This is a genomic window from Rhodococcus sp. 05-2255-1e, assembly GCF_002259025.1.
Classification (GTDB): domain Bacteria; phylum Actinomycetota; class Actinomycetes; order Mycobacteriales; family Mycobacteriaceae; genus Rhodococcoides; species Rhodococcoides fascians.
Map to the genome: position 1 here is coordinate 1 of NZ_NOZE01000033.1, position 57,671 is coordinate 57,671.

A 57,671-nucleotide genomic window follows, 5' to 3' on the forward strand; every position below is an offset into this window, starting at 1 on the left:
CGGTGCCGGCATGCCGAACTTCCGCCGCAACGGTGTGTTGATGGCCAAGCACGGCATCTACGACCTGCGTCAGCACCTCGAAGACGTCGTCTGGCCCGTGCTGCGCAAGTGGCAAGTGTTCGAGCGCAACGACTTCACCGCCCGCGGTGAGAACAAGCGCGAAGAACTCGCCGCGTTCCTCGAAGACCTCGAGCGCCAGGCCACCAAGTTCGAGGAGATGCGAGATCGCTCGCTGGCCCGCGAACGCGCCAAGGCCGAAGCACGCGCGTCCTGAGGTGACCCATGTGAGCGGAACTTCGTAGTCTGCTACGAAGTTCCGCTCACATAGGGTGTGGTGTGAACGAATTCTGGGACCGCATTTCCGCGGTGAGTCCTGATCCACCCGTGTGGATCGTCCAAGTGGCTGCCCTGGCGGCGCTCGTCATCGTCGTGTTGCCGCAGACCTGGCGGATTGCACGCAACGTGGTGACCATCGCGCACGAGGGTGCGCATCTGTTCGTCGCATTGATCACCGGGCGTCAGTTGATGGGTCTTCGGCTGCATTCGGATACGTCCGGCGTCGCGATCTCCAAGGGCAAGCCCACCGGTCTCGGTGTCATCGCCATGACTTTTGCGGGCTACGTCGGGCCGTCGCTTCTCGGACTCGGAGCCGCTCTGGTACTGGGTACACAGCGAGCGTCGGCGGTGTTGTGGATCGGCATCATCTCGATTGCGTTGATGCTGTTGATGATTCGTAATATCTACGGACTGCTGTCTCTCGTCACCGTCGGTGGGCTGCTGTTCGTCGTGTCCTGGTGGGGTACCGGGGAACAGCAGGTCGCTGCGGCGTACTTCATCACGTTCTTCCTGCTGATCGCCGGTCCGCGCCCCGTTCTCGAACTGCAGAAATCCCGAAGTGCCGGACGGGCGCGGGACTCCGACGCCGATCAACTGGCTCGGCTCACTTTCCTGCCCGGCATCGTCTGGGTCGGACTGTTTCTCGTCGTCACCGTCGGCGCACTCGCACTGGGGGCCTGGAGAATCCTCGTTCCGGTGCAGTGACGACCGGCCTTGGTGTCAGCCCTCCGTCTGTTCACTTTCGGTCAACGAACTCACCAGTCGCGTGATGCGCTCTGCTCGGGTCTGCGGTCGCGCAGCATTGTCGATCGGCATCAACAACCGACGCCGGTCGCTCGCTCTCTTCCGCTCCCATACGGTCGTGCAGCTCGCATCTTCCATCGCACGCGCCAGATCCTCTGGCGCCGGAACGAGATCGGGGTCGGCCGGTTCGAATTCGCACGACACCAGATCACCGGCAGCGACGCCCAACCGACGCTGGAGACCTGCACCGACGTAGACGAACGACCCGGACAGCACAGTCGAATCTGCTTTGTTGAGACCGAGATTGAGACTCAGTCCGTCGATCGAACCGTCGATCCGACGAGTCGGCCACAGCTCCGCGGCCTCGACCAATCGAGGCGGTACACGAATGATCGTGTACGTGTTCTTGCCCCACGTCAACGGCTCGAGCACTCCGTCGAACCGAATGCGGTCACTCACGATTGCCTCGCATCGTCGATACGCCGCTGGGGGGAATTTCGCCTGAGACAGCAGCATATCGAGTGATCTCCGCGGAAAGGAAACCCGTATCGAACCCCCTCGCCGATCGAGACCCATTAGGTTCGAGTCGTGAACCTCACCGCGGTATGGACCGCGTACATGGCGACGCTTCGTGAACGTGCGCCCATCACTGCTGCGTCGATTCGGCCGCCGCGAACCGCGGGCGAGCGAGAGTCTGCGGAACGTGCGACAACGCCGTGGACCGAGGAACTACGCGAGTTCTACGAACTGCACGACGGGCAGCACGTTCCGCAGGGTGAGGATTACGTCCCGGTCGGTTCGGTGTTGCCGGACGCGAATCTTCTCTCGCTCGACGAGGTGGTCCGTCAGCACAGGAACAATCTCGCGAACCGGCACCGCATCGATTACTTGGGCGATGATTGGCCGGCCGTCGTCCGCGCTCAGGACGCAGGTGAGACGGCCGAAATGTTTCTCCCCGCCTATGTCCCGTTCGCCGAGGGCATCTTCGGACTGACCTACACCGACACACGCCCGGGTCGACGGCGCGGCTGCGTACGGATGTTCTCGGCCGAGGCGGCGGACGGGGGCGCGCCGTGGTTCGACTCCCTGACCGAGTACATCGCAGCTCTGTACCGCAGCGTCGAGTCCGGATCTCCGATATACGACGACGTAGTACCCACGTTTGTGGACGGTGTGCTCGAGTGGCGTGACCCCGAATTATCCGACGGATCGATGGCACATGCGGCGACGCTCCCGGTCATCCGAATACCTTTCGCACTCTTCGACTTTCGTCCGTCGCAATTGTCGGACGACGACGACCTGATCGATCTCGACCATGTCCGTCGTACCGTCATCGAGACCGCTCGGAGGCTGCACCCTTACTCCGTGGTGGAGGACGCACGAGCGGTGTATCGGCAGGTGCCGCGTGTGCGCGGGGCAAACATGAATTGGTGGGTGTCGATCAATGGAGCGGAGACGGTCTTCACCGCAGTTGTCACCGGAGAGGGACACGACGTCCTCGTTCTGGAGCTTCCGTCCGGGGGATGTGTACTCGAGGGCGATCAAGGAGAAGCCCGCTAGAACACCACCCACAGCAGTGATGCGACGGCGAAAATGGCAAGTCCCAGTGTCGTTTCCATGACCGTCCAGGTCTTGAGGGTGGTTTTCTCGTCCATGCCGAAGAAGCGGCTGACGAGCCAGAAGCCGGAATCGTTGACGTGGGAGAGCACGGTGGCTCCGGCGGCCAGTGCGAACACCAACAGCGCGATCTTGAAATTGCTCAGATCGAGCTCGGCGACCTGGACCGAGATCAGCCCGGCGGTGGTGGTCAAGGCGACGGTGGCCGAACCCTGCGCCACGCGTAGCGCGGTGGCGATCAGGAAGGCCTGCAACAGGATCGGCAGTCCGAGATCGGACAACGAGGCGGTCAGAGACTGGCCGATGCCACTGGCCCGAAGTACTCCGCCGAACATGCCGCCGGCACCGGTGATCAGGATGATCGAGCAGATCGGACCGAGGGCCTGGTCCATGTACTTGGCACCGTCGGCGACGGGGAATCGTCCGGGCGCGAGGATGAACAGGGCCAACAGCAAGGTGATGAGCAGCGCGATGGGCGTCTGACCGATGAGAGTCAGGGCCGCTGCCCAGGTCTCGTCTCCGGTCAGCACACCCGAGGTGGTCAGAGTGTTGACCACGGTGTTGAGCGAGATCAGTACGAGCGGTGTCAACAGAATGAACAGCACCGCACCGAACTTCGGTGCCGGGTCGCGGAGGCCGGCCATCTCTTTGTCGTGTTCTTCGGAGTTGGCTGCGCCGTCGGCGAAGAGGTCGGCAGGCGCGGTGACGAATCGTTTGCCGAGCTGGGTACCGACCAGGTAGGAGCCGACGAACCAGGAGACGACTGCGACGGGGACGCCGACGAGAAGCACCGAACCGATATCTCCGCCGAGGAGTTCCGTGGCGGCGACGGGACCGGGGTGCGGGGGAACGATGGCGTGCATCGCGGCGAACGCGCCTGCGGTCGGCAGCGCGTACAGCAGCACCGACCCGCCGAAGCGCTTGGCGACTGTGAAGATGATCGGTAGGAAGACGACGAGTCCGGCGTCGAAGAAGATGGGGAAGCCGAAGATCAGCGCGGCGACACCGAGGGCGAGCGGTGCGCGCTTGGCTCCGAATCGGTTGATCAGGGTATCGGCCAATACTTGAGCGCCACCGGTGATTTCGAGCAGTCTGCCGACCATCACACCCAGGGCGACGAGTAGAGCGACAGAACCGAGGGTGGAACTGAAGCCCGAGAGCAATGCCGACGGTACGTCTGCCAGTGGGATCCCCGCTGCGACGGCGGTGACGGCGCTGACCAGAACCAGCGAGACGAAGGCGTGCAGTTTCACCTTCATGATCAGGAACAGCAGAACTGCGACGGCTGCTGCGGCGATCAGGAGTAGGGGAGTCGTCCCGTACGCCGGTTCGATCGGATCCATCTGTGTACCTCGTTCGCTCGGCTGGAGATTCGACCATAACGGACAGCTCGATGTCCGCGCGGGGATACCGAGCACGGTCGTCGGACCTGGAGTTCGTGGTGGAGTACCGTGCGGGTATGAGTGATGGGGATCACGTAGTGGGTGGGGACAGCTCCGACAAGCCTTCGAAGGACGCTCTACGCGAGCAAGCGCAGCGCTATGCCGCAGCGGCCCGGCTGAAGATGAAGGAGCGACGCGAGAAGGCGTCGGGTGGCCTCGGGTCCGTGGTCGCCGACCGCGCAGGCGATTGGGATCTCGACGATCAGAACACCGTGGCGATGGACCGTCAGCAGAAGCTCTGGAACGGGGTCATGGATCGCTACTTCCGGATGGAGATCGACGGGTGGGAGACGATTCCCGAGTCGCCGGTTCTCGTCGTCGGAGTGCATTCGGGTGCGCCGTTCGTGTGGGACGCGTGGACGGTGGGTGCGCAGTGGTGGCGGCATTTCGGCGACAAGCGAATCCTGCACGGCACTGCGCACGACGCGCTGATGGCATTTCCGTTGATCGGCAAAGTCTTTCGGTCTATGGGAGTTTTACCGGCGGCTCCGGACTCGATGTCCACGGCGTTGGCCGAGGGCCGAGATGTGATCGTGTGGCCCGGTGGTGAGGTCGATTCGCTGCGGCCGTGGAGCAAGCGTGACGAGGCGACACTGGGTGGTCGTACCGGTTTCGTCAAGCTTGCGATCCGGATGGGTGTGCCCATCGTGCCGGTGGCGACCGTGGGCGGGGCCGACGCCATGCCGGTGCTCATTCGAGGCGACAAGCTCGCAAAAGCGCTCGGACTGGACAGGTTTGCGCGCCTGAAGGTCTTTCCCATCGCCATCTCGCTGCCGTGGATCATCGCGCCTGCCGCGCTGCCGCAGATTCCGTTGCCCGCCAAGATCCGAACCCGGTTCATGCCTCCGGTCGAGCTCGACCACGATCCGTCGCGCTGTGACGACGAGGCCTACGTCGACGCGAAATACGACGAGGTCCGCGCCAGTATTCAGGCCGGCATGGACGAGCTCGCCAGCAAGCGCAAGTTCCCGGTGTTCGGCTAGTTCGCTCGCGCCGAGCATCGCGGACCGTAGCTGACCGCGATCGTTTCTAGCGTCTCCTCTCGTACGGATTCACCGATACGACGAGGGGCGCACGAGATGATCGAAACATCGGGATTGACCAAGACTTTTCGGCAGGGCAAGAAGACCGTGGAGGCGGTGCGCGGCATCGATCTGACGATCGGTGAGGGAGAACTGGTCGCTCTCCTCGGCCCCAACGGTGCGGGCAAGTCGACCACGCTGCGAATGCTGACCACGCTGCTGGCACCGACGTCGGGTTCGGCCCGGATCGCGGGGTTCGACGTGGGCAGGGACCGGGACAGTGTCCGGCGCAGTCTCGGCTATGTGGGGCAGGGCAATGGCGCGGGACACAACCAGCGCGTGCGTGACGAACTCGTCGTGCAGGGCCTGTGCTACGGCATGACTCGTCAGCGATCACGAACTCGCGCAGACGAATTGATCGACGCACTCGAGCTCGGCGAACTGCGCTCGCGCACCGTCTCGACGCTCTCCGGCGGACAGCGTCGCCGACTCGATATTGCCCTGGGGCTGGTGCACCGACCGGCGCTGTTGTTCCTCGACGAGCCGACCACCGGAATGGACCCGCAGAGTCGGGCCAACCTGTGGGATCACATCCTCCGGCTACGACGCGAGATGGGCACGACCATCGTTCTGACCACCCACTACCTCGACGAGGCCGATTCGATGGCCGAGCGGGTCATCGTCGTCGACCACGGAACCGTCATCGCCGACGACACCGCCGCGTCGCTGAAATCGGAACTGGCAGGCGATCTGATCGTTCTCACTGTGTCCGACGCGTCGGCGCTTCTTCCGCTTCTCGACGGAATGGACGGCATCAGAGATGTCACGAGATCCGGTTCGCGCCTGAACCTGCGTGTCGGGCGCGCCGAAGTCGTTCTTCCGGAAGTGCTGCGGCGGTGCGAGTTACACGGTATCCGCGTACATACTGCGGACATGACCCGACCGACTCTCGACGACGTGTTCCTCGGACTGACCGGCCGTAGTCTTCGAGAAAGTGCCGCAGCGCTCGACAACGCGAGCGTGGCAGGAGAACTCCGATGAACGTTCTCTCCGGAAGCACTCTGGTGATGGGTCGGGAATTGCGGCCGATGGTGCGCGATCCGTTCACCGTCATCTTCAGTCTCGTCCAACCGCTGATCCTGCTCGCTCTGTTCGGCCCACTGCTCACCGATGTCCCCGGTCTCGGCGACGGAAGTGTCTGGGACTGGTTCGTGCCGGGTGTTCTCGCGATGATCACCATCTTCGGCACCTCCATGACGGGCTCGAATCTGCTGGCCGAGTTGCAGCAGGGTTCTCACGAGCGAATGTTGGTAACTCCGTTGCCGCGATCGGCGCTGCTCGTCGGGCGGGCGTTCAAGGAAATGGTGCCGCTCGCTGCGCAGGCCGTGTTGATCGTTCTGGTCGCATTGCCGCTGGGGTTGTCCGTGAATCCGATCGGTGCCGCTGTGGGAATCGTGCTGCTCGGGGTGTTCGGCGTCGGGCTCGGCGCGCTGTCCTACGCGTTGGCTTTGGCTGTGCGCGGACAGGATTGGGTGTTCTGGTCCATTCAGCAGACGTTGATGTTCCCGCTGCTGATCCTCTCGGGCACGATGTTGCCGCTGACGGCCGCCCCGGGGTGGATGCAGTTCCTGGTGAACATCAACCCGCTCGGATATCTCGTCGACGCCGAACGTGCACTGTTCGCCGGCGACTTCGTGAGTTCGACGGTGACGGCAGGTGTCGCTGCAGCCGCAGCCACCGCGGCGGTCGGGTTGATCGTCGGGATCCGGGCAATGGGTTCCTCGCGGGTGTGAGGCAGGCTCGAACCGTTCGCGGTGCTCACAGCGCTGCACAACCGAGTACACAGGCGCAGACTGGCGGTCGTCCAGGCAGGGTTCACGAGGAGTGCAACGCCGATGAACAGTCGATCGACTTTGGGATGCGCGGTAATTCTCTTCGCTCTCGTGGGGTGTTCGTCCACTGAAGAGAGCCCGTCCACCATGGCTGAGCCGACGGCCGCAGAATCCGTGGAGTCGGTGGAAGTGGATTCGGGTGGGTCGGACTTCTGCACGCTGTACGCCACACAGGTGGCGCAGGGTCTGACCAACCTGCGGGAGTTAGAGGCCGGTGGTATCGAAACGGCCGAATCCATTGCCGAAGAACTCGCTGCGAAGGCCCCGGTGACCCAGTCGGAGCTGCAAGCCGTCGCCTCACCGGAACCGTTGGCGTGGCTGCAGGCCATGGAAGTGGCCGACGCCAAGGGTGCGGCCGGCGACTTCGACGCGATGAATGGAGTGTTCGAGAACCTCACCCTTCTCACAGACTGGTCGATCGCGAACTGCGGCCCCGAGTACGCGCCGATCTTCACCGAATACAAGGCGATCATCGGGTAGGCGGTACGAATGAGGCCTCGGCCTCGGCGGCACAGCTCGAACCATTAGGCTCGGCTCATGGAGCGGCCTGCGGTAATTCTCGAGAACGACGAGACGGTGTACGACTTCTATCTGCGTCATCAGCAGAATCGTCAGGTCGCGAGGCTGGCGTACGCCGCCCTCGCCCGACGCTTCCGCCCGCGGGTGTCGTACTCCGACGGTGCCCGGGAGGAGCTGCGGCGTCTGGTGTACGACAACACGCGTCTGCTCATCGCGGTCAATCACCTCACCGAGAGTGATCCGTACACCCTCGCAGCGGCGGCCTGGGCGTCGCCGCTGCGTCCGGTGATCGGGCGCACCAGAGTGCTCGCGAAGGACGAATTGTTCCAGGACCCCAAGCAGCGCAAGCGAATCGACATGATGGGCGGCATTCCCGTCTTTCGCGGCAAGAATCACGGGATGCGGGCAGTCAGCGCGGCAGGCAACCGCATGATGGACATCAGTGCCGAAAGAATGAAGCGCGGCGACGACCTCGCGGTGTTCCCGGAAGGCACCTGCAACCTCGAGGACCCGACGACGGTGCAACACGTCGGCAGCGGAATCGGCCACATCGCGATGCGGGCCCGCAAACTCGGCGTCGAACCGACGTTGATCTGCATCGGACTGAGTTACGGCCCCGGCTCGGCGAAAGTCAAGCAGGCGAGCGTCTACTTCGATACGCCCATCACCGATCTGCCCCAGAAACCGATCGACATCACCCGCGTGGTGGCAGAGGGAATGCAGAAAGCACTCGACGGAGCGGTGGCTGCGTACTGACTGCGCCGCCGGGGTTGGTAGAAACAGATGACAGGTAATTCGATTCGGCGTTGTGTCAGGAGATATTCGTGAGTGATCAGATCAAGACGGCCATCGTCACCGGTAGTGCCCGGGGCATCGGTGCAGCAGTGGCCAAGCGACTGGCCAAGGACGGTTTCGGCGTCGCGGTGGTCGACCTCGACGAGGCCGCGTGCAGCGACACCGTCGGCGCGATCGAGGCCGCAGGTGGGCAGGCCGTGGCCATCGGCGCAAACGTGGCCGACGAGGAGTCGGTGCAGACTGCAGTCGACCGCATCGCGAGCGAGTTCGGTGCACCGACCGTACTGATCAACAACGCAGGCATCACCCGCGACAACCTGCTGTTCAAGATGACGGTGCAGGACTGGGATTCCGTGCTCGGTGTGCACCTGCGCGGCTCGTTCCTGATGACGCGTGCAGTGCAGAAGCACATGATCGACGCCAAGTGGGGTCGCATCGTCAACCTGTCGAGCACCTCGGCCCTCGGCAACCGCGGTCAGGCTAACTACTCCGCGGCCAAGGCCGGCATGCAGGGATTCACCAAGACTCTCGCCATCGAGCTCGGCAAGTTCGGCGTCACCGCCAACGCCATCGCCCCCGGATTCATCGAAACCGAGATGACGGCAGCCACCGCCGAGCGAGTCGGAATGTCGTTCGACGACTTCAAAGCTGCTGCGGCGTCGCAGATTCCGGTCAACCGCGTCGGACATCCCGACGACATCGCCCACCTGGCGTCGTTCTTCGTCAGCGAGGGTGCCGGCTTCATCTCGGGTCAGGTCGTCTACGCAGCCGGTGGCCCGAAGGACTGACGTCTCCCGAACGCGTGAATGGACCATTCACGAGCCCGGACGGGTGTGAATGGTCCATTCACGCAGAGCGCACAGCGACTACGGCGTCGGCATTCCGCCGTTGACGTTGAGGGTGTCTCCGGTGACGTATCCCGATTCCGCTGAGGACAGGTACACGTACGCGCCCGCGATCTCGGCCGGCTGACCTGCCCGGCCCAGTGGGGTTTCCTTCCCGAATTCCGGCAGTGCCGACGTCGGCTGCCCGCCCGCGGCCTGCAGCGGAGTCCAGAACGGACCGGGCGCAACGACATTGACCCGAATCCCCTTCGGTGCCAACTGCTGCGCGAGAGCCTTGCTGATGGTGTTGATGGCCATCTTCGTCGTCGCGTAATCCACCAGACCGGGCGAGGGTGTGTACGCCTGGATGGAGCTGGTGTTCACGATCGTCGAGCCGGCAGGCATGTGCGGCACCGCTTCCTGAATGATCCAGAACAGTGCGTACACATTGGTTTTGAAGGTCTGGTCGAACTGCTCCGACGTGAGATCCGCCAGATCCTCGACGAACTGTTGCTTGCCTGCCACGTTGACCAACAGGTCCAGGCCGCCGAGCTCGTCGACGGCGGTGTGCACGAGGGCGCGGGCAGCTTTCTCGTCGGTGAGGTCTGCCGGTGCCAGGACGGCGGTGCGACCGGCGTCGCGAACCAGCTGGGCGACGTCCTGCGCGTCCTTCTCCTCCGACGGCAGGTAGTTGAGAACTACGTCGGCACCCTCGCGGGCAATGGCGATGGCGGCCGCACGGCCGATGCCGGAGTCGGCACCGGTGATCAGGGCCTTACGGCCGGTCAGCCGTCCGGACCCGCGGTACGTCTGCTCGCCGTGGTCGGCCAGGGGTTGTAGATCGGCAGCGAGACCGGGCGGATCCTGGTGCTGCTCAGGGAATCCGTCCTGGCGGTACTGCGTGACGGGATTGGTAAAGGTGTACTGATCACTCACGATGGGGTCGTCTCCGAACCTGGTATTCATTGCGTGGGGAACCTGCTGCTCGATTCCGTCTTCACGCCGAATGCCCAGAGTCGCCCGCAAACAAACTGAGTCGGGTCTCTCCCTGGTCCACGCCACCCCCAAGTTCACACCATCCCCACCAACGGATGAATGCGGCATTCAGCTACTCGGAGTAGCTGAATGCCGCATTGATCCAGAAGGGGGGGGCGTGCCGGAAAAGCAAGGCCGTGGGCTAGGAGTACGTGTAGAAACCCTTGCCGCTCTTGCGACCCAGCATTCCCGCGTCCACCATGCGCTGCAGCAGCGGGGGCGGAGCGTAATGCGGCTCACGGAATTCGGCGTACAACGATTCTGCGACCGCGAGGGTGACGTCGAGGCCGACGGTGTCGGTCAGACGCAACGGTCCCATGGGGTGGGCGCAACCGTTGACCATGCCGTCGTCGATGTCCTCGGCGCTGGCGAAGCCGGATTCGAGCATACGGATGGCCGAGACCATGTAGGGGATGAGCAATGCGTTGACGATGAATCCCGCACGGTCGCCCGCACGAATCGTCTTCTTGCCCAGTGTGTTCGCCGCGTAATCGGTGACGGCGTCGACGGTCTCTTCGCTGGTGAGGAGGCTGACGACGATTTCGACCAACGGCAGTACCGGCACCGGGTTGAAGAAGTGCACTCCGACGACCTGGCCGGGTCGCTTGGTCGCGTTGGCCATCTTGATGACGGGGATCGACGAGGTGTTCGTCGCCAGGATTCCTTCGGGCTTGACGATGGAATCGAGCTTGCCGAACAGATCCAGCTTCAGTGATTCGATCTCCGGTGCCGCCTCGATCACGAGATCGCGATCGGCGAAATCGTTGATGTCGAGCGTCAACGAGATTGCGGCGCGGGCTTTCTCGGCCGCATCGGCTTCGATGCGGCCGGACTTGACGGCCCGTGTGAACGACTTGTCCAGGCGTGCTTCGGCGGCGTCGGCGGTGCCCTGGCTGGTTTCCAGGATCAGCACCGAGCTACCGGAGCGGGCGCACATTTCGGCAATACCGGCACCCATGGTGCCGCCGCCGACGACGCCTACGAGTTCGATGTTGCTCATTTGAGCAGCGCCCGCGACATGACGACACGCTGAATCTGGTTGGTGCCCTCGTAGATCTGCGTGATCTTGGCGTCGCGCATCATGCGCTCGACGGGGAAGTCGGTGGTGTAGCCGGCACCGCCGAAGAGCTGGACGGCGTCGGTGGTGACCTCCATCGCGACATCGGAGGCGAAGCACTTCGCTGCGGCAGAGATGAATCCGAGGTTCTTCTCGCCGCGCTCGGCGCGTGCTGCGGAGCTGTAAACCATCAGGCGGGCAGCTTCGACCTTCATTGCCATGTCGGCGAGCATGAACTGCACGGCCTGGAAGCTCGAGATCGACGTGCCGAACTGCTTGCGGTCCTTGGTGTATGCGATGGCTGCATCGAGAGCGCCCTGAGCGAGGCCGACGGCCTGTGCGCCGATGGTGGGCCGGGTGTGGTCGAGGGTTTCGAGCGCGGTCTTGAACCCGGTACCGGGCTCACCGATGATGCGGTCTCCGGGGATCTTGCAGTTCTCGAAGTAGAGCTCGGCGGTGGGCGAACCCTTGATGCCGAGCTTCTTCTCCTTGGGGCCGACGACGAATCCTTCGTCGTCCTTGTGCACGATGAACGAGCTGATGCCGTTGGCACCCTTGTCGGGATCGGTGACGGCCATGACGGTGTACCAGTCGGACTTGCCGCCGTTGGTGATCCAACACTTGGAGCCGTTGAGGATCCAGTCGTCCCCGTCGGCCTTCGCGCGGGTCCGCATGCTGGCGGCGTCGGAGCCGGCTTCGCGTTCGGACAGTGCGTACGACGCCATCGCGCCGCCTGCGAGCGAGGGCAGGACCTGCTTCTTGAGCTCCTCGGAGCCCTTGAGGATGAGGCCCATCGTGCCGAGCTTGTTGACGGCGGGAATCAGTGAGGATGAGCCGCAGACGCGGGCGACCTCTTCGATGACGATGCAGGCGGCAACCGAGTCGGCACCCTGACCGTCGTACTCCTCGGGAACGTGGACGGCGTTGAAGCCGGACGCGTTGAGGGCATCGAGCGCCTCCTGCGGGAAGCGCGAGTCCTCGTCGACCTCCTTGGCGTACGGGGCGATCTCCTTCTCCGACAGGGCCCGGATCGCTGCGCGCAGCTCCTCGTGTTCCTCGGGTGACTGGTAGAGATCGAAGTCGGGATTTCCGGCCATGTCGGCCACGCTCCTCGCGATGTCGGGGGTACAGCACTGCCCAGAAAGGGCACTCAGTGCCAAGCTTCACCTCAGTGTACGACCGGACCGGCCCCGATTCAAGGGTGGGGCTCGCCAAGACGGCACTGAGTGCCATCTTGGGTGGGTGTCACTCCGGAAGGTGGCGGGCCAACGCGTCGGCGACGGTGTTCACGGACGTGCCCCGCGGGAATGTCGCGACCACGACGTCTCCCGAGGATTGGGCGCGGACCTGCGCCAACGCTGCGCGCAGGTCGGTGACGGACGTCGGTAGGCCGTCGCGGATCATCCGTCGTAGAAAGTAGTTGTGGGTGGCGGTCACCGAGGCGGAGAACTGCAGGATCTCCAGATGAGGGTGGTCGGGCAGCGCCCGCTGCAGGTATTCGACGAAGAGACGGTCGTAGCGGAACACGGTGACGATCTCGCGATCGCGCAGGGCGGGAATTCGATGCACCACCTGATATCGCAGCCGCGACATCTCTTTCCAGTCCGAGAATCGCTCGTACACCAGCTGCGCGGCATCGCAGACGGCCTGCCATGGGTCGCCGGTGTCGGCCGCGAGCAGAGCGCCGACCTGCTCGAGCAGGATCTCGTGATCGGCGAAGACGACGTCTTCCTTGGCGCGGAACTGCCGGAAGAACGTCCGACGCGAGATTCCGGCCGCCACCGCGATGTCGTCGACCGTCGTCGAGTCGTAGCCCTTGACCGAGAACAGATCCAGGGCCGCGGTGGCCACGGTCAGCCTGAAGTCGGTGGATTCCTCGGGTTCTCCGCGCATGCCAGTGAAGGTAGCGGAGTTTCGGCAGGGGCACTGAGGTCGTCCTTCTCGGTGGCTGATTGCTAGTGTTCGCAAGTAGCCTGCTGCGCAGTGCTCGGCGAAGCGGAAGGACGTCATGGCCACGGATTCGAGTCGACCGCTGTACAGAATGAAGGCCGACTTCTTCAAGACGTTGGCTCATCCCGCGCGCATTCGAGTGCTGGAACTGTTGAGCGAACGCGAACACGCAGTGTCCGAGATGCTGCCCGAGGTGGGCATCGAGCCGGCGAATCTGTCGCAGCAGCTGTCGATTCTGCGTCGCGCGGGTCTCATCGAGGGCACTCGGGAGGGATTGTCGGTGTCGTACACGCTGACGTCTCCGAAAGTGGCGGACCTCCTCGTGGTGGCCCGGGAGATATTGACCGGCGTGGTGGCCAACCAGGTGGAACTGCTGGACGGCGAGTCCGGATCGCGCACCTGAGCCGATGTTCGAGGGAGGTGTGCAGCATCTCTCCGCATCTGATTCATTACTTGCTAAACTTAGCAATCAACTGGATCAAGAACGATGAACTTTCAGGAAGCGTCGCATGTCCGAACCGACGAAACGCACCCGCACGAACGACGCCCTGAGGGCGGTATCCGCCCTTCTACCCAGATGGAGCGAGTGGAAGCCCGCGCTGCGCGCACCCGGTTCGGATCTTCTCGCCGGCCTCATCGTGGCGCTGGTGGCGCTGCCCCTCGCGCTCGGATTCGGAGTCAGCACCGGGCTGGGTGCAGCGGCGGGACTGACCACCGCCATCATCGCGGGAGTCGTGGCCGCGGTATTCGGTGGCTCACGGTTTCAGGTATCGGGTCCGACCGGTGCGATGACGGTGGTGCTGGTCCCGATCGTCGCCGAGTACGGGCCGACGGGAGTGCTCGCGGTCGGGCTGCTGGCCGGGATCATTCTGTTGGTGCTCGCGGTAGCAGGAATCGGCCGAGCTGTGCGGTACATGCCCGCGCCCGTCATCGAAGGATTCACCGCGGGCATCGCCGTTGTCATTGCACTGCAACAGGTTCCGTCGGCGCTGGGTATCACGGACGCGAAAGGTGACAAGGTCTGGCAGTCCGCGTTCGATGCTGTCCGTTCGTTCGTCGCGCATGCAAGCATTCTCACCCCCGCTGTGGCGATCGCCGTCGCGATCGTCATGCTCGTCGGCGGCCGCCTGGCACCGAAGATCCCGTTCTCGTTGGTCGCGGTTGCTGCCGCTACCGTGGCCACCCAGCTGTTCGATCTGGACATCGCCCGCATCGGCACCATTCCGTCGTCGTTGTCCGCCCCGAGCCTGGGCTTTTTCCACCTGGGTGACGTGACGGCGTTGCTGGCCCCGGCGTGTGCCGTCGCCGCTCTGGCTGCCCTGGAATCGCTGTTGTCCGCCACGGCCGCGGACTCGATGGGCGTCGGCGCTCGCCACAACCCCGACCGGGAGTTGTTCGGACAGGGCCTTGCGAACATCGCCGCACCCCTGTTCGGGGGCATCCCCGCCACAGGTGCCATCGCCCGGACTGCGGTCAACGTTCGATCCGGTGCCCGCACCAGGCTCGCGGCCCTCACCCACGCGGTGATCCTCGCCGCCATCATGTACTCCGCGGCCGGGTTGGTCGCCGATATCCCGCTTGCAGCCCTGGCTGGAGTGCTGCTCGCAACCACGGTGCGGATGGTCGAGACCGCGTCCATCCGGGCGATCACCCGCGCCGGCCGCGGGGACACCGTGGTGATGGCGGCGACCTTCCTCGTCACGGTGGTCTTCGATCTCGTGACGGCGGTGGCGGTCGGCGTCGGGTTCGCTGCCGTCCTGGCTCTCCGGGCCGTTGCGCGATCGGCCACGGTCGAGCAGGTCCCGTTGAACACACTCGATGCGGTCTCGAAGGGAGAAGGAGACCTGCTGCGGGAACACATCGTCGCGTACCGCATCGACGGTGCGCTGTTTTTCGGTGCCGCGCACAGCTTCCTGCTCGAACTCGCCGACGTCTCGGACGTGAAGGTGGTGATCCTCCGTATGTCCCGAGTCACCACGATCGACGCCACCGGCGCCATCGTTCTCAAGGACACCATCACCGAACTCGAACACCGACACATCACCGTCCTGATCTCCGGTGCCAAGCCGGAGCACCTGCGTCCCCTCGCAGCCCTGGGGGTGTTCACCACCAAGGACGACGACGCTCGACACGTCTTCGACACCACCCCGCAGGCCATCGCCTGTGCACGCACGCTGGTGACCGAGGCGACCACGCCCCGCGGGTAGGGTCGTAGGTCACACTTGCGTACGAAAGGACCAGCTCATCGTGGCTCTCGTTGCCGGAATCGACTCTTCCACCCAATCGTGCAAGGTTTTCGTTCGCGATGCCGACACCGGGGAGTTGGTGCGTCACGGCCGTGCCGGTCATCCCGACGGCACCGAGATCGACCCGCAGCGGTGGAAGGAAGCACTCGACGAGGCCGTCGACGCCGCCGGCGGGCTGGACGATGTCGCTGCGGTGTCGGTCGGCGCGCAACAACACGGCATGGTCTGCCTCGACGACAACGGATCCGTGGTCCGTAAAGCATTGCTGTGGAACGACACTCGATCGGCCCAGGCGGCAGAGGATCTGATCGCGGAGCTCGGCGAGAAGACCGGTGGCGACGGCGGTCAGGCCTGGGCCGACGCGGTCGGCGTGGTTCCGTTGGCCTCGATCACCGTCGCCAAGCTGCGGTGGCTCGCCGACAACGAGCCCGACAACGCCGATCGCACTGCGGCGGTGTGCCTTCCGCACGATTGGATCGGCTGGCAGCTCGGTGGCGCGTCGGGGCTCGACGCCTTGGCCACCGATCGCGGCGATGCGAGCGGCACCGGATACTTCTCGGCGGCCACGAACGAGTATCGAACGGATCTGTTGCAGTTGGGCTTTCGTGGCCGCAACCCACTGCTGCCCCGCGTGGCTGCGCCGAATGAGGCGATAGGCCACACTGCCGCCGGGGCGCTGATCGGCCCGGGTACCGGAGACAATGCCGCGGCGGCGCTTGCCCTCGACGCACAGCCCGGTGATGTGGTGGTCTCGATAGGCACGTCCGGCGTCGTCTCGGCGGTGACCACCGCAGCCGCGGCCGACGGTTCGGGCCTGGTCGCCGGATTCGCCGACGCCACCGGGCGTCAGCTGCCGTTGGTGTGCACGCTCAACGCGGCGCGTGTCCTCGATGCGACGGCGCGAATGCTGGGCGTCGATCACGACGAGTTGTCGCGGTTGGCTCTGTCGACGACGAGCGACGGTGTGGTGATGGTGCCGTACTTCGAGGGCGAGCGGACGCCCAATCTCCCCGACGCGTCCGGTGCGATTCATGGACTACGACTGAACAATTCGACTCCGGGCCACCTGGCTCGCGCTGCCGTCGAAGGACTGCTGTGCGGACTGGCCGACGGTATCGACTACCTGCGTGCACAGGGAGTGGACGTGCAGCGAGTACTGCTCATCGGCGGCGGTGCCAAGTCCGCGGCGCTCCGAGCCTTGGCCCCGGCAATTCTCGGGGTGCCGGTGGCCGTACCCGAGCCCGGTGAATACGTCGCCGACGGGGCAGCGCGCCAGGCAGCATGGACTTTGGCCGGGACCAGTGAGCCGCCGACCTGGGCGCAGGCCACCTCGAAGACATACGAGGCAGACCCCACGCCGGCGGTGCGAGAGCGCTACGCGCATGTGAGTGGAAACTCGTAGCAGGGGTCGAGTTTCCACTCACATGCGGCGCAGCCGCGCTAAGGAATCAGGCGTGCATCTCGGTAACGCTGAATCACCGAGGCGATGGCATCGGGCGTGGAGCGGAAGCCCAGGAAGCCGGCCTTCTTGGACTTGTTCATGTCTGTCAGGCATTCCATGTCGCGGCCGAGGTCACCGTCGGTGTGCCACCACGACGCCAGGCGGGAGACATCGCTCTCCACCAGATCGTGCTTCTCGGCGATGCGCTTCCACGCGGCGGCCGCATCGGACATGCGGGGTTCGAGGGGACGCGGCTCGGTGTCGAAGCCCTCGGGCTCGACGCCGAAGTGCTCGGCGAACTGCGGCCACAGCCAGCGCCAGCGAAAGACGTCACCGTTGGCGATGTTGAACGCCTCGTTGCGCGCGTTGTCGTCGGTTGCGGCCCAGACCATCTGCTCGGCGAGCAGGTCGGCGTCGGTGAGGTCGGTCAAGCCGTTCCACTGGGTTTCGGAGCCGGGGAAGACGAACTTCTCGCCCAGTTCCTTACAGATCGACGCGTAGACGGACAGCGTCAGCATCATGTTCATCGCGTTGCCCACGGCAAAACCGGAGACGGTGTGAGCGCGGTGCACACTCCATCCGAACCCGTATTTGTCTGCGCCGGCGAACAGTTCGTCTTCCTGCGCGTAGTAGAAGTTCGGGGTGTCGAGGCGGTCCTCGGTTTCGTGGAACGGCGTCTCGGCCATCACGGCCTCACCGTATGCATCGAACGGGCCGAGGTAGTGCTTGAGTCCGGTCATCAGCGCGACGTGCTTCACCGAATCGAGGGGGCCGAGAACATCGAGCACATTGCGTAGGGTCGCCGAGTTGACCTCGATGTTCTCCTGCTCGGAGTCCTTCTTCATCCACGCGGTGAAGAACACGACCTCGGGGCGGACGTCCTTCAGCGCGTCTTCGAGGGACTTCGGGTCGAGCAGATCCGCCGCGACCGGCACAACGCAGTCGACGGGGGTATTGCCGCTCCGACTCAGTCCGTAGGTGGTCCAGCCTGCATCGAGTGCTGCGCGGCACAGCGCCTGCCCGGAAATGCCGGTGGCACCGACGATCAACGCGCGCGTTGTGTTCGTAGTCATCGGATCCGGTTACCCACTGGAGCCGATGCAACACGTGACGCTTCACTCACGTCAGGGCCAGTACTTGCTGGACGACGAGCACGATCGCGCCCACGGCCGAGACGGCGATTGCCGTGATACGTAGGCGTCGCCGATCGAGAACTCGGTTGATCACCCGAGAGAGCAGGAACCCCAGAACTGTCGCTGGGGCCAGGAACGCGAACAGCGTGGCGGTGTGGCTGTTCACCGCTCCGGCCACCGTCAACACCGCGATGGAAATGATCGAGCCGACGAGGAAGAAGCAACTCATGGTGCTGCGGAGTTCGGCTCCGGAGTTGCCTTGCCACACCAGAGCCATCGGTGGTCCGCCGATGGAGGTGGCGGTTCCCAGAACTCCGGACGCGGCCCCGGCGACGACGAGATTACGTCTGTGCGGCAACGGAACCCAGCCGAACGACGTCAGCGCGACGCCGCCCAGGACCACGAGTGCCAACAGTATCGCCAGTCCGCGTTCGGGCAACAGGACCAGTAGGAGCGCGCCCACCACCGAGCCGGGGAGTCGTCCGGCGAGTGCCCATCCGGCTCCCGAGAGATCGAGAGCCGTCCGGTCGCGTACCAGTACGAGCACGCTGACCACGACCGCGAGCATGATCAGCGTTCCCGGTACGAGTCCGGGGTCGACGATGGCCACGATGGGGGCGGCCAGCATGCCCATGCCGAAGCCGATCGACGCCTGCATCGCGGATGCGAAGAAGATCGCGAGGGCGACGACGACGAAGCCGGTGACACTCAGGTGCGTGAGTGTCATGTTCCGGCGGCGACGAGACCGAGATTCCCTGCCACGAGCGGATAATGGCATTCGGCAACATGATCGGCCTCGTCGGCGTCGTGTGCGACGGGTGGTGCGTCGCTCGTGCACAGGTCGGTCGCCTTCCAGCAGCGAGTACGGAAACGGCACCCCGACGGCGGATTCAGTGGCGACGGCACCTCGCCTTTCAGCAGAATCTTGTCCCCGCGGCTCGACGCGTCGAGTGTGGGTGCAGCAGACATCAACGCTGCGGTGTAGGGGTGCGCGGGCCGATCGAACACTGCCTCGGTGGCTCCGGATTCGACGATGCGGCCCAGGTACATCACCGCGACTCGGTCGGCGACGTGCCGAACGACCGAGAGATCGTGCGAGATGAAGACATAGGAGATGCCGAGTTGCTTCTGCAGATCGTTGAGCAGGTTGAGCACCTGGGCCTGGACCGAGAGATCGAGAGCCGACACCGGCTCGTCGCAGATGATGACGTCGGGGTTCAGTGCCAGAGCGCGCGCGATGCCGAGGCGCTGGCGCTGCCCGCCGGAGAACTCCTGTGGGAACCGGTTCTCGTCGCTCGGCCGCAAGCCCACCAGATGCAGCAGCTCACGCACCCGCGCGGAGCGGTCACGTCGAGTCTTGTACAGGCTCTTGTGGGTTCGCCAGGGTTCACCGATGATGTCCCCGGCCGTCATGCGTGAGTTCAGTGAACCGTACGGATCCTGGAACACCATCTGTACGCGGCGGCGCCAGGCGAGGAGTTCCTTGCCGCGCAGAGCGAAGGGATCGATGCCGTCGAAGGCGACGGTGCCCGAGTCCGGGCGTTCGAGCATCATCAGCGTGCGCGCGAGAGTGGACTTGCCGCAGCCGGATTCACCCACCAGGCCGAGGGTCTCGCCGCGCCGCAGGTCGAGGTCGATGGAGTCCAGAGCGCGTAGCTTCCCGCGCCCGACGTCGAAGGTCTTGTTCAGGCCACGAACGGTCAACAGTTGCTCAGACATTGCGCGATACCTCGTTCGGGAAGTGGCAGGCCGACAGGCGGCCGGTGCCGACGGATTCGAGCGGAGGGCGAGTGCTGATGCAGATCTCGCGGGCGATCGGGCAGCGGGCCTGGTAGACGCATCCGCTGGGAATGGAATGCAGATCCGGCGGGGTGCCGCCGATCGACTTCAGATCCTCACCTCGCACGGCGTGGACGGGTACCGAGTCCAACAAGCCCTTGGTGTAGGGGTGGCGCGGCGATCCGAACACCTCCGAAACCAACCCGGTTTCGACGACGTTGCCCGCGTACATGATTGCCACTCGATCGGCCTCTTCGGCCACCAGAGCGAGATCGTGGGTAATGAGTACGACGGCCATGTCGTGCTCGGTGCGCAATTCCTTGAGCAGTGCCATGATCTGCGCCTGCACTGTCACGTCGAGCGCGGTGGTCGGTTCGTCGGCCAACAACACAGACGGGCTCAGGGCCACGGCCATCGCGATCAACAGACGCTGGCGCATGCCACCGGAGAACTGGTGCGGGTAGGAGTCGGCTCGCGACTCCGGTTCCGGGATACCGACCCGGGTCATCAGCGCGATGGCTTCGGCTCGGGCCTGTTTGGCCGACATGCCCCGGTGGATCCGAAACGGCTCGGCCAGTTGAGTTCCCACGGTGTAGACGGGATTGAGTGCCGTCAGCGCATCCTGGAAGACGATGGCGAGTTCGGTGGCCGCGATGGTGCGTCGCACCTTGGTCTTGGCGGTCACCAGGTCCACCTCACCCATCTCGACCGAGCCACTGGTGATGTCGGCGATCGGCTCGAGCAACCCGACGATGGCCTGTGCCGTCATCGACTTGCCACAGCCCGATTCACCGAGCAGAGCGAGGGTTTCACCGCGGCGCGCGCTGAAGGTGACGTTGTCGACGGCGCGAATGACACCCGACGGCGTCCGCAGGTCGACGGTGAGTCCGCGTACGTCCAGGGCGACGCTGCCGGTGTCCGGTCGCTGTGGTGCAGTTGCCGGTGCGCTCATGAGACGACCTTTCGTACGGGGAGCAGGCGGGACCGCTTGGAGCGGGGGACGTTGAGTCGCCAGCGCTGCGCCGGGTCGGTGGCGATGCGCGCCCAGGCGGCGAGCACGGTGGCCGAGACGGTCGTCAGCACTATGGCCAGGCCGGGGAAGAACGAGAGCCACCATGCAGTCTGCAAGTAGGTGCGGCCCTGCGAGACCATCAGGCCCCACGAGACGTCCGGCGGCTGAATGCCGATGCCCAGAAAGCTCAGTGACGACTCGGCGAGAATGACGAAGCAGAAGTCCAGGGTCGCAACGGTGAGCAAGGTCGGCAGCAGAATCGGCGCCACATGGCGTCTGATCACCGATCCGCTCTTCGCGCCGAACGTGCGGGCGGCATCCACGAACAAGCGACTCTGCAATTCGGCGGACTCGGCGCGGGCGGTACGCAGGTAGATCGGGATACGCGTGACCGTCAGGACCAGAACGATGTTCGCGGCGCTGGGCGAGAAGACGTAGAGCACGACGACGGCCATCAGCAGCGACGGGAAGCTGAGAATGACGTCGGCGACGCGCATCGCCGCGGTCTCGCGCCAACCGCGATGGAAGCCGGCCCACATTCCGATGAACGAGCCGATGATCGCCGAGAGGATCACTGCTGGAATGGCCACCGAGAGTGTGGTTCTGCTGGCGACGATCAGCCGTGCCAACATGCTGCGTCCCAGTGGATCGGTGCCGAGGATGTTCATCCAGCCGGTGTCGAGGGTGAACGGAGGCAGGTTCGAGCGGTCGAGATCTTGGTCGGTGGCGGCGTCACCGACCAGCATCGGGCCGAAGATCGCGGTGAGGAAGACCAGCACCAGGATCGCGGCGGCGACGGTGGCGACCCTGTCCCGCAGTAGTAGCTTCCACAGCGGGGCCGACGCCTTGCGGGCTTCCACCGGAGCCGTCGGTGGAACATCCTCGGGCTCGGATGTTTTCGGTGCTTCGAAGTCGAGTGACATGTTCTTACCTAGACCTTCACCTTGTCGCGAACCCGGGCGTCGAGCAGTGCATAGCAGGCATCGATGACGATGTTGAGGACGAAGATGGACACTGCCGTCAACAACACGGCTGCCTGCAGAACGGCGAAGTCGCGCTGCAGGATGGCGTCGATCATCAGTTTTCCGATACCCGGCCAGCCGAAGATGGCTTCGACGACCACCGCGCCGTTGACGAGTCCGACCATCAGGTCGCCGGCCACGGTCAGCGCCGGTGCCGCGGCGTTGCGCAGAGCGTGGTGGGTGACAACTCGAAGGTCGCCCGCCCCTTTGCTTCTCGCCAATCGAACGTACGGTGCCGACAGTGCCGAGACCATCGCGCCACGGACGACCTGAGTCAGGACGCCGAGCGGTCGAATGAGCAGCGTGGCGATCGGCAACACCCACGAGAGCATTCCACTGTCCACCCCGGAGGTGGGCAGCCAACCGAACAGGATGGCGAAGACGTAGACGCCCATGATGGCGAACCAGAAGTCGGGAATGGACGCCGCCGTCATCGACAGCAGGCTCGAGATGCGATCGGCGAGCGAGTTCGGCCGGTATGCGGCCCAGCAGCCGATGATCACCGCACCGAGGATGGCGAGGAACATCGTTGCGAACGCCAGCTGCAGCGTTGCGGGGAAGGCGCGCAGGGCCATTGCCGACGCGTCCTCGCCGGTGCGCAGTGACTGCCCGAAGTCGAGTTGTACGACACCCTTGAAGTAGTCCAGTAGCTGCGTCAGTACCGGCTGATCGAAGCCGTTGGTGGCGCGAAACGCCTCTCGCTGCGCCTGGGTGGCCGACTCGGGCAGGTACAGGCTGGTGGGGTCGCCGGTGAGACGAGCGAGGAAGAACACGCCCAGCAGGACGACGAACAGTGGGATCAGGCTCGTGTAGATCCGTCGGCGCAGAAATCTGAACATGTCAGGGCCTCTCGGTATCGGCGCGCGTCATCGCGGCCAGGTGCATTTCGTCGACCGTGGCCGAGTCCGGCGTGTAGTCGACCGAGGCGGCCTTGGCGAGCACCCCGTTCATATGTGCGATGTAGGCCATCTGCATGATGTCCTTCGGTTCGTCCGCGAACACCTGGGCGTACGCGGCCTGCCTGTCTTCTCCGGTGAGTGCGCCGGCGGCGGCGATCTCCTTGTCGAAGTCCGCTGTCCCGTATGCACTCTGGAATCCGTCGCTGGTGAAGTACTGATCGACGGTGAATGCGGAGTCGCCGGCCTGGTTGCCGTGCTGAATCACCAGTAGATACGGCCCGACGTTCGGGAACGGACGTTCCTGGTATTCGGCCGTACCTGCGGCGTCCATCATTTCGATCTTGACATTCATGCCGATCTTGGACAGCGAGTTCTGAATGACCTCCACCGTTTCGTTGATCTTCGGGAACTGACCGGTGCGTCCGATGAGACGGATCTCGGTGTCCACCGGAACCCCGTCGGCACGGGCCTGCTCGATCAACGTCCTGGCCTCGTCCATGTCGTAGGGCCAGGGAGTCAGGTCCTCGTTGTATCCCACGACGCCCTCGGAAATGAGCTGTGCTGCAGGTGAACCGAGTCCGCGGAACAACGCCTTGACGATGCCGTCGCGATTGATGGCGTAGTTGATCGCCTGCCGAACCCGCATGTCGTCCAGTGGCGGTTGCGCGGCCTGCATGCGCAGTGCCGTGGTCTCGTTGTTGGGATAGGCCACGCCGAGGTCGCCTGCACCGTCCTCCGGTCCGACCGACGTGGCGATCTCGGCCTCGCCGTTGGTCACCATCGACGCGCGGACACTGCCTTCACTGCGCCATTGGTATTCGGCCCTGGCGTATTCGGGCTTCGGGCCCCAGTAGGTCTCGTTGCGTACCAGGGAGAGCTTCTGGCCGTAGTCCCACCGCTCGATCGCGAACGGGCCGGTGCCGATCGGTTCGCGTACCCGCTCGGTGTAGCTCGCAGTGCGCGGAACCATTTCCACGAACGAGAGCCGCAGCGGCAGAATGGGATCGGGCTCGGGTGTCTGCACCGTCAGCGTCAACGGGTCGACGGCTTTCACCACCAGGTCGGCGTCGCCGAAGACGTATCCCTCGACGTTGCATCCCAGTTCGGAGTTGACGGTGCGGTCGATGGAGAACGCTGCATCCTCGGCTTCGAAGGGGCTGCCGTCGCTGAACGTCACGCCGGGGTGAATGGCGAACGTCCACTCGGTGTCCGAGGTCTGCTCCCACGAGTCCGCCAACTTCGGTTCGAGATCACCCGTACTCGGATTGCGCTCCATCAGCGGCTCGGTGATGTTCGAGCGCGTGACCACTCCGACCGACGTCAGGGATACGTCGCAGGCTTCGAGGGTGGGCGGTTCCTGAGGCAGAACGATGCGCAGGGTGTCTGCGCGGGCTGCGGTTCCGTTGCTCGAGTTCGCGACGGTGCAGCCGCTTGCGATCAATGAAAGTGATAGTGCGCCAACAGCAATAGCGGCGACGCGATGGGTCCGTCCCTGCTGCACGGAGAGTGCAGGGCTCATGGTGGCCTCCAGTGGGAAAAGGGATACGCGTCATCGAGCCGCATTCGGATCTGTGACGGTAGACACACGGTAGGAGTGGGTGATCTCCACCGTCAACCGGACGAAAGCGACGTTTCGGCCCGTTATCCACGTCACAATCGTGCTGGATCAGTGCGGATGCTCGCAGTTCAGCGCCTCTGAGCAGGTCGAACGTCCAAACGGGTTAGGTCTACCTGCATGCTGAGGGTCATGTTCATGCCGTTTGGGTATCGGTCCATGTTATTTGCGTGTTGGACAGGTATCCGAGAAGCGGCATACCGTACAGGAAACGCGCACGCTCCACCACATCGCGAGGAGAACAACGGTGACCACCGGTCAACAGGAAAAGTCTGTGTTGCAACAGGATTCACGCCGAGGGGGCCGCGTGCTCCGAGTCGGGCCGCTGAAGCCGTCCCTGATGGACACTCTGGTTGCCGACTACGACGCGCTGACCTTGCCCGACGGGGACGAGCGTGAGCAGTTCCTGGCCGAACACGGCCCGTCGATCACCGCCGTCGTCACCTCCGGCCGAACTGGTGTCGACGCAGCGCTGATGGAGCGGTTGCCGCAGCTCGGAGCCGTCGTGAACTTCGGCGTCGGCTACGACACCACCGATGTCGACGCGGCCACCGAGCGTGGCATCGGGGTCAGCAACACCCCGGATGTGCTCACCGACTGCGTCGCGGATCTCGCTGTCGGCCTGGTGATCGACACCGTGCGTGGGCTCTCGTCCGCGGAGCGATTCGTACGGGCCGGCCGCTGGCCGGCCGAGGGCAACACTCCACTGACCCGCCAGGTCACCGGCAAACGAGTCGGGATCATCGGGCTCGGCCGGATCGGATCTGCAATCGCGGACCGGCTCACCGCATTCCGATGCCCCATCTCGTACCACAACCGGAACGAGATCGACGGTTCACCGTATGTGTACGCGGCCAGTCCTGTAGCGCTCGCCGAGAGCGTCGACGTACTGATCGTCGCCGCTTCGGGCGGCTCGGGAACGGCCCATCTGGTCGATCGCGCGGTGCTCGACGCGCTGGGGCCGCAGGGCTATCTGATCAACGTGGCCCGCGGAAGCGTCGTCGACGAGGAGGCGCTGATCGAACTGCTCGCCTCCGGGCAGCTCGCCGGTGCGGGTCTGGACGTGTTCGCCCACGAACCGAACGTGCCCGACTCTCTGCTCGCGATGGACAACGTGGTGCTGTTGCCGCACGTGGGCAGCGCAACGGTGGAGACTCGCGCCGCCATGGAAGCACTGACACTGGAGAACCTCGATCGATTCCTGGCCGACGGCTCCCTCGTCACGCCGGTGACGAAGTGACCGTCGTCGTCGGCTACTCGCCGACCACCGAAGGAAAAGGCGCGCTGCCCTTCGCATTTCGCGAGGCCCAGATGCGCGGAACGGATCTGCTCATCGTAGCCGAGGACAACAGCGCGGCAGACGCCGACTTCGCTGCCACCGTCGAATCGGCTCGCGAGGAGGCGTCGGCGGTCGGTGTCACGACGAAAATTCACGACAACGAGGCCGGCCGCTCGCACGCCGACAACCTGATCGACCTGTCGTTCGACGAGCAGGCTCAGCTGGTCGTCATCGGCATCCGACGTCGATCGCCCGTCGGAAAGTTGTTCATGGGCAGCATCTCTCAGCGCGTACTGCTCGAGGCGCACTGCCCGGTGACGGCCGTCAAGCCGCCGGTGGGGACGCCGCGATAGTTCGGTTGCGTGTGCGGCGGTTCGGGTGCCGAGTCGCCGGACGATGCCGGTGAGCAGGTTGACGTTGCGAAGCGCAGCCCAGAAACTCATCGGCAGGAAACTCCCGGTGGGTATGCGCTGATTCATCGCTCCAAAGCGATCGCCGACATCGGCCTCGACAGCAACGACCTAGCGGAAACCGACGACAACAGCGACAATGGGGCTACAACACACCGCGAGGAGCGCCCATGACCACCACCGAACCGCGCCGGGCCTGGACCCCCGAGCAGCGCCGGAAGGTACGCGCGGCAGCCGCAGGAGCGTCCATCAAACTCCGCGAGTACGACAACAAGCCGGTCCCGCAATGGCTCCGCGACGTCGCCGCTGGCAAAGACGCCAATCCGCCCAAAGACTGAGCACCCACGAACCCGACAAGGCCCGCTCCCAACCAGGTGCGGGCCTTCGTTGGCTTTCGAGGCGCGCCGTATTCACACGAGCACTCGACCGAGACCGGCTTCGGGCACTGTCGAACCACGGCTCGATCAGCAGGAAAAAATCACGACCACTCACGCGTCGGCAGCACGTCGGTCATGAAGCGGTGCAGTGCCGGGTTGTCGTTGTCCACGCGCCATGCCGCGTCGAGTTCGACGGGGCGTTCCTTTACGGTCCGAACCGGTCGGAACACAACGCCTTCCGGCCGCATGGTCGACGCCGACTCGGGTACCAGGGCCAGTCCGATTCCCGAGCGAACGAGCACCAGCATCGTGTGTACCTGGGTCACGTACTGCACGTAGCGCGGCGAGACCCCGACGATGGTGAAGGTGCTGATCAGCAGTTCGTAAAAGTACCGCGCGTCGACGGGCGAGTACATGATGATCGGCTGCTCGTCGAAGTCCTCTACCGACAGCTCGTCCTTCGCGGCCAGCGGGTGTTCTTCGGGCATCGCCGCGATCAACGACTCGTGCAGCACCGGCCGGGACGCGATGCCCGGTCGCTTGAGCGGGGGTCTGGCCAACCCGAGATCCAGATCGCCGATGGCCAGAGACTCCATCTGTACCGCCGAGACCATCTCGCGTAGAACGATTTTCACGTCCGGCAGCTTCTCGCGCGCAGCGTCGAGCAGCTGCCGGAGCACCGCATGCGCCGATGCCCCGGTGAATCCCACGATTACGGTCCCCAAGTCTCCGGTGGGAACGCGTCGCACCGTCAGCAGTGCGCCCTCGGCGAGGTCGAGGATGCGTCGGGCCTCGGGTAGGAAGGCCAATCCCGCGGCCGTCAGGGTCACCGACCGGCTCGTGCGGTCGATCAGCTGCACGCCGACTTCGCTCTCGAGTTGTTGGATCTGCCTGCTGAGCGGCGGCTGCGTCATGTGCAAACGTTCGGCGGCGCGGCCGAAGTGCAATTCCTCGGCGACGGCGATGAAACAGGACAGCCTGTTGAGCGAGAACATCGATTCATTCCTTGCATCGCGCTGGGAGTTCCGGCGTGCCTTTTCGTATAAATCTAGCGCACGTCATCCACGCCTCGATGATTGGTAACCTTCCCTCCGGTAAGAGTAGAGTTGCTCGCGGAGTGGACGCCCATCCCGGTTGTCGTCCCTCGTAACCATCGAACGGAGTCGTCGTGTCTCGAGCTGCCCAGGTGCCCGGCACCGCCGTCGAAGACGTCTCGGTGCTGGGTGCGTTGCGCTCACCGAGGCGACTTAAGACCGAGGTTCTTGCCGGGCTGGTGGTGGCGCTGGCGTTGATCCCGGAAGCCATTTCGTTCTCGATCATCGCCGGTGTCGATCCCCGCGTCGGCCTGTTCGCGTCGTTCACGATGGCCGTCACCATCTCCATCGTCGGGGGTCGACCGGCGATGATCTCCGCGGCCACCGGAGCGATCGCCCTGGTGGTCGCCCCCTTGGCTCGCGAGTACGGCCTCGACTACCTCATTGCCGCGGTCATCCTCGGGGGAGTGCTGCAGATCGTGTTGAGCGTCCTCGGTGTCGCCAAGTTGATGCGATTCATCCCGCGCAGTGTCATGGTCGGATTCGTCAACGCCCTGGCTATCCTGATCTTCACCTCACAGGTGCCGTACCTGATCGGGGTGCCGTGGTTGGTCTACCCGATGGTCGCCGTCGGACTGCTCATCATGTTCTTCCTGCCGAAGCTCACCACTGTCGTGCCGGCACCTCTGATCGCCATCGTGATCCTCACCGCCGTCACGCTCGTCTTCGCGCTGGCCGTCCCGGACGTGGGCGACGAGGGCGAGCTGCCGTCCTCGCTGCCGTCGTTCCTGATCCCGGACGTGCCGTTCACGTTCGACACCCTGTCGATCATCGCGCCGTTCGCTCTGGCCATTGCCCTGGTCGGTCTGCTCGAATCACTGATGACGGCCAAGCTCGTCGACGACATCACCGACTCGCACTCCAACAAGACTCGTGAGGGCTGGGGTCAAGGCGTGGCGAATCTGGTCACCGGATTCACCGGCGGTATGGGCGGCTGCGCGATGATCGGCCAGACCATGATCAACGTGAAGGTCTCCGGTGCCCGCACCCGTATCTCGACGTTCCTCGCCGGCACCTTCCTGCTGATCCTGGTGGTCGGTCTCGGCGACATCGTCGCGCTCATTCCGATGGCCGCATTGGTCGCCGTGATGATCATGGTGTCGGTCGGCACCTTCGACTGGCACAGCATTCACCCGAAGACGTTGCGCCGCATGCCCAAGAGCGAAACTCTCGTCATGGTGGCCACCGTCGCTGTCACCGTGGTCACCCACAACCTCGCGTACGGCGTCGTCGTCGGAGTGATCACCGCGATGGTCTTGTTCGCCAGGCGGGTTGCACACCTGACCGAGGTTGTCGACGTCGCACATCCCGACGACGACACCCGCGTCTACGCCGTCAAGGGCGAGTTGTTCTTCGCGTCGAGCAACGATCTGATCTACCAGTTCGACTACGTCGGAGATCCGAAGAACGTCGTCATCGACATGTCCGAGTCGCACATCTGGGACGCGTCGACCGTTGCGACCCTCGACGCCATCACCACCAAGTACGCCGCCAAGGGCAAGACGGTGGAGATCGTGGGCCTGAACGCGCCGTCGACCGAGCGGCACGATCGTCTCAGTGGAAACCTGGGTGCTGAGCACTGACTAGGGTGGTTGGTCGGGCGAAGAGAGGCGGCACATGACAGACGACGGCGTACACATGCAGATCGGGCAGGTAGCTCAGCGAACCGAGCTGTCGATTCGCACGGTTCGTCACTACGACGATGTCGGTCTGGTCACGCCCTCTGCTCGGACCGTCGGCGGCTTCCGGCTCTATACCGAGTCCGACGTCGAACGCCTGCTCGTGATTCGCCGGATGAAGCCACTCGACTTCACGTTGGCCGAAATGAAACAGCTACTGGAATCCCTCGACGTTCTCGGCGACGAGAACGCGACCGACGACGCGAGGTCGTCGGCCGCGGCCTTCGTTCGTGATTGCCACACCAAGGCCGAGGAAAGCTGCCGCACGTTGCGGCGGCAGCTCGCCTACGCAGAGGAGCTGACCGAGGTGCTGTCCACCCGTGGTGCGGCAGCTCAGATCTGACCGGACCGGCTTTAGCCGTCCACGACCACCGGGACGATGAGGGGCTGGCGGCCCAGGGTCTGCTTGGCCCAGCGGGCCGATTCCTGCACGATGCGCTTCTCGATGTTCTCGCGGGAGGCAACCTTGACGTCGCTCTCGCGTGTGAGGGTCTTGCCGATCGCCTTGGCCAACGAGTCGAAAGCGTTTGCCTCATGGGCGAATCCGCGTCCGATGAAGTCGACGTCGTCGACCAGCAGCCCGGTGTCGGGATCGACGATGGCGATGACGGTCAGCACGCCCTCGTTCGCGAGGAGGCGACGCTCGGCCAGTGAATCCTCCGTCACGCCACCGACGGCACTGCCGTCGACGTAGATCAGTTCGATGGGGACGGAGCCGGTGATCTGCGCGACGCCGTCGTACAGGTCGATGACGCTTCCGTTCTCGGCGATGATCACGCGATCGCGAGGAACACCGGTCCTGATGGCGAGATCGGCATTGGCGCGCAGGTGCCGCGACTCACCGTGTACGGGAAGCACATTGGCGGGTTCGAGGATGTTGTAGCAGTAGACGAGCTCGCCGGCGCTGGCGTGACCGGAGACGTGCACCTTCGCATTGCCCTTGTGCACCACGCGTGCACCCTTGTCGACGAGGCCGTTGATGACGCGGTAGATCGCGTTCTCGTTGCCGGGGATCAGGCTGCTCGCCATCAGCACGGTGTCGCCGTCGCCGACCTTGATCTGATGCTCACCCGACGCCATCCGCGACAGCGCCGCGAGGGGCTCGCCCTGCGATCCGGTGCAGATCAGCGTGATCTTGTTGGCCGGGAGCCGGTTGAGCTTCGGGAGGTCCACGACGAGGCCGTCGGGAACGTCGAGGTAGCTCAGGTCGGTCGCAATCTTCATGTTGCGCACCATCGATCGGCCGACGAACGCAACCTTGCGGCCCTGTGCGTGTGCGGCGTCGAGTACCTGTTGAATGCGGTGCACGTGACTGGCGAAGCTCGACACGATCACGCGTCCCGTAGTTTCGCGGAACACCTTCTCGATGGCCGGGACCAGGTCGCGTTCGGAGACCATGAACCCGGGCACTTCGGCGTTGGTGGAGTCGACGAGGAGTAGATCGAGCCCCTCCTCGCCGAGGCGTGCGAAGCTCCGGAGGTCGGTGATCCGACCGTCCAGCGGGAACTGGTCCATCTTGAAGTCACCGGTGTGCAGCACCAGCCCGGCGTCGGTACGAATGGCGATGGCCAGGCCGTCGGGAATCGAGTGGTTGACGGCGATGAACTCGAGCTCGAACGGTCCTTCCTGCCGGGTTTGCCCCGCCTCGACCTCGATCAGCGTCGTCGAGACCTTGAATTCCTCGAACTTGGCAGCCAGGAAATGCAGCGTCAGCCGCGACGAGATGACGGGAATGTCGCCACGCTCGCGCAGCAGATACGGGACGCCGCCGATGTGGTCCTCGTGCCCGTGCGTCAGAACGATGGCGACGACGTCGTCGAGGCGATCCCGGATGCAACTCCAGTCGGGGAGGATGACGTCGACGCCGGGCTGATGCTCCTCGGGAAACAGCACGCCGCAGTCGACGATGAGCAGCTTTCCGTCGAATTCGAAGACGGTCATGTTCCGGCCGATCTCGCCGAGACCGCCCGTCGCGATCACGCGAAGGTGCCCTGCCGACAGCGCTGAGGAGGATCGCTTTCGAGGTGCGGCGGGGGATCTGCGTTGGCGTGGTGATCTAGACATGACCTCAACGCTACGGGGGACTGCCGACCTGGCGTTCACCCCGGTCCGTAGATTCGAGCATCTGCCCGTAGTGGACAGGATGTCCAACCTCGTCGCGGGAGTCGTCGAGTCGCCGGGACGCGTCTGCAATGGACACGATGGTGCAGGTGAGGCCGCCACCGCCGTTGTCTGTTCACGTCCTGGGCCGAGTTTCGGCGTACCGGTCGCCGATGGTCGTGCCCACGATCTGCAACAGCCGCGATGCGTCGCGCATGGCTAGGTCGACGTCCGGTTCGAGAGAAGTCAGCGTATGAACGTCGGAAACGCCTGCTGCGTGGGCTGCACCGTCGCTGATCTCGCTTCTGCCCACCGCGGCAACGACTGCGATCCCGTGTTCGCGGGCGGCCCTGGCAACTCCGATGGGCCCCTTTCCGTGCAGGCTCTGTGCATCGAGCGAACCCTCGCCGACGACGACCAACTGTGCGTCGGCGAGCAGGTCGTTGAAGCCGGTGAATTCGAGCATGAATTCGATGCCGGGAACGAGTCGCGCACCGAGAACGCTCGCGAGTCCGAATGCGAGTCCGCCCGCTGCACCTGCACCTGGCATGGTGCGCAGGTCACGGCCGGTCGCCACGTTCACGTGATCGGCCCAGTGCCGCAATCTCGCTTCGAGGGCGTCGACCTGAAGGGCTGTGGCCCCTTTCTGCGGCCCGTAGATCGCAGCTGCGCCGGTGGGGCCGGTCAATGGATTGTCCACATCGCAGACCACCACGAGATCGATGGAGGAGAGCCGAGAGTCGACGCCGGTCAATCTCGCCCCGGAGCGGTCGATCCGTGCTCCGAGTGCCGTCACCGCGCCCATGCCGCCGTCGGTGCAGGCGCTGCCACCGACCCCGATCACGATGCGGTGCGCGCCGCGTTCGAGGGCATCGGCGATCAACTCGCCGACTCCGAAGGTCGTGGCGTGCATGGCGGACTCCGGGGAGGGGCCACCCGGTACGAGTGCCAGGCCGGCTGCGGCGGCCATCTCCATGACGGCACAACCGCCGAGGTATGCATAGTCTGCCCGGACGGACGGACCGGTCGGCCCCGTCACCGAACACGACACACGTTGCCACCCTCGGGCGAGCATCATCTGGACTGTTCCTTCACCGCCGTCGGCGATGGGAAACTCCACGACGTCGGCCGACGGGATCGAGGTGCGAATGCCGCGAGCCAACGCACCGGCCGCCTGCCCGGCCGTCAGAGATCCTTTGAACTTGTCCGGTGCCACAACGATTTTCGGTCCTGTCACGACGGCGTGCCGGAAATCGATCCATGTCGGGCCCCCAGAGCGACGTAGCGCTCGGCGTTCGCGACGACGCCGCGGCGCTCGTCCTCGGTCGTGTCCCGACGCACTGTGCCCGGTAGTCCGGCAACCATGGAGTTGGGTGGTACGACGCTCCCTTCCAACACGAGCGTGCCCGCAGCGATCATCGAGCCGCGGCCGATGTGTGCGCCGTTGAGGATCAGCGCACCCATCCCGATCAGCACGTCGTCTTCCACCGTGCAGCCATGGAGCACGGCGCGGTGTCCGACGGACACGTTCGCTCCGATCGTCACTGGATAGCCGGGGTCCGAATGCACCACGCATCCGTCCTGGATGTTGCTTCCGGTCGAGATCGTGATGGAGTCACCGTCACCTCTGACGACCGAGCCGTACCAGACACTTGCACGAGGTCCGATGGTCACATTCCCGACGACCACTGCCGAAGAAGCGACCCATGCGCTCGAAGCGACCGATGGGCGTGAATCTTCCGATATCAGAACAGTCATGGACGATCAGAATCCGACGTGTTCGTTGCCCTTGAGGCCCAGCCGGGTTCGCGCCTCGGCCGGACTTGCAGGGGAGCGGTCGAACAGGGCCGCGAGCTCTACTGCTTTGGTGACGAGGTCGGCATTGGACTTGGCAACCTCGGTTCGCCGCACCCGTAGGTTATCTTCGATTCCGACTCGGATGTTGCCGCCGAGCATGAGAGAGAGTGCAGCGAGGTTGAATTCGTTGGGGTAGCCCACGCCGGCTGCGGACCAGGTGAACGAATCCTGGCCGAACAGTCGTTCCGCAGTACGGAGCATGTGGATCAGTTGGTCCGGCTCACCGCCGTTTGCTCCCAGCACACCGAGGACGAATTGGATGTTGAACGGCGCCTCGAGATGCCCGTCCTTGATGAGCTGTTTGAGATTGAACAGCTGACCGACGTCGTAGACCTCGATTTCCGGCCGAGTGTTCGAGTCCTTCATCAGCGCTGCCATGTACTCCATGTCGGCAAAGGTGTTCTTGAAGATGTAGTCCCGGGTGCCTTCCAGATAGTCGCGCTCCCAGTCCGCGAACGGGAGGTCTCGCGCCGCGACGGGGAAGATGCCGAAGTTGAAACTACCGGCGTTGAACGTCCCCATTTCCGGACGAAATTTCAGGACCGACCCACGTTCTTCGATGGTCATACCGCGTCCGCCACCGGTAGTCGGTTGGAGTACGGCGTCGGTTTCCTTCTTCAATTCGGTCAGCAGTCGATCGAACAGTTCCAGGTCCGCGACCGGCTTGCCGGTCGCTTCCTCACGGACGTGCAGATGCAGAATCGAGGCACCTGCCTCGGCTGCTCGAACTCCTTCGCGCACAATCTGATCCACGGTCACGGGTATTGCGGGGCTCTGTGCGGGCACGGTCATGCCGCCGGTCAGGGCGCAGGTGATGATTACTTTGTCGTCCATGATGTTCTCCTCGGTCGTATTCGGTCAGGATGTCGAGTTGTAGGTGCCGGCGAGCTCGGCCAGTGTGGATCGATCGGGTCTGCGTTCCCCTCGTTCGCAGGCGTGCACGATCTGGACGATGAGGTTGTTCAACGGGGCCTGTGCGCAGACGTGTCGGGCAGAGGTGGTGACGCCACCGTTGATGACGTCGACTTCGGTCAGCGCACCGCGTTCGAGATCTTGGAGCATCGATGCCTTGGTCGGCCCCAGTTTCGACATCAGGTCTTCCAACGCCGCGTCGGCTGCCGGCCGATCGGCGTCGTCACGAACGACGAGAGCTGTCGGTGACACTCCAGCGACTTCGTCGAGTTCGATCCCTAGAGCGTGCGAGACGTCGAATCCTTCGGCCCACAGTCGAAATGCGACGTTGCGTCCGTTCGGATCCGACGCGATCTCGGCGTAGGTGAGCCCACTGACCGCTCCCAGACCGGAAAAAGTGCTGTTGAGCAACAGCTTTGCCCATACTTGCCCGAGTATGTTGTCGACCACGCGGACCTCGGCTGCGTCCGCCATGAGCGCCGCCAGTGTTTCGGTGCGGGGCGAGGTCGATCCATCCTTCTCCCCGATGACGAACGGTGCCACTGTCGTCTGCGCGACGTGTCCGACGCCGAGATTGGTAGCGCCCCATTCGACGACCCCGATCAAGAACCTGTCGCTTCCGACGAGTCGTTCGACGGTGTCCTGGACGAGCCCGTTGCCGAACGACACGTACGTGTCGACCAGGTTCCGTTCGACGAGGGGGGCCAAGGCGGTGTCGATGTAGAGCGCCTTGAGGAAGACCAGGGCGAAATCGAACGTTCCGGTGAGCTCCGAAACATTGGATACCGCATCGATTTTCACGAGGGACTCGTGTCCGAGTTCGTCGAACCGCAGTCCGGGATCACGCATCGCCGACGCGTGTGCGGCGTTGGCATCGAGGACTGTGACGTGGTGGCCGGCACGGGCCAAGTGTGCGGCGGTCACACCTCCGATCGCGCCTGCACCGACGATCAGGATTCTGATGCTCATGGGTATGCCTCTTCGTTGGGTTCGGTGGCGGATGTCGAAGGATGCGGACCGATGCCGCCCTGGGGCCGATGAAGGATGTGAGCGTTCTCGGGCATGGGGTTACCACCGTTCGGGACTGTGCTGTGGTGTCAGTGAGAGATGTTGTGGGCGAAAGGTTTCAGGGGTGAGATGTGGAGGTCGTCGGTGCAGTGATCGCAGCGTTCGTTCTGACGCAGCCGCAGGTGGTTCCGATGCGCATTTCGTGTGCGCGCAGGACAGCTTGAAACGATCCGCCTACGCCGTCGATGCGTCGCACCAGAAGTTCGAGTGCCTGCTCGGCGAGTTCTCGGCGCGGCTGGCGGACGGTGGTGAGCTCGACGAGAGAGGATGCTCCGGGAAACAGGCCGTCGAATCCGGTGACTGCGACATCGTGTGGGACGCGAATGTTGTTCGTACGCAGCGCACTGAGAGCTCCCAGTGCGATCACGTCGCTTCCGCATACCAGCGCTCTGGGCAGTACTTTGCCGGCGAGCAGTTTCTGCACGGCCTGCGCTCCGCCTGCTTCACTGAGGTAGGTGGTGATGCCGGAGCTGCTGGAGCCGCGAAGACCGCGTCGGTCGGTGACGCTGCGGAATCCGGCCTCGCGGGCGGCGGACGCGCTCGAGGTGCGTGGTCCGGTGATGGTCACGATATCGGTGTAACCGTGGCCGACGACATGCTCCATCATCTCTGTCGCAGCGGTGAAGTCGTCGATACCGACGAAGTCTCCGGCGATGCTGTCGATGCGACGCGAGAGCTGTACGAAGGGGATGTGCGCGCTGCGTAGAGACCGGATCACATCGCCGTCGTCCGGATGCAGAACCGTGAGCACTACTCCGTCGACCTGGCGGGCGATCATGGCTTCGGTGATGCTGCGCAGAGTGTCCGGATCCTCTTGGGTATGGGAGACGAAGACTTCGTAGCCCTTGGCGCGTGCTGCATCGATGGCCCCGGCCGCAATTTCGGCATAGAAGGGATTTGCGATGTCGGTCAGCACCAATCCGATGACGCGAGTGCGTTGGGCTCGTAGTTGAGCGGCTCGCACGCTCGACGTGTGACCCAGGCGCTGCGCGACGTCGAGAACGTGTGAGCGGGTCTCGTCCGACACCCCTCCACGCCCGTTCATGACGTACGACACGGTCGCGCCCGAGACACCAGCAGCTCGGGCCACCTGTGCGGCCGAGACGCGAGGTCGGATGGTCGAGGTGGCTGCGACACCATCGGTGCCCTCGGTGGTGTGGTTTCCTTCGTTCGGCTGCACTGTCTCGACCTCCTTCCCTCTCTCGTGGCGGAATCCGAGGTTAAGTGTGACCTGAATCATTAAGCAACGTTAAGCGCGATGGAGCTCGGATCTGCCGGTAAGTGTGCGAGTCAGCCGCGTCGTACCAGCTCGAGTGGCTGTCGAATTCGGTCCGAACAGACGTTGTGCCTGCGATACGTGATCTCCTGTGCATCGAACTGGGTCAAGTGGTCGATCTCACAACTTAACGTTGCTTAATTTTCGTGCAGGTTCCTACAGTTCCCTCGGTCGACCCAAGCACCGGCACCATGGCCGGGAAATCGTCGGCGATCACTGGAAGGACGAAGATGGACATCGGTCCGGTTCTCTCTCGACGCGCTCTTCTGCGCGGCACCGCGGGTGCTGCCCTGATGGGCGTGCTGGCGAGCTGCTCCTCGGCTGCGGGTACTACGGTCGGCTCCAGCGGATTTCGCATCGGCTACGCGAACGGAGTCATCGGAAACTCGTGGCGCGGTCAGTTCGTCGCCAACATCGAGGACAAGGGTGCGCAGCTCCGACAGTCCGGGATTCTGTCGGAACTGCGCGTCGTCAACAGCGCAGCCGACATCACGCAGCAGATCAGTCAACTGAACAACTTCCTGAGCTCCGATCTGGACGCCGTGCTGATCGATCCGGTGTCGGCCGGTTCGGTCCAGGCCGTCATTCCGCGCTTGCAGGCCGCAGGCATGCTGGTCGTGGTATCCAACGATCCTGCTCCGACGCCGGACGCAGTCAACGTCATCGGTGACAACAGCACATGGTGGCGGATGCAGACTCAGTGGCTCGTCGAGCAGTTGGGCGGCCGCGGAAAAATCGTCATGGTCACCGGGGTGCCGGGTTCCACCGCAGACGTCCAACGCGTGAAGGCAGCTCGAGAGGTGCTTGCCGGCGCGCCGGGTATCGAGGTGATCGCATCGGTTCCTGGCTTCTGGGATCCAGCGAAGGCACGCACCGCGATGGCGAACGTCCTGGCAACCCAATCGCAGATAGATGGAGTGTTGATGCAGGACGTGATGGCGGAGGGCGTCATTCGAGCCTTCCAGTCATCCGGTCGCGATCTACCGAGAGTGATGACCGGCGATTACACCGCCGGGTTCTTGCGCTCGTGGGCTGCGTTGCCCGATCTGGTGTCCATCGGTGTGCCGTACTCGCCCACCAACGGTGCCGATTCGATCGAGTTCGCGGTTCGTCTGTTGCAGGGCAGAACAATTCGATCGAACATGCTCGCGCCGAACCCCGAGCGCGAGGATCTGCGCAATGCCGTGTTGCTCGCACCGTCGTTGGCCATCACGCGTGATGGGCAACCCGGCCCGTGGACGCCGGAGGGAACCGAAGTCATCAGCCTCGATGATGCACTGGCTCGGGTGGACGGCAAGCCGGACAACTACACGCTCGAAGCATCCATGCCCGTCGACCGCATCGAGGAGTTCTTCTGATGGCACTGCGTGTACAGAACATCACCAAGGACTACGGTCATGTCCGGGCACTCCAGGGCGCAGATCTCACGCTGCAACCGGGTGAGGTGCGAGCGCTTCTGGGCGGCAACGGATCCGGCAAGAGCACGCTCACCAAGGTGATCACCGGTGTCACCGCCGCGGACACCGGAACGATCGAGATCGACGGCGAGAAGGTCGATATATCGGGGCCCAGCACAGCCGCTCGGCTCGGCATCGCGGCTACCTATCAGGAAGTGTCGCTCGCCGGTGATCTCACCGTCGCCGAGAACCTGTGCGTCCGCCGCATGCCCACGCGACTGAAACTACTGTCCGCCCCGTCACGCGAGCGAGACGCCATGAGCTCGGCACTCGATCGCGTCGGCCTGTCGGCAGCTGTTCTCGGGTCCTACGTTCGCGATCTCGATCTCGAACAACGATCGTTGGTCGAACTGGCGCGAGTTCTCGCAGCCCGGCCGAAGTATGTGGTTCTCGACGAGCTCACCGCCTCGTTGCGCGCCGAGCGAGTCGATCTCGTGGGCGAGGTCATTGCAGATATCGCCGCAGGCGGCAGCGCAGTGCTGTTCGTCTCGCATCGACTCGAGGAGATCGAGCGTTTCTGCACCAGCGCGACAGTGCTCAGAAACGGTCGTGTCGTGCTCGACGGCTCACTCTCCGATCTGAGCATCGAGGACCTCGTTACGTCCATGACCGGTGAAGAGCAGGTCGCGGACGACCGTCGCCGTGTCGTTCGAGCCGCGGAGAAGGCCGGGGATCCGGTACTGGTGGCCGAGCAGGTACTCGTTGCCGGTGCAGCCGGGCCGATTTCGCTGACCCTGAAGGCAAAGACGGTGACAGGTATTGCAGGACTGAGCGGTCAGGGGCAAGGAGAATTGCTGCGAGCGCTCGCAGGCACCACAGCGGCAGAGGGCACGGTCACCGTCGACGGGCGAGTACTGCAACTGGGACAGGTGCGCGATTTCGTCTCCAGCGGAGTCGGATTCGTCTCGGGCGAGCGCGACCGGGAGATGTCGTTCGGCGTGCGGACCGTGGACGAGAATGCGCGGTCGGTCTCGCTGTCGCGCAGAATGCAGTTCGATGTCGGTGCGATGCTCGGACGCCTGCAACTCCCCTCGACACACCGCAGAGCCGCGATGGGGGGCCTGTCCGGTGGACAGCAGCAGAAGGTGATCCTCGGTCGCTGGTTGGGTTCGACCCCCTCGGTCCTCGTCGCCGACGATCCCACCCGCGGAATCGATATCGGGGCCCGCCGCGAGATTCACCGTTTGGTCCGGGAGATAGCCGATTCCGGGTCGGCGGTGCTGATGACGTCGAGCGACGACCACGAACTTGCCGAGGTGTGCGATCGCGTGATCGTCGTCTACCGCGGCGAACGAGTCGTCGAACTGTACGGAGCGGACGTCACGGAGCAGAAGATATCCGATGCATCGGTTCGCAGCGGACTGACCCACAGCGCCAGAAAGGCGGCACGATGACCACGCTCGATTCACCCCGGTCGCGACCGGCGGACGACACCTCGGACGGGTCGTCCACCCGTCTGCAGCAGGTGCGCCGGTGGCCGGGTCTTCCCGTCCTCGTTCTGTTCGTGGCCATGTTGCTCGTCTGTACGGTGCTACGACCGCAATTCGTCAGTGCACCATCACTTTCGGGGTTTCTGGCGATCTTTGCGCCATCGATCTGCCTGGCGATCGGGGTAGGTTTCGTGATGTCGGTCGGGAGCATCGACCTGTCCATCGGTCCACTGATGGGCATGGCGAACATCCTCACGGTGTTGCTCGGCTCGGTAGGCTTCTCGCTCTTCACGGCAGGTCCCAGCGGTGCGGCTGCCGCATGCTCGGAACCAGGATTGTGTTCCCAGGGTCTACCGTTCGCACTGGCAGCAACGATCGCGGTCGCGGTGACCGGGCTGTTCGGTTTGATCAACGGGCTCCTCGTGGCCTACGCCCGCCTTCAGCCGCTACTCGCCACGCTCGCAAGCGGATTCGTTGTCACGGGTATCGGTCTGTGGTTCTTCCCCAAACCCGGCGGAAGCGTCAGTTCGGCGGCGGTCGGTGCCTACGGCGCTCCCGCATTGCTGTCCTTGCCGCTGTTGGCTGTCGTCCTCGTCGTCACGGTGGCGGTAGTGGTGGCCAAGTCTCCGCTGGGCGTGCAGATGCGTGCTGTCGGAAGCGACCGTAGCCGTGCATATTCGGCCTTGATCGACGTGTCACGCACGACGGTTCTGGCTTTCACCACAGCTGGGGTGCTCGCAGGTGTTGCCGGCGTGCTGTTCACGCTGTCCGTTGCGTCCGCAGACCCCACCATCGGAGTCACGTTCACCCTCAACGCTGTTGCGGGAGCCGTGCTCGGCGGTGCGGCACTTCGAGGAGGCCTTCTCGACCCCGTCGGTCCGCTGTTGGGAGCCGCAGCTCTGGGCCTGGTCGGTGTTCTCATCGATGCGCTGAATGTCCCCACCTACTTCCAGCAACTTGCGTCGGGAGTGATCATCGTCGTTGCACTCGCGGCGACCACCCGCGCTGCCCGGGCCAGAAAGGCACGATCATGACCGTCACACCATCGACCGAGCGGATCGTTACGGGGCCAGGACTGCGGGCACGCATCCGGCGGGCCACCTGGATTCCCGCGGTCGCCACCGCAGTGATCCTGTTCGTCTTGGGTGGCGTGCTGTCACCGGGCTACGCGACGTGGCAGAACCTCAACGACATCTTGGCGGTCGCCGCCATTCTGGCGATCGCGGCCGCGGGGCAGACTCTGGTCATCATCGCCGGTGACTTCGGAATCGACCTGTCCATCGGTGCGGTGATGTCGTTGACGGCCGTGCTCGCATACATGGCCATGGCAGGTGGGCCGTCCATGATGCCGGTTGCACTGGTGGTCGTCGTCGTGGTCGGCGCCCTGTTCGGCCTCGTGAACGGAACGATCGTCACCGTGTTCCGACTGCCCGCGCTGGTCGTCACTCTCGGCACCCTCGTCATCGCCTCCGGCCTCACCTTCGCCATCGCCCAAGGAGGTACGCCCGCCGGATCGGTGCCCGCCGTGCTGTTGAACCTCTCGTCCGCCAGCATCGGTGGCATCAGACCGATCACGCTGATCGCCGTCGTCCTGGTAGGACTGTTGGCGGTCTTTCTCCACCGCAGCCGGTTCGGGCGTCAGCTGCTCCTCGTCGGTAGCAACCGCGAGGCGGCCCGGCTCAGCGGAATACCCGTCCAGCGCGTCGTGATCACTGCCTTCGTCGGGGCTGGTGTACTTGCCGGCGTCGCAGGCATTCTCCTGCTCGGCTACGCAGGGACGGCGAATCTCTCACTCGGTGCCGACTACCAAATTCTGACGATTTCGGCCGCCGTCATCGGCGGTGCAGCGCTGTCGGGCGGTGACGGCAACGTGATTCGCACGGCGGCAGGAGCTATCGCGCTACAGGTGCTGACCACTTTCCTGTTGACTGTGGGAGTGGGCAACGCGGTACGACAAATCGTGACCGGATTGATTCTGCTCGTGCTGTTGCTCGCCAATTCACGAACCCCGCGCCTGCGCGCATGACTGGGAGTATCACGGTGAACCATTCCGCATCGTCCAACGGATCGATTCCGATCTATCGAGTCACTGCTCTGCGTCAAGGGTGGCTGGAGGTGGACCGAAGCTCGCAGACGTACATGCACGGCTTCGGCGAGTCCATCTGGGTACCCGTGTGGGCGTACCTGATTCAGGGCGAGTCGATCCCGAATATTCTGGTCGACACCGGGATCGCCGATCCCGGATGGGTCGCCGACAACGTCGCACCATGTCGTCAGGCGGCCGACGAGACGATCGTCGGATCGTTGGGAACGGTCGGCCTCACGCCGGAGGACATCGGCATCGTCGTCAATACCCACCTGCATTACGACCACAGCGACAACAACCCGCTCTTCGCGCACGCAAAATTCTTCGTTTCACGCATCGAATGGGACAGCGCAGCCGAGCCTTTCGAACTCCAGGACAGCATCTACACCGGCCGATGGCTTGCCGGAGACCTCACGCCGTTTCACTACACGTTGATCGAGGGCAAGTACTTCGACATCGCTCCCGGCATCAGGTCCATGCAGACGCCAGGCCATTGCCCGGGCATCCAGACCATCTTGGTCAACACTGCCGAGGGTGTTGCCGCCATCTGCGGCGACGCAATGAATTCACCGGAGAACATCAGACTCAATACGCCACCCGGGATCGTCACGGACGTCGTCGCCGCAATGGATTCGATCCACCGCATCGTCGCCAACTCCGACGTCGTGCTGACCGGCCATGATCCGGGACTCGGACACGGACAGAGCTCGGCGTTTCCGCGCGTCGTCGACTTCGATGCGTCCACGCGCGGAGGGCCGGTGGATCGAAGCGACGAACGAGTGGTCGCAGCTACCATCGGGCCGGCCTGATACGGGCGACGTCCTGCCCGGCCGGTAGTTCGCAATCGGCACGCCGGCTTGTCGGCGCGCGTTCACCGGTGGGGGCACCTCGATACAAAGGACCATTGCGGAATCGAGCGTCATCACTTTAATGTGATGACACGCAACATCGGATTGCGTCTTGTGCTGGAGGGGTTCGTCGATATGCGTATTCACACCGTGGTGATCATCGGTAGCGGCTTCGGAGGTCAATGCGCCGCCAAAGCCCTGCTCGACCGCGGTATCGACGACCTCGTCATTCTCGAGCGAAGGCCCTTTCTCGGTGGGACCTGGAAGCAGAATCGCTACCCGGGCGCGGCAGTCGACGTGCAGAGTCCCCTGTACTCCATTGCCTCCGAGCCGTTCGAGTGGTCGCGCATGTTCGCCGAGCGGGAGGAACTCGAGCGCTACACCCAGCACGTGCTCGAGTCCAACGGGCTGCCGCAACGCACACATGCCGACACCGACGTTCAGAAGATCCAATGGGTCGCCGATCACTGGCTGATCACCACATCGCGCGGTGATTACGCAGCGAAGTTCGTCGTCAATGCGTCCGGGCCGCTCAGCACCCCGGTGATCCCACCATTCTCGGGCCGAGAGGCGTTCCGCGGCAAGCAGTTCCACACCAACGACTGGGACACCTCCTACGATCACGCCGGAAAACGGGTAGCCATCGTCGGTAGCGGTGCCAGCGCCGCACAGGTGATCCCCGCGATCCAGCCCGACGTCGAGGCGTTGCACGTCTTCCAGCGCACGCCACACTGGGTGATGCCGCGGCACGATCGCGAATTCACGCCGCTGCAACGAAAGTTGCTGCGATTCGAGCCCATTCGACGGCTGGTGCGAGCCGGCATCTACTGGAGTCTCGAGACCCGCATCATCGGATTCAAGTACTCGCGGCGGATGCTGAAGGCCGTTGCCCAGCGAACTGCCCTCGCGCACATCGAGTCTCAGGTTCCGGACTCCCAGCTTCGGGCGAAAGTTACCCCCGACTACACCATCGGGTGCAAGCGGGTGCTGCTGTCCAACACGCTGTATCCCGCACTGGGGCAGCCGAACGTGACCCTGCACGACAAGAACGACGGTATCGCCGAGATCACCGAAACCGGGATCGTGACCACCTCGGGGGAACACGTCGACGTCGACCTGCTGGTGTGGTCGACCGGATACGACGCCACCGACGGGGTCATCTCGTATCCGGTGATCGGGCGGGACGGCCGGGCGCTGTCCGAGGTCTGGGATCCCTATCCCCGCGCCTACCTCGGCACCACGATTCCCGGTTTCCCCAACCTGTTCGTGGTCACCGGACCGAACACCGGAATCGGGCACACCTCCGCCATCTTCCTCATCGAGGCGCAGATGGAGTACATCGTGCGAGCCGTCGACGCAGTTCAGCACGCGGGTGCAACCGCCATCGAGGTCACTGCCGCCGCCGAGCAGGAGTACACCGACACGATTCACCGCGAGATGGACGGCACCGTCTGGAAGGACGGCGGCTGCCACAGCTGGTACCAGTCGAAATCCGGGCATGTCGTCGCAATGTTCCCCGGCTTCAGCTTCACGTTCCGACGGTGGGCCAAGCGCTTTCGGCCGGAAGCCCATCACATCCATCGGTCGTCCACCGACGTGACGACGAAGGGCGAGGTATCGGCATGAAGAATCATTCGGGCCAGGTAGCGCTGATCACCGGGGCGGCAGGCGGTATCGGCTCTGCTGTGGCGGCAGCACTGCATCGGCGCGGTGCCTCGATCGTTCTGGTCGACATGGAGTCGACCGATCTCGAATCGGTTGCTGCGAAGCTGGGCAACCAGCGCGTAGCGATCGCCCATGCCGACGTCACCGTGCGAGAGCAACTCGACGCGGCGGTCGCCACCGCGATCGACACCTTCGGCTCGCTCGACATCGTGATGGCCAACGCCGGAATCTCCAGCGGTGCACAGGCATCGACGATCCGTTCCGTCGACGATGGTGTTTTCGAGAGAGTCATCGGGGTCAATCTCGTCGGTGTGTGGAACACGGTGCGAGCGGCGCTGCCGCACATCGTCGAGTCCGGGGGCTATGTGCTGCTCACCTCCTCGACGTACGCCTACCTCAACGGTCTGGCGAACGCACCGTACGCGGCATCGAAGGCGGCGGTGGAACAACTCGGTCGTGCTCTGCGTGCGGAACTCGCGGGCACGAAAGCGACAGCGGGCGTGCTGTATCCGGGGTGGGTGGCGACGCCGATCGCCGACGTTGCGTTCGGCGGCGACACCGTCGCGACGGCGATGACTGCCCGCGCCTTTCCCTCGCCACTGCTCCGCCCGATCACACCGGACAAGCTTGCCCGCGTGGCCGTACGAGGCATCGGACGCCGGGCGGCGCGCATCGCCGTGCCCGGTCGCTGGATCCCGATCTCGATATTGCGCGGCATCGTCAACCCGATCATGGACGCCGCGATGGAGCGGGACGCCGAATTGATCCGTCTGACTGCCGAACTGGATGCCCGGCGGTCATGAGCACCGTGTCCGAAGCGGCCGGCCGCGCCTACGGCGGTGAAAGCGCGGCCGACCGCGACGATCGCAGGCGGCGACAGCTGCTGGACGCGGGACTGCGGGTGTTCGGCAGCGTCGGGTACCGCGCCGCAACCGTCCGTGGACTGTGCCGCGAAGCCAAGATCGCTGACCGGCACTTCTATCAATACTTCGACAAGACCGAGGATCTTCTGCTCGCCGTCTACGCGGAATGCATTGCAGACCTGACGAATTCGGTGTCCGACGCGATTGTGCAGGTGGATCGGGACGCTGACCTGAGGGCCGTCACCGAGCAGTTGCTCGAACCGTTCTTCCGGGTCATCGAGGACCCGCACCTCGCCCGCGTGGTGTGGATGGAGGTGCTCGGCGTCAGTCCTCGCGTCGAGCAGACGTATCTGACGGTGATGCAGCAATTCGGCACCCTGCTGCTCGGCTACCTCCGCACGTTCGCCGGTGATGTGCCGTCGGGCCCGGAGCTCGACGTGGACCTGCTCGCCACCGCTGCCATCGGCGCCATCAGCCACACCGCCATGACCTGGTACCAGAGCGGCTACGCCGCAGAACGACGCATCGTCGTCGCCACGATCGCGACCATGCTCGCCAATATCGTCGCGCCGCTGACGAACACAGAACCCGAAGATCGAAAGAGTTAGCGCATCGGCACAGTCCTCTTCAGGAACTCGAGCTGATCTTCGACGAAGATCGGAAACAACGGCTGCTCGCACGGATCGATGTGACCACCCCTGTGGATGTACACGGTGACGTCGGAGTAACCACGTCCTCGGACCTGTCTGCATCGGGACCGGGCAGGCGATGTTCGATGCGGTGCGACCGCCTCAGTCGTGGATGGTGGTGCGATTTCGGCCCTGATTCTTCGACTCGTAGAGTGCGCGGTCGGCGCGCTCGAGGGTGGTGCGCGCCGATTCGCTGCCCTGCCGGCCCGCTACGCCCACCGAGATCGTCAGGTCCGCTGGCAGCTCCCTCCGGACGCGGTCGACGGCGTCACTCAGTTCCATGGATGTGCCCGTTGTGCACAACACCGTGAATTCGTCGCCGCCCGAGCGACTGAGCAGATACTGCGGGGGCAGGCAGTTGCGCAACGCGGAGGAGACCGTCTGGAGGGCATGATCACCGGCCGCATGACCGCGGTCGTCGTTGATCACCTTGAAGTAGTCGATGTCCACCACCGCGATGGCATCGATCTTCCCGCTTCCCACTGTGCCCGGCCGAGCGTCCAACTCGCGGGTGAGGCGTCGTCGGTTCGCGAGCTGGGTGAGATGGTCGATTTCGGAGGTCGAAGCCACGCTCTGGACCCAGGCCGCGGAGATCGCGACGGCGACGAGCACCAGTTGGGCGTTGATCACCAGGACGGGATGAATACCACCGACGACGGCACCCAAGTATGCGACGTACACGGCATTGAGAACCGTCGTCCGCCAGGCGATGCGGTTGGGCAGCACGATGAAAGCCGGCGTCACCAGAAGTAGCTGGAGGAAGATACCGGACATGGCCGGGATCGCCCCGCCCGCCGCGGTGCAGAACAGGGCGATGCTCGTCAGACCGGACAGGTGCATCGCCAGGTAGAGGCGACGAGACAGCACCGGTGCCGCCGCGACCATGTAGATCCCCAGCGCGCACCAGGCCACCGCCAGGACGAGCAGCACAGTCGCCGCCCGAGGCGAAGCCCCGACGACGGTCACGACACCCACCAGCCCACTGACGAGACAGTTGACCCCGGACGTTCGCGCGACCGGCGTGGGGGAATACTGCCAACCGGTGTTCACACGACAAACCTCTCGCACGGATCCCCACGACCCGGAGCGAGCCTAGCCCTACCAGCGCGGGCAGGTGTTCTCGAAGCTCGGATCGATGCTCTGCATGTATCCGGTGTCGTCGCGGTCACGAATTCCGCAGTCGAGGTACTGCTGATGCAGCGCCGCGAGCGCGTCCTCGTCGATCTCGATGCCCAGACCGGGTCCGGTGGGAACGGCCACTGCGCCGTCGACGAAGTTCAACACGCCCGGCACGACGACATCCTCGTTCTTCCAGGGCCAATGCGTGTCGCAGGCATAGGTCAAGTTCGGTGTCGCCGCTGCGAGATGAACCATGGCGGCCAGACTGATCCCGAGGTGGCTGTTCGAGTGCATCGACAGTCCCATCTCGAACGTCTCGCAGATTCCGGCGAGCAACCTCGATCGCTGCAGTCCACCCCAATAGTGATGGTCTGACAACACCACCTGCACCGAATCCTTCACCACGGCAGGCTTCAGGTGATCGAAGGCAACGACACACATGTTCGTCGCCAGCGGCATCTTGGCTTCGCGCGCAACCTCGGCCATCCCGTCGAGCCCGGGTGTGGGATCTTCGAGATATTCGACGATGCCGTCGAGTTCGGCGGCTACCCGGATGGATGTGTCGACAGTCCAGGCGGCGTTGGGATCCAACCGCAACGGTAGCTCCGGGAACGCCTGCCGGAGCGCCTTGATTCCGGCGATCTCCTCGTCGGGCGCAAAGACGCCGCCCTTGACCTTGATTGCCCCGAAGCCGTACTCGTCGATCATCTTTCGGGCCTGACGAACCAATCCGTCCGGATCGATCGCCTCGCCCCATTCGTCGGGCTCCTGGCCGGGATGAGCTGCCCACTTGTAGAACAGATACGCACTGAACGGAACGGAGTCCCGAACCTTGCCGCCGAGCAGGTCGGACACCGGTCGACCCAGGACCTTGCCCTGCACGTCCAGGCACGCGATCTCGAAGGGGGAGAACACCCGATCGGTGGTGCTGGCTGTGGTGATCATGCCTGCGACGCCGTCGCCGCCTGTGATCGACAGGGTTCCCAGGACGGCATCGATGGCATCTCGGATCTCGTTGAGCGCGAACACGTCCAGACCGGAGATGGCGGTGGAGGCCGCTTCCAGTCGAGCCAGATGAGCAGTGTCGGCGTACGTTTCACCGAGTCCGACGACACCGGCGTCGGTGTCCAGCTGAATGATCGCGCGGAGCGCATACGGCTGATGCACGCCGACGGTGTTGAGCAACGGAGGATCGACGAAAGCGATCGGTGTGATTCGAGCGCCGGTGATCAGTACCGGTTCTTGCATCAGTGCACCGCGAGCTCGTCTGCCAGCACGGCCCGGCCGGCGGCAACGATTGCGGTGAGTTCCTCGAGGTGCGGTGCGCTGATGTCCACCAGGGGTGGGCGAACCGGCCCTGCTTCGATGCCCTCCATCGTCACGCCGGCCTTGATGAGAGAGACGGCGTAGCCGGGAACCTTGTCGCGCAAGCGCACGAGCGGGTGGAAGAACTCGCGGAGCAGTGCGGCAGTGAGCTTTTCGTTTCCGCTGTCGAGAGAGCGGTAGAACGCCAGTGCCAGTTCGGGTGCGAACGCGAATGTCGCGGAGGAATACAGCGTGACACCGATCGCTCGGTACGCCTGCTGGGAGACCTCGGCGGTGGGTAGTCCGTTGAAGAACTGGAAGGGCTTGCCCGACGGCTCCAGAGCGTCCAGTACCGCGCGGACGATGCGGCCGACCTGATCGAGATCGCCGGTGCCGTCCTTGAATCCGACGACGGTGGGAAGCTGCGCAACCTCGACGGCGGACTCCTCGGTGAAGCGAGCGTTGCCTCGGTTGTAGACGATCAGCGGCAGATCCGATGCGGCGGCAATGGCCTTGGTGTAATTGACGAGACCGGCTTGCGGCATCGTCACCAGGTACGGCGGCAGCAACAGGATGCCGTCGGCTCCGTTGGCCTTCGCCGCGTGTGCGAATGCCTTTGCCTGAGCGACGGATCCGCCTGCACCGGCGTAGACAGGAACGCGGCCTGCGACGCTGTCGACTGCGGTGCGGACGATCTTGCCGAACTCCTCGAGTTCGAGGGCGTGGAATTCGCCGGTGCCGCAGGCGATGAACACTCCACCGGGTCCCGCATCGACACCCTTCGTGATGTGAGCGGCCAGGAGGTCGTAATCGACCTCACCGGATGCGGTGAACGGGGTGACGGGGAAGAACAGAACTCCGTCGAGCATGGGGGTCTCCTCGAGAACTAGGTGGGGTGTGTCAGTCTTGGGTGAGCTGGCCGTCGATGCGGCGGAAGATGCCGTCCGGGTTTCCGTCCGCGATGGCGTTGGGCAACAACGATTTCGGTACGTCCTGGTACGCGACCGGGCGCAGGAAGCGTTCGATCGCGAGCGATCCGACCGACGTGGTGCGGGAGTCCGAGGTCGCGGGGAACGGCCCGCCGTGCACCATGGCATGGCCGACCTCGACTCCGGTGGGCCATCCGTCGAACAGGATCCGGCCGGCCTTGAGTTCGAGCACCGAGAGCAGCTTTCCGGCCTCGGAATGATCGGATTCGTCGGCATGAATGGTGGCGGTGAGCTGACCTTCCAGCTGTGCCGCCACCCGCCGAACCTGCTGAGCATCTGCACAGCGCACGACGAGGCTCGACGCGCCGAACACCTCGGCCTGCGCTGCCTCCGAGGTGAGGAACGTGGCCGCATCGGTGTCGAACAGCGCTGCGCGGCAGGCATTCGGGGCGTCGGTGTCGGATCCCCGCGCTACCACCGTCACCGCGTCGGACAGTGTTCGCACACCCTCGGCGTAGCTCGAGGCGATGTTCGGCGTCAGCATCGTGGAGGGAGCGGATTCTTGCACTGCGGCGGCAGCGGCGTCGATGAACGACTGCAAGCCCGGGCCGTCGACGGCAATGACCAGACCGGGGTTGGTGCAGAACTGACCCGAGCCCATCGTCAGCGATGCGACGAACGCGCAGCCCAATTCGGCTCCACGGGTGGCGAGTGCACCGTCCATGACGAACACCGGATTGATGGAACTCATCTCGGCGTACACCGGGATGGGCTCACGACGACCCGCCGCTGCGGCGACGAGAGCTGTTCCACCCGAACGTGATCCGGTGAATCCGACGGCCTTGATGCGGGGGTCGGTGACCAGAGCGGTGCCGAGTCCGCGGCCGGAGCCGAACAGCAACGAGAATGTGCCGGAGGGCATTCCGGTGGAGACAATCGCGTCGGTGATGGCGCGGGCGACCAATTCGGAGGTTCCCGGGTGAGCGTCGTGCGCCTTGACGACCACCGGGCAGCCGGCAGCGAGGGCAGAAGCGGTGTCGCCACCGGCGACGGAGAAGGCGAGGGGAAAGTTGCTGGCACCGAACACGGCAACCGGCCCGAGGGGGATCTGACGCTGGCGGATGTCTGCGCGCGGCAGCGGGCTGCGCTCGGGCTGGGCCGGATCGATGCGGGCTCCGTTCCAACTGCCCTCGCGCAGAACCGAAGCGAAAAGACGGAGTTGACCGGTGGTGCGGCCGACCTCGCCGGTGATGCGTGCCAGCGGCAGACCGGACTCGGCGACAGTGCGCTCGATGAGCGTGTCGCCCAGGGCCGCGATGTTGTCGGCGATGGTCTCGAGAAACCGTGCGCGAGTGTCCGACGAGGTGGCGCGGTAGTCGGCGAAGGCGTCGGCCGCTGCGGCACAGGCCCGCTCGACATCCGAGTCGTCGCCGTGGCCGTAGGCGGGTTCGAGATTCTCTCCGGTACCGGGATCGATTCCGTGAATCTGCGTCCCGGCACCGAAAACCGGAACGCCGGCGATGATCATCCGACCGGTGAGGTCGGTGGACTGTGTCGTCGACGCTGTCATGGGGTGACTCCTAAGGCTGTGGTGCGGTACGTGCAGTGACGCCGAGGCCGTGACCTGGCTCATAACTCACCACCGTAGAAGCCGGATTGATACATGTCCAAGTCTAAAAATGTTGTGTTTGATGCAGTCTCGGTATCGCCTCGCCGACCGTCTAACTGCGCGTGGATGCCGGTCCTCGATACCTCGACTGCATCAGTCGATGCGCAGATGGTGTTGGACGGGAATCGATAGCTGGCCCTAGTGTCGTCTGTGAGCCGAATCACCAGAGGTATGCGAGAAAGGTCGGGCATGGTCGTCCACACCAGCACCCCCGTCGTCACGGAAATGCGTGTCATTCCCATTGCCGGTCACGACGACATGTTGCTGAACCTCAGCGGCGCACACGCGCCGTATTTCACCCGCAATCTGGTGGTGCTCACCGACTCGGACGGGCGCACCGGCGTCGGCGAAGTGCCGGGCGGGGAGCCGATTCGGCAGACGCTCGAGGACGCGCGCGTGCTGGTCGAGGGGCAGAACATCGGCCGGTACAACGCGGTGCTGGCCGCCATGCGTCGCGCGTTCACAGATCGTGATGCCGGTGGCCGCGGCGCGCAGACGTTCGATCTGCGGATCGCCATTCATGCGGTGACCGCAGTGGAATCGGCATTGTTGGATCTGCTCGGTCAGCATCTCGGCGTCAGCGTCGCGGCGTTGTTGGGCGAGGGGCAGCAGCGCGAGAAGGTGCAGGCGCTGGGCTACCTGTTCTTCGTCGCCGATCGCAACAAGACCGATCTCGCGTATCGGAGCAGCGCCGACGAGGCGGCCGGAGCCGACGACTGGCTGCGGATCAGGCACGAGGAGGCGATGGATCCGGAGTCGATCGTGCGCCTCGCCGAGGCTGCGCAGGCACGCTACGGGTTCCAAGATTTCAAGCTCAAGGGTGGTGCACTGCCGGCACCCGAGGAGGCCGCCGCTGTTCGTGCTCTGGCCGAGCGCTTTCCCGAGGCGCGAATCACGTTGGATCCCAACGGCGGCTGGTTGCTGAAGGATGCGATCGAGACCTGCCGAGGGCTGCGTGACGTGCTGGCGTACGCCGAGGATCCCGTCGGCCCCGAGGGTGGTTTCTCGGGCCGCGAGGTGATGACGGAGTTCAAGCGGGCCACCGGGTTACAGACCGCGACCAACATGATCGCGACGGACTGGCGCGAGATGGGCCACACCGTCCGGTCCGGTGCCGTGGACATCCCGCTGGCCGATCCACACTTCTGGACGATGGCCGGGTCGGTGCGTGTCGCGCAGCTCTGCGACGCGTGGGGCCTGACGTGGGGATCGCACTCCAACAACCACTTCGACGTCTCCCTGGCGATGTTCACGCATGTCGCTGCTGCAGCTCCCGGGAACATCACCGCCATCGACACCCACTGGATCTGGCAGGACGGGCAGCGAGTGACCAAGGAGCCGTTCACGATCGAGGATGGCTACCTCACGGTGCCCGACAAGCCGGGTCTGGGTGTCGAACTCGACTTCGAGCAGATCGATGCGGCGCACGAGCTGTACCAGAAGGAAGGACTGGGGGCCCGAGACGACGCCACCGGCATGCAGTACCTGATCGAGGGCTGGACATTCGACAGCAAGCGCCCGGCCCTCGTTCGATGAGTTCTGGTTCCAAACGTTCTGGTGCGTCGATGAAGATCGTCGTCGGTGACCGCAACGTCGTGCCGCATCGCGAGCAGTTCGAGGCGGGTCTACCGACGAACGCCGAGGTGGTGTGGAGCGTTCCCTTCGACGAGCAGGACGTGATCGCCCATCTCCACGACGCCGACGTCTATGTCGGCGGCAAGTTCAGTGCGGCCATGGGCGCGGCTGCCCCGAGGCTGCGGATGGTTCACGTTGCCGGTGCCGGTACCGACAACGTGGATCGATCCGGAATGCGGCCCGATGTGCAGGTGTGCAACACCTTTCACCACGAGCAGTCGATTGCCGAATACGTCGTCGCGGCAACGGTGATGTTGCGACGAAAGTTCCTGGAGCAAGACCGCGCCCTCCGCTCGGGATTGTTTGCCACATCCGTGTACGACCCGACCATCCCACAGCCGTTGTCGCTGAGCGGTGCGCGGATCGGGTTCGTCGGGTTCGGACACATCGGCCGGCAGACCTGGCAGCTGTTTCGGGCATACGGGGCAACCGGTGCTGCCGTCACCGGAAGCGGTCGGGTCTCGAACGAGGGTCTCGAATGGGTGTCGGATGCACAGGATTTGGGAAAGCTTGCCGAGTTCGCCGATGTACTCGTGGTTTCCGCACCACTGAACGAGCACACCCGCGGCATGATCGGTGCCGAGGAACTGTGCAGGCTGGGAAGCGGAGGGGTCGTCGTCAACGTCGGTCGAGGCCCGCTGATTCAGGAACAACCACTGTTCGACGCCCTGTCTCGCAACGAGATTGCCGCCGCCGCCATCGATGTCTGGTACAGCTACCCGGGGCCGGACGGGCGTGGTGAGCCCAGTTCCCTGCCGTTCCGCGACCTGGAGAACGTGCTGATGACGCCGCACTCGTCGGGCGTCACGCATCACACGTTCGTCGGCCGGGTCGCCGACATCGCGTCTAATATCAATGCACTTGCCGTATCGATGGCCCGCTGAATTGTGTTGGACGCGTATCGGAACCCGAATTAGGCTGTGAGGCAACACCCTTCGCAATCACAGGAGATGTGAGATGACAACGTACATCGACAAGCCCTCGAGCGGTCTCACCGCGCCCGATGCGGCGATTCGGGCCCTCGCATCCGGTGACGCGTCCGTCGACAGCATCTCCGAGGTGACGCTGTCCTCGATCGTGCTGCCGCTGCGCAATCCGATCAGCGACGCCAAGGTTCTCACCGGTCGACAGAAGGCGATGACCGAGGTGGTGTTTCTGTTCGTCGAGATCCGTACCGAACAGGGCCATGAGGGAATCGGTTTCAGCTATTCGAAGCGGGCGGGTGGGCCTGCCCAGTTCGCGCACGCCCAGGAGATCGCGCCGGTGCTCATCGGTGAGGACCCGAACGATATCGGCAAGGTCTGGACCAAGTTGGTGTGGGCCGGAGCGTCGGTCGGCCGCAGTGGCGTTGCGACACAGGCCATCGCTGCGATCGATATTGCCCTGTGGGATCTCAAAGCCAAGCGCGCCGGGTTACCGCTGGCGAAGCTGATCGGCGCGTCCCGCGATTCGGTGCAGACGTACAACACCTCCGGTGGATTTCTGCATACTCCGATCGAGGAGGTCATGGACAACGCGGCCGGGTCGCTCGCGAACGGAATCGGCGGTATCAAACTGAAGGTGGGCCAACCTGATTGGCGCACCGACATCTCCCGCGTCACCGCGGTACGCGAGTTTCTCGGTGACGACGTCCCGCTGATGGTCGACGCGAATCAACAGTGGGATCGTCCGACGGCGAACCGCATGTGCCGCATCCTCGAGCAATTCGACCTCGTCTGGATCGAAGAACCGCTCGATGCCTACGACGCCGAGGGGCATGCGATGCTGGCCAGGAATTTCGACACCTCCATTGCGACGGGGGAGATGCTGGCCAGCGTCGGCGAGCATGTCCGTCTCCTCGAGGCCGGCGCGGTCGACATCCTGCAGCCCGATGCACCCCGCATCGGCGGCATCACCCAGTTCCTGAAATTGGCCGGGTTGGCCGAACACCACAATGTGCAGCTCGCCCCGCACTTTGCGATGGAGATTCATCTGCACCTCGCAGCGGTGTACCCACTGCAGACATGGGTGGAGCACTTCGACTGGTTGGACCCATTGTTCGACGAGCACCTCGAGACGCGGGATGGCCGGATGCACCTGTCCGCTCGCCCGGGGCTGGGATTCACACTGAGCGAGCAGGGCCGGGCCTGGACGGTGGCGAAGGCAGTGGTGCGCTGACGCGCATGTGCGCGGAAACTCGACCCCTGCTACGAAGTTCCGCGCACGTGCCGCGAAGCGGCTCGTCCCACCGGTACTGTCTGCCGGGTGACAGACGCTCACCAGGCATCACGACGGTTCGCGCTCTTCAGGCCGACGCCGGTCAGAGTGATGGCAACGGGTTTCGCGGTGGCCATACTCCTCGGTGCGGGCATCCTGATGGTTCCGGCGGCTACCGTGCCTGGAAACGACACCGGCATTCTGCAGGCGCTGTTCACGTCCACCTCGGCGGTGAGCCTGACGGGTCTGATCGTGGTGGACACCCCGGTGTACTGGTCGGGTCTCGGCCAGGGCGTCATTCTCGGCCTGATTCAGATCGGCGGGTTCGGGATCATGACGATCGCGTCCTTGGTCGGGTTGCTCCTGGCGGATCGGATCGGTCTTCGGGGCAGGTTGAATGCGGCAGCCGAGGTACGCACATCCGGGCTGGGCGACGTTCGTAGCGTCGTCGTGGGTGTGTTTCGCACCAGTCTGATCATCGAGGGTGTTGTCGCGCTCTGTCTGTCGGCGCGCTTCTTCTTCGGATACGACGAGCCCCTCGGCCGCGCAATCTGGCTGGGGATCTTCCATTCCGTGTCGGCGTTCAACAACGCCGGATTCGCGCTCTTCAGCGACAACATGATCGGGTTCGCCACCGACCCGTGGATCTGTGTGCCGTTGTTGATCGCGGTCGTGCTGGGCGGCATCGGGTTTCCGGTTCTGTTCGAGATCGCCCGTCGTATCCGATCGCGTGCCCGCGGCGTTCGTTCTCGCAAGCGCTGGACCTTGCACACCCGGATGACGTTGTCCGTCACCGCCGTTCTGTTGGTTCTCGGTCCGACGGTGGTGTTGCTTTTCGAGTGGTCGAGAACCCTGGGCGGATTCGGGTTCTGGGACAAGATGCTCGTCGCGACGTTCCAGGGCGTCATGCCCCGCACCGCAGGCTTCAACAGTGTCGATTACGCGGATGTGGACAACGCGACCCTCTTGATCACCGATGTCCTGATGTTCATCGGTGGTGGCAGCGGCGGTACGGCAGGCGGCATCAAGGTCACCACATTTGCCTTGCTGCTGTTCGTCATCGTGGCCGAAATCCGCGGTGACCGCGAGGTGACGGTGTTCGACCGTCGAATAGATCCTCGGGTGCAACGTCAGGCATTGACCGTCGCGTTGATCGGGGTGGCCCTCATCATGCTGCCGGTGGTGGCGCTGTTGGCCGGCACGAACTTCGACCTCGACGTGCTTCTCTTCGAGGTCGTCTCGGCATTCGCGACGGTGGGCCTGTCCACCGGAATCACCGCGCAGTTGCCGGGCTGGGGCCAGATGATTCTGATCGTCCTGATGTATCTGGGCCGCATCGGTTCCATCACTCTGGTCAGTGCTCTCGCCGCCCGCGACCGCGGTCGGCGCTACACGCTTCCCACGGAAAGGCCGTTCATTGGCTAGCAAACCGTCCTCCGACGTCGTCGTCGTTCTCGGTCTCGGCCGCTTCGGTAAGTCGCTGGCGCTGGAACTGATGAGCCAGGGAGTCGAGGTGCTCGGCGTCGACAGCGACGAGGCCGTAGTGCAACGCGTGGCAGACCGTTTGACGCATGCTGTGGTGGCCGATACCACCGACGAGGAGTCGTTGCGACAACTTTCGGTACACGAGTACGACCGCGCCGTCGTGGGCATCGGTTCCAATCTCGAAGCGAGCCTGCTCACCGCATCGGCTCTGGTGAATCTGTCGATGTCGACCATCTGGGCCAAGGCTCTGAGCAACGCGCACGCCAAGATTCTCAGCCAGATCGGCGTCCACCACGTCGTCAGGCCCGAGCACGACATGGGTAAGCGAGTAGCTCACCTGGTACGTGGTCGGATGATGGACTACATCGAGTTCGACGACGGCTTTGCCATGGCGAAGACGTCGCCCCCGGCCTCGCTGCTAGGAAAAACTCTGGGCGAGAGTGGAATTCGCACCAAGCACGGAGTAACCGTCGTTGCAGTCAAGCGTCCGGGTGAAGGGTTCACCTACGCCACGGCAGACACGGTGATCGGCGCAGGCGATACCGTCATCGTCTCCGGCCAGGTTCGAGACACCGAAAAATTCAGCGAGTCGACATGAGCGCCTCCAGGGTCGCGCGCGCACCGTTCTTCTGAAGTGAGGCCAACTGTTTCGTGTACTCGGCGACGAAACGGTCGTTGTCGATCAGATCGCCGAACACTGCGCGATTGGCGATGAAGGCCGTCGGATTCTCTCGCTGACTCTGCGCGATCGGAACGAGTGAATCCTTCAGTTGATCGACGATGTCGATGGGCTCACCGGCCTCGTCGACTGCCTCGGCGTAGCGTGCCCAACTGGCAACGACTGCGGTGGAGCGAGTGATCTCATCGCCGCCCTCGAGATTCTTGCGGATGACGGGCAAGAGCCACTTGGGAATTCGATCCGAGGACTCGGCGCACAGGCGTGCGACGGTGTCGCGGATTTCCGGGTTGGAGAACCGTTCGATGAGCGTGTGCTTGTATTCGGCGAGGTCGATGCCGGGAACGGGTTGCAACGTGGGCGTTGCTTCCTCGTCCATGTAGGCGAGCAGGAACGCGGCGAACTGCGGGTCCTGACAGACTTCGTGCACCAGTCGAAATCCGCTGAGGTAGCCGAAATACGCGAGCGCCTGATGGCTGGCGTTGAGCAGCCGTAGCTTCATCAGCTCGTACGGCGTGACGTCGTCGACAACCTGAACTCCGACGTCCTCGAGAGGCGGGCGTCCCAGCGTGAAGTTGTCCTCGAGCACCCACTGTGTGAACGGCTCACCGGCTACGGGCCACTGATCGTCGATGGCGTAGCGAGCCGAGAGTTCCTCGATCACTTCCGGTGTCGTGACCGGAGTGATGCGGTCGACCATGGAGTTGGGGAACGCCCCTTCTGCGGCGATCCACTCTGCGAGAGCTGGATCCTTCAGGCGGGCGAAGGTGGTGAATGTCGATTGTGCGATGTGGCCGTTGCCTTCGATGTTGTCGCACGACATGATCGTGAACGGTTTCAGTCCGCGTTCCTTGCGCCGTGACAATGCCTCCACGACGAGCCCGAATGTGGTTGCCGGAACGGCCCCGTCCACGAGATCGGCGACGATGGCGGGGTTCTCGACGTCGAACTCGCCCGTCGTCGCGGAGAAGTTGTAGCCGCCCTCGGTGATCGTGAGAGAGACGATTCTCGTGGTCTCCGCGGCCATCTTCTCGATGACGGCCTCTGCGTCGTCGGGCGCGAAGAGATATTCGACGATGGATCCGATGACGCGGGTGTCCCACGTGCCGTCGGAATGCTTGAGCGCCAACGTGTACAGGCAGTTCTGCGCCTCCATCACGTCCTTCATCCGGCGGTCTCCGGGAAGT

At 64.2% G+C, this 57,671-nt stretch carries 55 protein-coding genes (1 of these 55 running past the window's edge); 30 read left to right on the plus strand and 25 right to left on the minus strand.

The window, feature by feature from the left end:
- Together CH262_RS18975 and CH262_RS18980 are read left to right on the plus strand one after the other, a co-directional pair.
- Window positions 1–274 (plus strand): acyl-ACP desaturase (locus CH262_RS18975; protein WP_179275046.1); only part of this gene is annotated, 274 nt, incomplete at its 5' end.
- A gap of 62 nt (window positions 275–336) precedes the next feature.
- Window positions 337–1,041, plus strand: a complete 705-nt coding sequence (locus tag CH262_RS18980) for a M50 family metallopeptidase (RefSeq protein WP_032369542.1) — start codon at window positions 337–339, stop codon at window positions 1,039–1,041.
- 15 nt (window positions 1,042–1,056) lie between these two features.
- On the opposite strand, the gene CH262_RS18985 is transcribed toward CH262_RS18980, so the two are convergent.
- On the minus strand, window positions 1,057–1,539 hold the full coding sequence (locus CH262_RS18985) for a YdeI/OmpD-associated family protein (RefSeq protein WP_179275047.1): 483 nt from the start codon (window positions 1,537–1,539) through the stop codon (window positions 1,057–1,059).
- Window positions 1,540–1,668: 129 nt separating this feature from the next.
- On the opposite strand from CH262_RS18985, the gene CH262_RS18990 reads away from it, so the two are divergent.
- Window positions 1,669–2,640: an SMI1/KNR4 family protein gene (locus CH262_RS18990; RefSeq protein WP_094718171.1), complete on the plus strand. Its 972-nt coding sequence runs from the start codon at window positions 1,669–1,671 to the stop codon at window positions 2,638–2,640.
- Here the strand turns inward: CH262_RS18990 and CH262_RS18995 are convergent.
- Entirely contained in the window at window positions 2,637–4,040 is a 1,404-nt protein-coding gene (locus CH262_RS18995) for a GntP family permease (RefSeq protein WP_027495287.1), read from the minus strand. The two genes, CH262_RS18990 and CH262_RS18995, sit on opposite strands and share 4 nt — an antisense overlap.
- Window positions 4,041–4,156: 116 nt before the next feature.
- Between CH262_RS18995 and CH262_RS19000 the strand changes: the two genes are divergently transcribed.
- The 6 genes from CH262_RS19000 (at window position 4,157) to CH262_RS19025 (ending at window position 9,155) form a co-directional block, all read left to right on the plus strand.
- The gene (locus CH262_RS19000) at window positions 4,157–5,122 is read left to right on the plus strand and encodes a lysophospholipid acyltransferase family protein (protein ID WP_094718411.1); all 966 of its coding nucleotides are present in this window, start codon (window positions 4,157–4,159) and stop codon (window positions 5,120–5,122) included.
- A 96-nt stretch (window positions 5,123–5,218) separates the two neighbouring features.
- Window positions 5,219–6,202 carry an ATP-binding cassette domain-containing protein gene (locus CH262_RS19005; RefSeq protein ID WP_094718172.1) on the plus strand — a complete coding sequence of 328 codons (984 nt, stop codon included), beginning with the start codon at window positions 5,219–5,221 and terminating at the stop codon, window positions 6,200–6,202.
- On the plus strand, window positions 6,199–6,954 hold the full coding sequence (locus CH262_RS19010) for an ABC transporter permease (protein ID WP_094718173.1): 756 nt from the start codon (window positions 6,199–6,201) through the stop codon (window positions 6,952–6,954). Before CH262_RS19005 ends, CH262_RS19010 begins: the two co-directional genes overlap by 4 nt.
- A gap of 186 nt (window positions 6,955–7,140) precedes the next feature.
- The gene (locus CH262_RS19015; protein ID WP_094718174.1) at window positions 7,141–7,533 is read left to right on the plus strand and encodes a hypothetical protein; all 393 of its coding nucleotides are present in this window, start codon (window positions 7,141–7,143) and stop codon (window positions 7,531–7,533) included.
- Between the two features lie 57 nt (window positions 7,534–7,590).
- Window positions 7,591–8,328, plus strand: a complete 738-nt coding sequence (locus CH262_RS19020; protein ID WP_032390279.1) for a lysophospholipid acyltransferase family protein — start codon at window positions 7,591–7,593, stop codon at window positions 8,326–8,328.
- Between the two features lie 68 nt (window positions 8,329–8,396).
- Window positions 8,397–9,155: an SDR family oxidoreductase gene (locus tag CH262_RS19025; protein WP_032367143.1), complete on the plus strand. Its 759-nt coding sequence runs from the start codon at window positions 8,397–8,399 to the stop codon at window positions 9,153–9,155.
- A 78-nt stretch (window positions 9,156–9,233) separates the two neighbouring features.
- On the opposite strand, the gene CH262_RS19030 is transcribed toward CH262_RS19025, so the two are convergent.
- From CH262_RS19030 to CH262_RS19045, 4 genes are all read right to left on the minus strand, one after another.
- The gene (locus CH262_RS19030; RefSeq protein WP_080730209.1) at window positions 9,234–10,157 is read right to left on the minus strand and encodes a glucose 1-dehydrogenase; all 924 of its coding nucleotides are present in this window, start codon (window positions 10,155–10,157) and stop codon (window positions 9,234–9,236) included.
- Window positions 10,158–10,368: 211 nt separating this feature from the next.
- Window positions 10,369–11,217, minus strand: a complete 849-nt coding sequence (locus CH262_RS19035; protein ID WP_306436795.1) for a 3-hydroxybutyryl-CoA dehydrogenase — start codon at window positions 11,215–11,217, stop codon at window positions 10,369–10,371.
- A gap of 5 nt (window positions 11,218–11,222) precedes the next feature.
- Window positions 11,223–12,380 (minus strand): acyl-CoA dehydrogenase, encoded by a 1,158-nt coding sequence (locus CH262_RS19040; protein WP_027495295.1) that lies wholly within the window; start codon window positions 12,378–12,380, stop codon window positions 11,223–11,225.
- Window positions 12,381–12,528: 148 nt separating this feature from the next.
- Window positions 12,529–13,176 (minus strand): TetR family transcriptional regulator, encoded by a 648-nt coding sequence (locus CH262_RS19045; protein ID WP_032374763.1) that lies wholly within the window; start codon window positions 13,174–13,176, stop codon window positions 12,529–12,531.
- Window positions 13,177–13,291: 115 nt separating this feature from the next.
- Between CH262_RS19045 and CH262_RS19050 the strand changes: the two genes are divergently transcribed.
- The 3 genes from CH262_RS19050 (at window position 13,292) to CH262_RS19060 (ending at window position 16,881) form a co-directional block, all read left to right on the plus strand.
- Window positions 13,292–13,636, plus strand: coding sequence for an ArsR/SmtB family transcription factor (locus tag CH262_RS19050; RefSeq protein WP_027495297.1), 345 nt, complete (start codon window positions 13,292–13,294; stop codon window positions 13,634–13,636).
- A gap of 106 nt (window positions 13,637–13,742) precedes the next feature.
- Window positions 13,743–15,440 carry a SulP family inorganic anion transporter gene (locus tag CH262_RS19055; RefSeq protein ID WP_094718176.1) on the plus strand — a complete coding sequence of 566 codons (1,698 nt, stop codon included), beginning with the start codon at window positions 13,743–13,745 and terminating at the stop codon, window positions 15,438–15,440.
- Between the two features lie 40 nt (window positions 15,441–15,480).
- Window positions 15,481–16,881, plus strand: a complete 1,401-nt coding sequence (locus CH262_RS19060) for a xylulokinase (protein ID WP_027495299.1) — start codon at window positions 15,481–15,483, stop codon at window positions 16,879–16,881.
- Between the two features lie 38 nt (window positions 16,882–16,919).
- Here CH262_RS19060 and CH262_RS19065 read toward each other — a convergent pair whose 3' ends face one another.
- From CH262_RS19065 to CH262_RS19095, 7 genes are read right to left on the minus strand one after another with little or no spacing between them, the layout of a single operon-like run.
- Window positions 16,920–17,993 carry an SDR family oxidoreductase gene (locus tag CH262_RS19065; protein ID WP_032374766.1) on the minus strand — a complete coding sequence of 358 codons (1,074 nt, stop codon included), beginning with the start codon at window positions 17,991–17,993 and terminating at the stop codon, window positions 16,920–16,922.
- Between the two features lie 46 nt (window positions 17,994–18,039).
- Complete coding sequence (locus CH262_RS19070; RefSeq protein ID WP_080731235.1) at window positions 18,040–18,780, minus strand: sulfite exporter TauE/SafE family protein; 741 nt, start codon at window positions 18,778–18,780, stop codon at window positions 18,040–18,042.
- Window positions 18,777–19,772 (minus strand): ABC transporter ATP-binding protein, encoded by a 996-nt coding sequence (locus CH262_RS19075; protein ID WP_032374767.1) that lies wholly within the window; start codon window positions 19,770–19,772, stop codon window positions 18,777–18,779. The genes CH262_RS19070 and CH262_RS19075 overlap by 4 nt, the downstream gene beginning before the upstream one ends.
- On the minus strand, window positions 19,765–20,784 hold the full coding sequence (locus tag CH262_RS19080) for an ABC transporter ATP-binding protein (protein WP_094718177.1): 1,020 nt from the start codon (window positions 20,782–20,784) through the stop codon (window positions 19,765–19,767). Before CH262_RS19080 ends, CH262_RS19075 begins: the two co-directional genes overlap by 8 nt.
- The gene (locus tag CH262_RS19085) at window positions 20,781–21,767 is read right to left on the minus strand and encodes an ABC transporter permease (protein WP_032400489.1); all 987 of its coding nucleotides are present in this window, start codon (window positions 21,765–21,767) and stop codon (window positions 20,781–20,783) included. Before CH262_RS19085 ends, CH262_RS19080 begins: the two co-directional genes overlap by 4 nt.
- 8 nt (window positions 21,768–21,775) lie before the next feature.
- Window positions 21,776–22,705 (minus strand): ABC transporter permease, encoded by a 930-nt coding sequence (locus CH262_RS19090; RefSeq protein WP_027495305.1) that lies wholly within the window; start codon window positions 22,703–22,705, stop codon window positions 21,776–21,778.
- Window position 22,706: 1 nt separating this feature from the next.
- On the minus strand, window positions 22,707–24,284 hold the full coding sequence (locus CH262_RS19095; protein ID WP_094718178.1) for an ABC transporter substrate-binding protein: 1,578 nt from the start codon (window positions 24,282–24,284) through the stop codon (window positions 22,707–22,709).
- Window positions 24,285–24,627: 343 nt separating this feature from the next.
- Here CH262_RS19095 and CH262_RS19100 point away from each other — a divergent pair, with 343 nt between their 5' ends.
- From CH262_RS19100 to CH262_RS27725, 3 genes are all read left to right on the plus strand, one after another.
- Window positions 24,628–25,620, plus strand: coding sequence for a 2-hydroxyacid dehydrogenase (locus CH262_RS19100; RefSeq protein ID WP_256988875.1), 993 nt, complete (start codon window positions 24,628–24,630; stop codon window positions 25,618–25,620).
- Window positions 25,617–26,012 carry a universal stress protein gene (locus tag CH262_RS19105; RefSeq protein ID WP_027495308.1) on the plus strand — a complete coding sequence of 132 codons (396 nt, stop codon included), beginning with the start codon at window positions 25,617–25,619 and terminating at the stop codon, window positions 26,010–26,012. Before CH262_RS19100 ends, CH262_RS19105 begins: the two co-directional genes overlap by 4 nt.
- Window positions 26,013–26,239: 227 nt before the next feature.
- Complete coding sequence (locus CH262_RS27725) at window positions 26,240–26,407, plus strand: hypothetical protein (RefSeq protein ID WP_156158493.1); 168 nt, start codon at window positions 26,240–26,242, stop codon at window positions 26,405–26,407.
- Between the two features lie 140 nt (window positions 26,408–26,547).
- Here CH262_RS27725 and CH262_RS19115 read toward each other — a convergent pair whose 3' ends face one another.
- The gene (locus tag CH262_RS19115; RefSeq protein ID WP_094718180.1) at window positions 26,548–27,441 is read right to left on the minus strand and encodes a LysR substrate-binding domain-containing protein; all 894 of its coding nucleotides are present in this window, start codon (window positions 27,439–27,441) and stop codon (window positions 26,548–26,550) included.
- A 173-nt stretch (window positions 27,442–27,614) separates the two neighbouring features.
- Here CH262_RS19115 and CH262_RS19120 point away from each other — a divergent pair, with 173 nt between their 5' ends.
- On the plus strand, window positions 27,615–29,123 hold the full coding sequence (locus CH262_RS19120; protein WP_027495310.1) for a SulP family inorganic anion transporter: 1,509 nt from the start codon (window positions 27,615–27,617) through the stop codon (window positions 29,121–29,123).
- 34 nt (window positions 29,124–29,157) lie between these two features.
- Entirely contained in the window at window positions 29,158–29,562 is a 405-nt protein-coding gene (locus CH262_RS19125; protein WP_032367131.1) for a MerR family transcriptional regulator, read from the plus strand.
- Window positions 29,563–29,573: 11 nt separating this feature from the next.
- Here the strand turns inward: CH262_RS19125 and CH262_RS19130 are convergent, their stop codons facing one another.
- The 6 genes from CH262_RS19130 to CH262_RS19155 form a co-directional block, all read right to left on the minus strand.
- A complete protein-coding gene (locus CH262_RS19130) occupies window positions 29,574–31,283 on the minus strand; it encodes a ribonuclease J (protein WP_045841016.1) in 1,710 nt (569 codons plus the stop codon).
- A 172-nt stretch (window positions 31,284–31,455) separates the two neighbouring features.
- A complete protein-coding gene (locus tag CH262_RS19135) occupies window positions 31,456–32,556 on the minus strand; it encodes a glycerate kinase (RefSeq protein WP_032387569.1) in 1,101 nt (366 codons plus the stop codon).
- Window positions 32,553–33,077 (minus strand): gamma carbonic anhydrase family protein, encoded by a 525-nt coding sequence (locus CH262_RS19140; RefSeq protein ID WP_094718181.1) that lies wholly within the window; start codon window positions 33,075–33,077, stop codon window positions 32,553–32,555. Before CH262_RS19140 ends, CH262_RS19135 begins: the two co-directional genes overlap by 4 nt.
- Before the next feature lie 6 nt (window positions 33,078–33,083).
- Entirely contained in the window at window positions 33,084–34,010 is a 927-nt protein-coding gene (locus tag CH262_RS19145; protein ID WP_032387571.1) for a 3-keto-5-aminohexanoate cleavage protein, read from the minus strand.
- A gap of 24 nt (window positions 34,011–34,034) precedes the next feature.
- Entirely contained in the window at window positions 34,035–35,057 is a 1,023-nt protein-coding gene (locus CH262_RS19150; protein WP_094695748.1) for a ketopantoate reductase family protein, read from the minus strand.
- Window positions 35,058–35,214: 157 nt separating this feature from the next.
- A complete protein-coding gene (locus CH262_RS19155; protein WP_256988876.1) occupies window positions 35,215–36,336 on the minus strand; it encodes a LacI family DNA-binding transcriptional regulator in 1,122 nt (373 codons plus the stop codon).
- A gap of 326 nt (window positions 36,337–36,662) precedes the next feature.
- On the opposite strand from CH262_RS19155, the gene CH262_RS19160 reads away from it, so the two are divergent.
- The 8 genes from CH262_RS19160 (at window position 36,663) to CH262_RS19195 (ending at window position 45,389) form a co-directional block, all read left to right on the plus strand.
- Window positions 36,663–37,790, plus strand: a complete 1,128-nt coding sequence (locus tag CH262_RS19160; RefSeq protein WP_179275048.1) for an ABC transporter substrate-binding protein — start codon at window positions 36,663–36,665, stop codon at window positions 37,788–37,790.
- On the plus strand, window positions 37,790–39,283 hold the full coding sequence (locus tag CH262_RS19165; protein WP_094718184.1) for a sugar ABC transporter ATP-binding protein: 1,494 nt from the start codon (window positions 37,790–37,792) through the stop codon (window positions 39,281–39,283). The genes CH262_RS19160 and CH262_RS19165 overlap by 1 nt, the downstream gene beginning before the upstream one ends.
- Complete coding sequence (locus CH262_RS19170) at window positions 39,280–40,353, plus strand: ABC transporter permease (protein WP_094718185.1); 1,074 nt, start codon at window positions 39,280–39,282, stop codon at window positions 40,351–40,353. The genes CH262_RS19165 and CH262_RS19170 overlap by 4 nt, the downstream gene beginning before the upstream one ends.
- Window positions 40,350–41,345 (plus strand): ABC transporter permease, encoded by a 996-nt coding sequence (locus CH262_RS19175; RefSeq protein WP_052057384.1) that lies wholly within the window; start codon window positions 40,350–40,352, stop codon window positions 41,343–41,345. Before CH262_RS19170 ends, CH262_RS19175 begins: the two co-directional genes overlap by 4 nt.
- A 14-nt stretch (window positions 41,346–41,359) precedes the next feature.
- Window positions 41,360–42,214 carry an N-acyl homoserine lactonase family protein gene (locus CH262_RS19180; RefSeq protein WP_179275049.1) on the plus strand — a complete coding sequence of 285 codons (855 nt, stop codon included), beginning with the start codon at window positions 41,360–41,362 and terminating at the stop codon, window positions 42,212–42,214.
- A 126-nt stretch (window positions 42,215–42,340) separates the two neighbouring features.
- A complete protein-coding gene (locus CH262_RS19185; protein ID WP_256988877.1) occupies window positions 42,341–43,879 on the plus strand; it encodes a flavin-containing monooxygenase in 1,539 nt (512 codons plus the stop codon).
- The gene (locus tag CH262_RS19190) at window positions 43,876–44,721 is read left to right on the plus strand and encodes an SDR family NAD(P)-dependent oxidoreductase (RefSeq protein ID WP_094718186.1); all 846 of its coding nucleotides are present in this window, start codon (window positions 43,876–43,878) and stop codon (window positions 44,719–44,721) included. Before CH262_RS19185 ends, CH262_RS19190 begins: the two co-directional genes overlap by 4 nt.
- The gene (locus CH262_RS19195; RefSeq protein ID WP_094718187.1) at window positions 44,718–45,389 is read left to right on the plus strand and encodes a TetR/AcrR family transcriptional regulator; all 672 of its coding nucleotides are present in this window, start codon (window positions 44,718–44,720) and stop codon (window positions 45,387–45,389) included. The genes CH262_RS19190 and CH262_RS19195 overlap by 4 nt, the downstream gene beginning before the upstream one ends.
- Window positions 45,390–45,572: 183 nt before the next feature.
- Here the strand turns inward: CH262_RS19195 and CH262_RS19200 are convergent, their stop codons facing one another.
- Genes CH262_RS19200 through CH262_RS19215 form a run of 4 tightly spaced genes read right to left on the minus strand, consistent with a single transcriptional unit; the run spans window position 45,573 to window position 50,393 of the window.
- Window positions 45,573–46,520: a GGDEF domain-containing protein gene (locus CH262_RS19200; RefSeq protein ID WP_094718188.1), complete on the minus strand. Its 948-nt coding sequence runs from the start codon at window positions 46,518–46,520 to the stop codon at window positions 45,573–45,575.
- Between the two features lie 48 nt (window positions 46,521–46,568).
- A complete protein-coding gene (locus tag CH262_RS19205) occupies window positions 46,569–47,837 on the minus strand; it encodes a glucarate dehydratase family protein (RefSeq protein ID WP_048317902.1) in 1,269 nt (422 codons plus the stop codon).
- Window positions 47,837–48,763 carry a 5-dehydro-4-deoxyglucarate dehydratase gene (locus CH262_RS19210; protein WP_094718189.1) on the minus strand — a complete coding sequence of 309 codons (927 nt, stop codon included), beginning with the start codon at window positions 48,761–48,763 and terminating at the stop codon, window positions 47,837–47,839. The genes CH262_RS19205 and CH262_RS19210 overlap by 1 nt, the downstream gene beginning before the upstream one ends.
- 31 nt (window positions 48,764–48,794) lie before the next feature.
- On the minus strand, window positions 48,795–50,393 hold the full coding sequence (locus CH262_RS19215) for an aldehyde dehydrogenase (NADP(+)) (RefSeq protein ID WP_094718190.1): 1,599 nt from the start codon (window positions 50,391–50,393) through the stop codon (window positions 48,795–48,797).
- Between the two features lie 288 nt (window positions 50,394–50,681).
- On the opposite strand from CH262_RS19215, the gene CH262_RS19220 reads away from it, so the two are divergent.
- The 5 genes from CH262_RS19220 (at window position 50,682) to CH262_RS19240 (ending at window position 56,406) form a co-directional block, all read left to right on the plus strand.
- Window positions 50,682–52,028: an enolase C-terminal domain-like protein gene (locus CH262_RS19220; protein WP_094718191.1), complete on the plus strand. Its 1,347-nt coding sequence runs from the start codon at window positions 50,682–50,684 to the stop codon at window positions 52,026–52,028.
- A gap of 29 nt (window positions 52,029–52,057) precedes the next feature.
- Complete coding sequence (locus tag CH262_RS19225; RefSeq protein ID WP_094718192.1) at window positions 52,058–53,011, plus strand: 2-hydroxyacid dehydrogenase; 954 nt, start codon at window positions 52,058–52,060, stop codon at window positions 53,009–53,011.
- Window positions 53,012–53,084: 73 nt separating this feature from the next.
- Window positions 53,085–54,284, plus strand: a complete 1,200-nt coding sequence (locus CH262_RS19230; protein ID WP_032369519.1) for an L-talarate/galactarate dehydratase — start codon at window positions 53,085–53,087, stop codon at window positions 54,282–54,284.
- Between the two features lie 150 nt (window positions 54,285–54,434).
- Window positions 54,435–55,748: a TrkH family potassium uptake protein gene (locus CH262_RS19235; RefSeq protein ID WP_057474423.1), complete on the plus strand. Its 1,314-nt coding sequence runs from the start codon at window positions 54,435–54,437 to the stop codon at window positions 55,746–55,748.
- Window positions 55,741–56,406, plus strand: coding sequence for a potassium channel family protein (locus tag CH262_RS19240; protein WP_032406038.1), 666 nt, complete (start codon window positions 55,741–55,743; stop codon window positions 56,404–56,406). The genes CH262_RS19235 and CH262_RS19240 overlap by 8 nt, the downstream gene beginning before the upstream one ends.
- Here the strand turns inward: CH262_RS19240 and CH262_RS19245 are convergent.
- Window positions 56,390–57,671, minus strand: partial view of a mannitol dehydrogenase family protein gene (locus CH262_RS19245; RefSeq protein WP_094718193.1) — the 3' portion only. It continues 194 nt past the right edge of the window; the window shows 1,282 of its 1,476 coding nt (coding positions 195–1,476); its start codon lies beyond the right edge, outside the window — the gene reads right to left on this strand; the stop codon is at window positions 56,390–56,392. The genes CH262_RS19240 and CH262_RS19245 overlap by 17 nt on opposite strands.

Coding starts and splice junctions, on each gene's coding strand:
- CH262_RS18995 (WP_027495287.1), bottom strand. CDS start 4,040: ATGGATCCGATCGAACCGGCGTACGGGACGACTCCCCTACTCCTGATC.
- CH262_RS19000 (WP_094718411.1), top strand. CDS start 4,157: ATGAGTGATGGGGATCACGTAGTGGGTGGGGACAGCTCCGACAAGCCT.
- CH262_RS19005 (WP_094718172.1), top strand. CDS start 5,219: ATGATCGAAACATCGGGATTGACCAAGACTTTTCGGCAGGGCAAGAAG.
- CH262_RS19010 (WP_094718173.1), top strand. CDS start 6,199: ATGAACGTTCTCTCCGGAAGCACTCTGGTGATGGGTCGGGAATTGCGG.
- CH262_RS19015 (WP_094718174.1), top strand. CDS start 7,141: ATGGCTGAGCCGACGGCCGCAGAATCCGTGGAGTCGGTGGAAGTGGAT.
- CH262_RS19020 (WP_032390279.1), top strand. CDS start 7,591: ATGGAGCGGCCTGCGGTAATTCTCGAGAACGACGAGACGGTGTACGAC.
- CH262_RS19030 (WP_080730209.1), bottom strand. CDS start 10,157: ATGAATACCAGGTTCGGAGACGACCCCATCGTGAGTGATCAGTACACC.
- CH262_RS19040 (WP_027495295.1), bottom strand. CDS start 12,380: ATGGCCGGAAATCCCGACTTCGATCTCTACCAGTCACCCGAGGAACAC.
- CH262_RS19045 (WP_032374763.1), bottom strand. CDS start 13,176: ATGCGCGGAGAACCCGAGGAATCCACCGACTTCAGGCTGACCGTGGCC.
- CH262_RS19050 (WP_027495297.1), top strand. CDS start 13,292: ATGGCCACGGATTCGAGTCGACCGCTGTACAGAATGAAGGCCGACTTC.
- CH262_RS19055 (WP_094718176.1), top strand. CDS start 13,743: ATGTCCGAACCGACGAAACGCACCCGCACGAACGACGCCCTGAGGGCG.
- CH262_RS19065 (WP_032374766.1), bottom strand. CDS start 17,993: ATGACTACGAACACAACGCGCGCGTTGATCGTCGGTGCCACCGGCATT.
- CH262_RS19070 (WP_080731235.1), bottom strand. CDS start 18,780: ATGACACTCACGCACCTGAGTGTCACCGGCTTCGTCGTCGTCGCCCTC.
- CH262_RS19075 (WP_032374767.1), bottom strand. CDS start 19,772: ATGTCTGAGCAACTGTTGACCGTTCGTGGCCTGAACAAGACCTTCGAC.
- CH262_RS19080 (WP_094718177.1), bottom strand. CDS start 20,784: ATGAGCGCACCGGCAACTGCACCACAGCGACCGGACACCGGCAGCGTC.
- CH262_RS19085 (WP_032400489.1), bottom strand. CDS start 21,767: ATGTCACTCGACTTCGAAGCACCGAAAACATCCGAGCCCGAGGATGTT.
- CH262_RS19090 (WP_027495305.1), bottom strand. CDS start 22,705: ATGTTCAGATTTCTGCGCCGACGGATCTACACGAGCCTGATCCCACTG.
- CH262_RS19095 (WP_094718178.1), bottom strand. CDS start 24,284: ATGAGCCCTGCACTCTCCGTGCAGCAGGGACGGACCCATCGCGTCGCC.
- CH262_RS27725 (WP_156158493.1), top strand. CDS start 26,240: ATGACCACCACCGAACCGCGCCGGGCCTGGACCCCCGAGCAGCGCCGG.
- CH262_RS19115 (WP_094718180.1), bottom strand. CDS start 27,441: ATGTTCTCGCTCAACAGGCTGTCCTGTTTCATCGCCGTCGCCGAGGAA.
- CH262_RS19125 (WP_032367131.1), top strand. CDS start 29,158: ATGACAGACGACGGCGTACACATGCAGATCGGGCAGGTAGCTCAGCGA.
- CH262_RS19130 (WP_045841016.1), bottom strand. CDS start 31,283: ATGTCTAGATCACCACGCCAACGCAGATCCCCCGCCGCACCTCGAAAG.
- CH262_RS19140 (WP_094718181.1), bottom strand. CDS start 33,077: ATGACTGTTCTGATATCGGAAGATTCACGCCCATCGGTCGCTTCGAGC.
- CH262_RS19145 (WP_032387571.1), bottom strand. CDS start 34,010: ATGGACGACAAAGTAATCATCACCTGCGCCCTGACCGGCGGCATGACC.
- CH262_RS19150 (WP_094695748.1), bottom strand. CDS start 35,057: ATGAGCATCAGAATCCTGATCGTCGGTGCAGGCGCGATCGGAGGTGTG.
- CH262_RS19160 (WP_179275048.1), top strand. CDS start 36,663: ATGGACATCGGTCCGGTTCTCTCTCGACGCGCTCTTCTGCGCGGCACC.
- CH262_RS19165 (WP_094718184.1), top strand. CDS start 37,790: ATGGCACTGCGTGTACAGAACATCACCAAGGACTACGGTCATGTCCGG.
- CH262_RS19170 (WP_094718185.1), top strand. CDS start 39,280: ATGACCACGCTCGATTCACCCCGGTCGCGACCGGCGGACGACACCTCG.
- CH262_RS19175 (WP_052057384.1), top strand. CDS start 40,350: ATGACCGTCACACCATCGACCGAGCGGATCGTTACGGGGCCAGGACTG.
- CH262_RS19185 (WP_256988877.1), top strand. CDS start 42,341: ATGACACGCAACATCGGATTGCGTCTTGTGCTGGAGGGGTTCGTCGAT.
- CH262_RS19190 (WP_094718186.1), top strand. CDS start 43,876: ATGAAGAATCATTCGGGCCAGGTAGCGCTGATCACCGGGGCGGCAGGC.
- CH262_RS19195 (WP_094718187.1), top strand. CDS start 44,718: ATGAGCACCGTGTCCGAAGCGGCCGGCCGCGCCTACGGCGGTGAAAGC.
- CH262_RS19205 (WP_048317902.1), bottom strand. CDS start 47,837: ATGCAAGAACCGGTACTGATCACCGGCGCTCGAATCACACCGATCGCT.
- CH262_RS19210 (WP_094718189.1), bottom strand. CDS start 48,763: ATGCTCGACGGAGTTCTGTTCTTCCCCGTCACCCCGTTCACCGCATCC.
- CH262_RS19215 (WP_094718190.1), bottom strand. CDS start 50,393: ATGACAGCGTCGACGACACAGTCCACCGACCTCACCGGTCGGATGATC.
- CH262_RS19220 (WP_094718191.1), top strand. CDS start 50,682: ATGGTCGTCCACACCAGCACCCCCGTCGTCACGGAAATGCGTGTCATT.
- CH262_RS19225 (WP_094718192.1), top strand. CDS start 52,058: ATGAAGATCGTCGTCGGTGACCGCAACGTCGTGCCGCATCGCGAGCAG.
- CH262_RS19230 (WP_032369519.1), top strand. CDS start 53,085: ATGACAACGTACATCGACAAGCCCTCGAGCGGTCTCACCGCGCCCGAT.
- CH262_RS19235 (WP_057474423.1), top strand. CDS start 54,435: ATGGCAACGGGTTTCGCGGTGGCCATACTCCTCGGTGCGGGCATCCTG.